General features: G+C 34.7%; 51 protein-coding genes, 1 tRNA gene and 8 pseudogenes (2 of these 60 cut by a window edge). 26 read left to right on the forward strand and 34 right to left on the reverse strand.

The window, feature by feature from the left end; all coding sequences use genetic code 11:
- Positions 1-1,051 (reverse strand): annotated as a pseudogene (locus OPR39_RS07350) (IS3 family transposase); it reaches 42 nt to the left of the window's first position.
- Positions 1,052-1,247: 196 nt separating this feature from the next.
- Here OPR39_RS07350 and OPR39_RS00330 point away from each other — a divergent pair.
- Complete coding sequence (locus OPR39_RS00330) at positions 1,248-1,391, forward strand: hypothetical protein (RefSeq protein ID WP_153296793.1); 144 nt, start codon at positions 1,248-1,250, stop codon at positions 1,389-1,391.
- A 27-nt stretch (positions 1,392-1,418) separates the two neighbouring features.
- On the opposite strand, the gene OPR39_RS00335 is transcribed toward OPR39_RS00330, so the two are convergent.
- Complete coding sequence (locus tag OPR39_RS00335; RefSeq protein WP_010962676.1) at positions 1,419-2,591, reverse strand: NADH-quinone oxidoreductase subunit D; 1,173 nt, start codon at positions 2,589-2,591, stop codon at positions 1,419-1,421.
- A 275-nt stretch (positions 2,592-2,866) separates the two neighbouring features.
- Between OPR39_RS00335 and OPR39_RS00340 the strand changes: the two genes are divergently transcribed.
- The 5 genes from OPR39_RS00340 to folD all read left to right on the forward strand — a co-directional run bounded on the left by OPR39_RS00340 (position 2,867) and on the right by folD (position 7,136).
- Positions 2,867-4,045 (forward strand): aspartate aminotransferase family protein, encoded by a 1,179-nt coding sequence (locus OPR39_RS00340; protein ID WP_015589068.1) that lies wholly within the window; start codon positions 2,867-2,869, stop codon positions 4,043-4,045.
- An 88-nt stretch (positions 4,046-4,133) separates the two neighbouring features.
- Positions 4,134-5,417, forward strand: a complete 1,284-nt coding sequence (locus tag OPR39_RS00345) for an HlyC/CorC family transporter (protein ID WP_265038768.1) — start codon at positions 4,134-4,136, stop codon at positions 5,415-5,417.
- A gap of 13 nt (positions 5,418-5,430) precedes the next feature.
- Entirely contained in the window at positions 5,431-5,697 is a 267-nt protein-coding gene (locus OPR39_RS00350) for a DUF2312 domain-containing protein (RefSeq protein WP_010082293.1), read from the forward strand.
- Complete coding sequence (locus OPR39_RS00355) at positions 5,690-6,265, forward strand: UbiX family flavin prenyltransferase (RefSeq protein WP_006280027.1); 576 nt, start codon at positions 5,690-5,692, stop codon at positions 6,263-6,265. Before OPR39_RS00350 ends, OPR39_RS00355 begins: the two co-directional genes overlap by 8 nt.
- A complete protein-coding gene (gene folD / locus OPR39_RS00360; protein WP_141456891.1) occupies positions 6,249-7,136 on the forward strand; it encodes a bifunctional methylenetetrahydrofolate dehydrogenase/methenyltetrahydrofolate cyclohydrolase FolD in 888 nt (295 codons plus the stop codon). Before OPR39_RS00355 ends, folD begins: the two co-directional genes overlap by 17 nt.
- 371 nt (positions 7,137-7,507) lie before the next feature.
- Here folD and OPR39_RS00365 read toward each other — a convergent pair whose 3' ends face one another.
- Positions 7,508-7,819, reverse strand: coding sequence for an NUDIX domain-containing protein (locus OPR39_RS00365; protein ID WP_265038769.1), 312 nt, complete (start codon positions 7,817-7,819; stop codon positions 7,508-7,510).
- Positions 7,820-9,037: 1,218 nt separating this feature from the next.
- Between OPR39_RS00365 and OPR39_RS00370 the strand changes: the two are divergent.
- Positions 9,038-10,127, forward strand: a pseudogene (locus OPR39_RS00370) (IS481-like element ISWpi2 family transposase).
- Between the two features lie 36 nt (positions 10,128-10,163).
- On the opposite strand, the pseudogene OPR39_RS00375 reads toward OPR39_RS00370, so the two are convergent.
- From OPR39_RS00375 to OPR39_RS00435, 11 genes and pseudogenes are all read right to left on the reverse strand, one after another.
- Positions 10,164-10,725, reverse strand: a pseudogene (locus tag OPR39_RS00375) (IS4-like element ISWosp9 family transposase); the annotation flags it as partial.
- 115 nt (positions 10,726-10,840) lie between these two features.
- Positions 10,841-11,869: pseudogene (locus OPR39_RS07355) on the reverse strand (IS3 family transposase); the annotation flags it as partial.
- Positions 11,870-11,945: 76 nt separating this feature from the next.
- On the reverse strand, positions 11,946-12,704 hold the full coding sequence (pstB, locus tag OPR39_RS00395; RefSeq protein WP_006280935.1) for a phosphate ABC transporter ATP-binding protein PstB: 759 nt from the start codon (positions 12,702-12,704) through the stop codon (positions 11,946-11,948).
- Positions 12,701-13,486 carry a 4-hydroxy-tetrahydrodipicolinate reductase gene (gene dapB, locus OPR39_RS00400; RefSeq protein WP_265038773.1) on the reverse strand — a complete coding sequence of 262 codons (786 nt, stop codon included), beginning with the start codon at positions 13,484-13,486 and terminating at the stop codon, positions 12,701-12,703. Before dapB ends, pstB begins: the two co-directional genes overlap by 4 nt.
- Positions 13,487-13,632: 146 nt before the next feature.
- Complete coding sequence (locus OPR39_RS00405) at positions 13,633-13,809, reverse strand: hypothetical protein (protein WP_153801318.1); 177 nt, start codon at positions 13,807-13,809, stop codon at positions 13,633-13,635.
- 83 nt (positions 13,810-13,892) lie between these two features.
- Positions 13,893-14,927, reverse strand: coding sequence for a Fic family protein (locus OPR39_RS00410; protein WP_174516781.1), 1,035 nt, complete (start codon positions 14,925-14,927; stop codon positions 13,893-13,895).
- A 169-nt stretch (positions 14,928-15,096) separates the two neighbouring features.
- The gene (gene holA / locus OPR39_RS00415) at positions 15,097-16,089 is read right to left on the reverse strand and encodes a DNA polymerase III subunit delta (protein WP_015589088.1); all 993 of its coding nucleotides are present in this window, start codon (positions 16,087-16,089) and stop codon (positions 15,097-15,099) included.
- A gap of 5 nt (positions 16,090-16,094) precedes the next feature.
- Positions 16,095-16,274, reverse strand: a complete 180-nt coding sequence (locus OPR39_RS00420) for a hypothetical protein (protein WP_010082539.1) — start codon at positions 16,272-16,274, stop codon at positions 16,095-16,097.
- 131 nt (positions 16,275-16,405) lie between these two features.
- A complete protein-coding gene (locus tag OPR39_RS00425) occupies positions 16,406-17,206 on the reverse strand; it encodes a metal ABC transporter permease (RefSeq protein WP_010962536.1) in 801 nt (266 codons plus the stop codon).
- A gap of 1 nt (position 17,207) precedes the next feature.
- Entirely contained in the window at positions 17,208-17,564 is a 357-nt protein-coding gene (locus OPR39_RS00430) for an Mth938-like domain-containing protein (protein ID WP_265038776.1), read from the reverse strand.
- A 3-nt stretch (positions 17,565-17,567) separates the two neighbouring features.
- The gene (locus OPR39_RS00435; protein WP_174516779.1) at positions 17,568-18,434 is read right to left on the reverse strand and encodes a 4-(cytidine 5'-diphospho)-2-C-methyl-D-erythritol kinase; all 867 of its coding nucleotides are present in this window, start codon (positions 18,432-18,434) and stop codon (positions 17,568-17,570) included.
- A gap of 81 nt (positions 18,435-18,515) precedes the next feature.
- Here OPR39_RS00435 and OPR39_RS00440 point away from each other — a divergent pair, with 81 nt between their 5' ends.
- Both OPR39_RS00440 and OPR39_RS00445 read left to right on the forward strand, forming a co-directional pair.
- A complete protein-coding gene (locus tag OPR39_RS00440; RefSeq protein WP_265038778.1) occupies positions 18,516-21,776 on the forward strand; it encodes a UvrD-helicase domain-containing protein in 3,261 nt (1,086 codons plus the stop codon).
- A 112-nt stretch (positions 21,777-21,888) separates the two neighbouring features.
- Positions 21,889-22,011 carry a hypothetical protein gene (locus tag OPR39_RS00445; RefSeq protein ID WP_255324787.1) on the forward strand — a complete coding sequence of 41 codons (123 nt, stop codon included), beginning with the start codon at positions 21,889-21,891 and terminating at the stop codon, positions 22,009-22,011.
- Positions 22,012-22,115: 104 nt separating this feature from the next.
- On the opposite strand, the gene radC is transcribed toward OPR39_RS00445, so the two are convergent.
- From radC to OPR39_RS00465, 4 genes are all read right to left on the reverse strand, one after another.
- Positions 22,116-22,856 carry a RadC family protein gene (gene radC / locus OPR39_RS00450; RefSeq protein WP_265038779.1) on the reverse strand — a complete coding sequence of 247 codons (741 nt, stop codon included), beginning with the start codon at positions 22,854-22,856 and terminating at the stop codon, positions 22,116-22,118.
- Positions 22,831-23,061, reverse strand: coding sequence for a hypothetical protein (locus OPR39_RS00455; protein ID WP_041573522.1), 231 nt, complete (start codon positions 23,059-23,061; stop codon positions 22,831-22,833). The genes radC and OPR39_RS00455 overlap by 26 nt, the downstream gene beginning before the upstream one ends.
- Before the next feature lie 142 nt (positions 23,062-23,203).
- Positions 23,204-23,800 (reverse strand): RDD family protein, encoded by a 597-nt coding sequence (locus tag OPR39_RS00460; protein WP_174516777.1) that lies wholly within the window; start codon positions 23,798-23,800, stop codon positions 23,204-23,206.
- A gap of 24 nt (positions 23,801-23,824) precedes the next feature.
- Positions 23,825-23,907, reverse strand: a tRNA-Leu gene (locus tag OPR39_RS00465).
- A 114-nt stretch (positions 23,908-24,021) separates the two neighbouring features.
- On the opposite strand from OPR39_RS00465, the gene OPR39_RS00470 reads away from it, so the two are divergent.
- Both OPR39_RS00470 and OPR39_RS00475 read left to right on the forward strand, forming a co-directional pair.
- The gene (locus OPR39_RS00470; protein WP_141456959.1) at positions 24,022-25,473 is read left to right on the forward strand and encodes a replicative DNA helicase; all 1,452 of its coding nucleotides are present in this window, start codon (positions 24,022-24,024) and stop codon (positions 25,471-25,473) included.
- A gap of 114 nt (positions 25,474-25,587) precedes the next feature.
- On the forward strand, positions 25,588-27,042 hold the full coding sequence (locus tag OPR39_RS00475) for a hypothetical protein (RefSeq protein WP_264378106.1): 1,455 nt from the start codon (positions 25,588-25,590) through the stop codon (positions 27,040-27,042).
- Positions 27,043-27,115: 73 nt separating this feature from the next.
- Here OPR39_RS00475 and metG read toward each other — a convergent pair whose 3' ends face one another.
- Entirely contained in the window at positions 27,116-28,753 is a 1,638-nt protein-coding gene (gene metG, locus OPR39_RS00480; RefSeq protein ID WP_015589097.1) for a methionine--tRNA ligase, read from the reverse strand.
- Positions 28,754-28,892: 139 nt separating this feature from the next.
- Here metG and OPR39_RS00485 point away from each other — a divergent pair, with 139 nt between their 5' ends.
- Complete coding sequence (locus OPR39_RS00485) at positions 28,893-29,333, forward strand: TrbC/VirB2 family protein (protein ID WP_010082521.1); 441 nt, start codon at positions 28,893-28,895, stop codon at positions 29,331-29,333.
- A gap of 11 nt (positions 29,334-29,344) precedes the next feature.
- Here OPR39_RS00485 and ubiG read toward each other — a convergent pair whose 3' ends face one another.
- Complete coding sequence (gene ubiG, locus OPR39_RS00490) at positions 29,345-30,520, reverse strand: bifunctional 2-polyprenyl-6-hydroxyphenol methylase/3-demethylubiquinol 3-O-methyltransferase UbiG (protein WP_015589098.1); 1,176 nt, start codon at positions 30,518-30,520, stop codon at positions 29,345-29,347.
- A 195-nt stretch (positions 30,521-30,715) separates the two neighbouring features.
- Between ubiG and OPR39_RS07170 the strand changes: the two are divergent.
- The 4 genes and pseudogenes from OPR39_RS07170 to OPR39_RS07085 all read left to right on the forward strand — a co-directional run.
- Positions 30,716-30,805: pseudogene (locus OPR39_RS07170) on the forward strand (WPE palindromic element domain-containing protein); the annotation flags it as partial.
- Positions 30,806-31,410: 605 nt separating this feature from the next.
- Positions 31,411-33,159 carry a DNA primase gene (dnaG, locus tag OPR39_RS00495; RefSeq protein WP_015589099.1) on the forward strand — a complete coding sequence of 583 codons (1,749 nt, stop codon included), beginning with the start codon at positions 31,411-31,413 and terminating at the stop codon, positions 33,157-33,159.
- Positions 33,160-33,396: 237 nt separating this feature from the next.
- A complete protein-coding gene (locus OPR39_RS00500) occupies positions 33,397-34,479 on the forward strand; it encodes a Fic family protein (protein WP_006280480.1) in 1,083 nt (360 codons plus the stop codon).
- A 209-nt stretch (positions 34,480-34,688) separates the two neighbouring features.
- Positions 34,689-35,769: pseudogene (locus tag OPR39_RS07085) on the forward strand (efflux RND transporter periplasmic adaptor subunit).
- Between the two features lie 57 nt (positions 35,770-35,826).
- Here OPR39_RS07085 and OPR39_RS07360 read toward each other — a convergent pair.
- Positions 35,827-36,919, reverse strand: a pseudogene (locus OPR39_RS07360) (IS3 family transposase).
- A gap of 192 nt (positions 36,920-37,111) precedes the next feature.
- Between OPR39_RS07360 and OPR39_RS00535 the strand changes: the two are divergent.
- From OPR39_RS00535 to OPR39_RS00545, 3 genes and pseudogenes are all read left to right on the forward strand, one after another.
- Positions 37,112-37,387, forward strand: coding sequence for an HNH endonuclease signature motif containing protein (locus OPR39_RS00535; protein WP_265038786.1), 276 nt, complete (start codon positions 37,112-37,114; stop codon positions 37,385-37,387).
- A gap of 95 nt (positions 37,388-37,482) precedes the next feature.
- Positions 37,483-37,794: pseudogene (locus tag OPR39_RS00540) on the forward strand (nuclease/transposase family protein); the annotation flags it as partial.
- A 7-nt stretch (positions 37,795-37,801) separates the two neighbouring features.
- Positions 37,802-38,842: an Mrp/NBP35 family ATP-binding protein gene (locus OPR39_RS00545; RefSeq protein ID WP_265038791.1), complete on the forward strand. Its 1,041-nt coding sequence runs from the start codon at positions 37,802-37,804 to the stop codon at positions 38,840-38,842.
- Here OPR39_RS00545 and OPR39_RS00550 read toward each other — a convergent pair whose 3' ends face one another.
- Positions 38,843-39,799, reverse strand: a complete 957-nt coding sequence (locus OPR39_RS00550) for an Rpn family recombination-promoting nuclease/putative transposase (RefSeq protein ID WP_265038793.1) — start codon at positions 39,797-39,799, stop codon at positions 38,843-38,845. It abuts the gene before it with no gap.
- Between the two features lie 358 nt (positions 39,800-40,157).
- Here OPR39_RS00550 and ubiH point away from each other — a divergent pair, with 358 nt between their 5' ends.
- Positions 40,158-41,306, forward strand: coding sequence for a 2-octaprenyl-6-methoxyphenyl hydroxylase (gene ubiH / locus OPR39_RS00555; protein WP_174517007.1), 1,149 nt, complete (start codon positions 40,158-40,160; stop codon positions 41,304-41,306).
- A 441-nt stretch (positions 41,307-41,747) separates the two neighbouring features.
- A complete protein-coding gene (locus tag OPR39_RS00560) occupies positions 41,748-42,710 on the forward strand; it encodes an IS481-like element ISWpi4 family transposase (protein WP_015588815.1) in 963 nt (320 codons plus the stop codon).
- 2 nt (positions 42,711-42,712) lie between these two features.
- Here the strand turns inward: OPR39_RS00560 and pth are convergent, their stop codons facing one another.
- Positions 42,713-43,261 (reverse strand): aminoacyl-tRNA hydrolase, encoded by a 549-nt coding sequence (pth, locus tag OPR39_RS00565; protein ID WP_015588814.1) that lies wholly within the window; start codon positions 43,259-43,261, stop codon positions 42,713-42,715.
- Positions 43,261-43,872 carry a 50S ribosomal protein L25/general stress protein Ctc gene (locus OPR39_RS00570; RefSeq protein WP_265038795.1) on the reverse strand — a complete coding sequence of 204 codons (612 nt, stop codon included), beginning with the start codon at positions 43,870-43,872 and terminating at the stop codon, positions 43,261-43,263. The genes pth and OPR39_RS00570 overlap by 1 nt, the downstream gene beginning before the upstream one ends.
- A 145-nt stretch (positions 43,873-44,017) precedes the next feature.
- Here OPR39_RS00570 and OPR39_RS00575 point away from each other — a divergent pair, with 145 nt between their 5' ends.
- Positions 44,018-44,317 (forward strand): NADH dehydrogenase ubiquinone Fe-S protein 4, encoded by a 300-nt coding sequence (locus OPR39_RS00575; RefSeq protein ID WP_015588813.1) that lies wholly within the window; start codon positions 44,018-44,020, stop codon positions 44,315-44,317.
- 496 nt (positions 44,318-44,813) lie between these two features.
- On the opposite strand, the gene lgt is transcribed toward OPR39_RS00575, so the two are convergent.
- From lgt to OPR39_RS00590, 3 genes are all read right to left on the reverse strand, one after another.
- Entirely contained in the window at positions 44,814-45,605 is a 792-nt protein-coding gene (gene lgt / locus OPR39_RS00580; RefSeq protein ID WP_015589191.1) for a prolipoprotein diacylglyceryl transferase, read from the reverse strand.
- A 6-nt stretch (positions 45,606-45,611) separates the two neighbouring features.
- The gene (smpB, locus tag OPR39_RS00585; RefSeq protein ID WP_007548863.1) at positions 45,612-46,061 is read right to left on the reverse strand and encodes an SsrA-binding protein SmpB; all 450 of its coding nucleotides are present in this window, start codon (positions 46,059-46,061) and stop codon (positions 45,612-45,614) included.
- 120 nt (positions 46,062-46,181) lie between these two features.
- On the reverse strand, positions 46,182-47,537 hold the full coding sequence (locus tag OPR39_RS00590; protein ID WP_265038797.1) for an ankyrin repeat domain-containing protein: 1,356 nt from the start codon (positions 47,535-47,537) through the stop codon (positions 46,182-46,184).
- 68 nt (positions 47,538-47,605) lie between these two features.
- On the opposite strand from OPR39_RS00590, the gene OPR39_RS00595 reads away from it, so the two are divergent.
- On the forward strand, positions 47,606-48,136 hold the full coding sequence (locus tag OPR39_RS00595; protein WP_010962821.1) for a Na+/H+ antiporter subunit E: 531 nt from the start codon (positions 47,606-47,608) through the stop codon (positions 48,134-48,136).
- Here the strand turns inward: OPR39_RS00595 and OPR39_RS00600 are convergent.
- Positions 48,129-48,545, reverse strand: coding sequence for a hypothetical protein (locus OPR39_RS00600; protein ID WP_006279382.1), 417 nt, complete (start codon positions 48,543-48,545; stop codon positions 48,129-48,131). The genes OPR39_RS00595 and OPR39_RS00600 overlap by 8 nt on opposite strands.
- A gap of 304 nt (positions 48,546-48,849) precedes the next feature.
- On the opposite strand from OPR39_RS00600, the gene purN reads away from it, so the two are divergent.
- On the forward strand, positions 48,850-49,410 hold the full coding sequence (purN, locus tag OPR39_RS00605; protein ID WP_015589189.1) for a phosphoribosylglycinamide formyltransferase: 561 nt from the start codon (positions 48,850-48,852) through the stop codon (positions 49,408-49,410).
- 9 nt (positions 49,411-49,419) lie between these two features.
- On the opposite strand, the gene OPR39_RS00610 is transcribed toward purN, so the two are convergent.
- The 4 genes from OPR39_RS00610 to ribF form a co-directional block, all read right to left on the reverse strand.
- Positions 49,420-50,739, reverse strand: coding sequence for a M16 family metallopeptidase (locus tag OPR39_RS00610; protein ID WP_265038799.1), 1,320 nt, complete (start codon positions 50,737-50,739; stop codon positions 49,420-49,422).
- Complete coding sequence (locus OPR39_RS00615; RefSeq protein ID WP_265038801.1) at positions 50,726-52,066, reverse strand: M16 family metallopeptidase; 1,341 nt, start codon at positions 52,064-52,066, stop codon at positions 50,726-50,728. Before OPR39_RS00615 ends, OPR39_RS00610 begins: the two co-directional genes overlap by 14 nt.
- A 113-nt stretch (positions 52,067-52,179) precedes the next feature.
- Positions 52,180-52,656: a signal peptidase II gene (gene lspA, locus OPR39_RS00620; RefSeq protein ID WP_006279329.1), complete on the reverse strand. Its 477-nt coding sequence runs from the start codon at positions 52,654-52,656 to the stop codon at positions 52,180-52,182.
- Positions 52,653-53,585, reverse strand: a complete 933-nt coding sequence (gene ribF / locus OPR39_RS00625) for a riboflavin biosynthesis protein RibF (RefSeq protein WP_010082493.1) — start codon at positions 53,583-53,585, stop codon at positions 52,653-52,655. Before ribF ends, lspA begins: the two co-directional genes overlap by 4 nt.
- Before the next feature lie 60 nt (positions 53,586-53,645).
- Between ribF and grxC the strand changes: the two genes are divergently transcribed.
- Together grxC and OPR39_RS00635 are read left to right on the forward strand one after the other, a co-directional pair.
- Positions 53,646-53,984 carry a glutaredoxin 3 gene (gene grxC / locus OPR39_RS00630; protein WP_007550037.1) on the forward strand — a complete coding sequence of 113 codons (339 nt, stop codon included), beginning with the start codon at positions 53,646-53,648 and terminating at the stop codon, positions 53,982-53,984.
- 115 nt (positions 53,985-54,099) lie between these two features.
- Entirely contained in the window at positions 54,100-54,972 is an 873-nt protein-coding gene (locus OPR39_RS00635) for a hypothetical protein (protein ID WP_265038803.1), read from the forward strand.
- Between the two features lie 919 nt (positions 54,973-55,891).
- Here the strand turns inward: OPR39_RS00635 and OPR39_RS00640 are convergent.
- Positions 55,892-56,221, reverse strand: coding sequence for an SWIM zinc finger family protein (locus OPR39_RS00640; protein WP_007548583.1), 330 nt, complete (start codon positions 56,219-56,221; stop codon positions 55,892-55,894).
- 964 nt (positions 56,222-57,185) lie between these two features.
- Positions 57,186-57,671, reverse strand: the 3' end of a protein-coding gene (tyrS, locus tag OPR39_RS00645) for a tyrosine--tRNA ligase (protein WP_007548582.1). The gene runs 765 nt beyond the window's last position; 486 of the gene's 1,251 nt are visible here — the last part of the coding sequence; its start codon lies beyond the right edge, outside the window; the stop codon is at positions 57,186-57,188.

The following is a 57,671-nucleotide window of genomic DNA, read 5'->3' on the forward strand; positions in this document are numbered from 1 at the left end:
GTTAATAGTGACGTTGTTTGTTATAAAAAATTTCTATGTATTCAAATATTGCAGTTCTAGTTTGTTGAGCAGAGTGTTGTGAAGTATCAATAAGTATTTCTCTTTTCAATGAGCTAAAGAAGCTTTCTGCAACAGAATTGTCGTAACAACAGCCTTTATTACTCATCTATATTCTTTACAGCTAAGAGATATTGATACCCTTGCGCAGTATATTGTGAACCTTGGTCACTGTGCAGCAGTAGATTTTTAACAGGTTTACGCTTGTTAACGTCCATTAATAAAGAGTCCATAACCAATTGTTTATTTATTGAACTGCTCATTAACTACCATGCGTGAATATAGATCGATTATTGTTGCCAAATATAGCCATCCTTCTTTGGTTTTTATATAAGTAATCCCATACTTTATTTGGTTGATCGACAATAAAGTTTTGGTCTAATATATTGGGAGCTACTGTCCGTTTGTTGTTTCTTAATTTTAAATTTTCTTCTCAATATAGCCTGAATACCATTTTTCTGCATAATACTTTGCACTGTTTTTAAGTTGCAACTTTTACCCAAAGCCTTTAATTCAGCATGAATTTTAGGAGCTCCATATCTACATTTAGAAGCTTGATATATTTTTTGAATATCTGCTAATAACTCTTTATTTGCTGATTCTCTACTGCTTATTTTCCTTGTAGTCCACTTATAGTAGCCACTAGCAGAAAATCCTACATAATTCCTGTACTTTATAGCAGTTACTATATAAAAAAATATTTTACTCTTTTTGACTGGCCAGGGCTTTTTTTAAAATGTCTCTTTCTCTTGTTACTTTTGCTTTGTAAATCAAACCTCTCTTTGTCGTAAGGAGCCATGTTACCTCTACCTGGAAATGCATCTGCTGCCGACTTTTTTTCGTTGTGTTTCTTTATCCATTTTCCTAATAAACCACCCTTTATTCCTAAATCTCTTGCTATTTTTGTAATTGTTTGACCTGCCTTTCTTTGTTCATTTGTCAGCTTAACAGCTTCCAATTTGAATTCTGCTGTATATTCTCTTCTATTTGTCATATTTTGAAAAAACGTTTTATTTTACTCCAAAAACGTCTTAACTTTCTCTCTACTTTTTCTGGGTAAGGTCAGTTTAGCTATAGGCAGCAATTTTCTGTATTTATTTTAAATTGAAGGAAGCTCAAATGAAAGATCATGTTTTGCTAAAAATCACAGAATGCAGTCTAACAGTGAACGGTTACGCTTTTAATCGAAAATGTTGTATAGTACACAATCAATTTTTCTGGATCCAAGTAGTCAAGGCACTGCCTTTGTGTTTGAGGCAAAATCGGCTATAACACTTAACATACTGCCTTTGCAAACAAATGTTCGTACAGTTATGTGTCAGCTACTTGCATGACGCCATTGCCTGAACGGGTACCAATGATTACCTATCAATCTCACCAAAAACTATATCGAGTGAGCCAATAATTGCTGCAACGTCAGCAAGCATGTGTCCTTTTGCCATAAAGTCTAAGGCTTGTAAATGCGCAAAGCCAGGTGCTCTTATTCGGCACCTATAAGGTCTATTGGTACCATCTGAAACTATATACACTCCAAACTCACCTTTTGGTGCCTCAACAACTGCGTAAGCCTCACCTTCTGGTACGTGATATCCTTCTGAATAGAGCTTAAAATGGTGAATCAGAGCTTCCATAGATTTTTTCATCTCTGCTCTTGACGGTGGAGAAATTTTTCTATCTTCAGTTTTTATTTGCCCTTCAGGCATTTTCTCTATGCACTGCTTCACCAAACTGATAGATTGCCTAATCTCTGCCATTCTAACTAGATAACGGTCATAACAGTCGCCATTTTGGCCGATCGGTATATCAAAATCTAGTTGATCATATATCTCATATGGCTGGCTTTTTCGCAAATCCCAAGCAAGCCCAGCAGCGCGCAACATTGGGCCACTAAAGCCCCAATCAAGTGCCTGTTTAATTGATATTTCACTAATTCCTACAGTGCGTTGCTTCCATATCCTATTTTCTGTTAAAAGTTCATCAACATCGTCTATATATTTTGGAAATTGCTCTATAAACTTTGCAATATCCTCAATCAAATCTTCTGGAACATCTGCTGCAATTCCACCTGGCCTGATGTAAGCTGCGTGAAACCTTGCACCTGAAGCTCTTTCGTAAAATTCCAGTATTTTTTCTCTTTCTTCAAAGAGCCATAAAAGAGGGGTCATTGCTCCAACATCAAGTGCTTGAGAAGAAACGTTCAGTAAATGATTTAGTATTCTCGTCAGTTCACAAAACAAGACACGTAAATACTTTGCCCTAATTGGCACTTCACATTGCAACAATTTCTCCACACAAAGTGAATATGCATGCTCTTGTGACATTGGTGATACGTAATCAAGGCGATCAAAATAAGGCAAAGCTTGAAGATACGTTTTATGTTCTATTAATTTTTCAGTACCGCGGTGCAGAAGCCCAATATGGGGATCTGCCCTCTCGATCACTTCACCATCCATCTCTAAAACAAGACGCAACACTCCATGTGCAGCTGGGTGCTGAGGTCCAAAATTTAACATCATTGTCTTTAGATCGGGCATGTCCAGTAGTTTAAGATATTAAAATTGTATAGGCTAAAGTGCGCTCAAAGTCAATAAACTTCTTGCATAGGCTACAACTATCATTCAATAGAAACAAAAACTTTTACAATGGCTAATAAGTGTTGGTAAAACCAAGTCACTTTAGCTATAGAATGACAAAAAAGGTTTGCATTAGCCAAATTTTTAGTTGAAGTAGCATAAGAGGTTAAAGGAAAAGCTTTGTGTTAATGGATTCATTTCAGGTATAGTATAGATAACACCACAATACTTATAAAATGGATCATGTTGTTAATGCGTATAATAGACTTGACACTCCTATAGTTAGGGGAGAAGGGGTATATCTTTTTGATAGAGGTGGTAAAAAATATTTAGATTTTGCTGCAGGTATTTCTACAACTTCTTTAGGGCATTGTCATCCATACATTACAGATAAGCTGAAAGAGCAATTGAGCTCACTATGGCACTGCTCTAACATTTTTACTATTCCCGAGCAAGAAAGGCTTGCCGAGCGTTTAACAACTCTTACTTTTGCAGATAAAGTTTTTTTCTGCTCAAGTGGGCTTGAAGCAACAGAAGCTGCAATTAAGTTTATTCGTCGTTATTTTTACTTGAAAGGGCAAGCAAAACGTAATCGTATTATTACAATTGAAGGAGGGTTTCATGGCCGCAGTATTGCTGCAATTTCTGCTGGAGGCAGTGAAAAATCACGCGAAGGTTTTGCTCCGCTTCTTTCTGGTTTTGATAAAGTGCCAAGAAATGACATTAAAGCTTTGGAGAAAAAAATCAGCGATGAGACAGCTGCTGTGTTTTTAGAGCCCATACAAAGTGAAGGTGGAGTATATCCACTAGACGTAGAATATCTTCAAAAAGTAAGGGAAATAACAAAAGCTCAAGGAATAATTTTGTGCTTTGATGAAGTGCAGTGCGGATATGGACGCATCGGTTCTTTATTTCATTATCAAAATGTCGGCATTGAACCTGATATGCTAACCTGTGCGAAGGCTATGGGTAACGGTTTTCCTGTAGCTGCATGTTTAGTGAAAGATTATATAGCAGAAGCAATTACTCCAGGAACTCATGGATCAACCTATGGTGGCAATCCACTTGCCATGACTGTTGGTAATGCAGTGCTCGATATAATGCTAAAAGAAGGCTTTTTTGATCATGTTAAAAGAATTAGTAAATATTTAAAAGAAAAGCTGTTGCTTTTAGCTAAAGAATTTCCTGAGATGATTTTAGAAGTTCGTGGAGAAGGGTTACTAATGGGAATAGAACTAGCAACTCTTGTAGCTGATAAAATTATTAGTCGATCTCTTGATAAAGGTTTAATAATAACTAGGGTTTTAAACAACAAAGTAGTAAGGGTAACCCCACCACTTATCATTGAGGATGAGCATGTGAACGCAGCGTGTAATATGCTTTATGATTTGTTTTTTAAGATTAAAGGTATATAAAATTCGGCAATATAAATTCAGGCTTGCAAATGCCTCTCATAACATGTAAAATTAATTTTATTTTTTATCACAATAACATCGTACTTTAATGGATTGGTTATTGGTCTTAGTATCATCAGCAATTTTTGTTTTGTTAGTTTTATCGTTTTTGTTCTCAGGAGCAGAAATAGGCTTAACCTCAATTAGCCGTTCTCGAGTTAATAAGCTAAAGCTAGACGGTAACAAAAAAGCCAGGGTAATAGATCGCTTATTAAATAGGAAAGAATTGACAATAGGAACGGTATTGCTCGGCAATACAATTATTAATATTACTTGCTCTGCTTTATTTACAGCAATATTTATCAATCTTTTTGGAAATGAGGGCATTATCCTATCAACAATTATAATGACATTTTGTATTTTATTGTTCTGCGAAGTTCTACCAAAAACTTATGCTATTCAAAATCCTGAAAAATTTGCATCATTTTCTGCTTATTTTGTATTGTTTTTTGTAAAGATTTTTTCTCCATTGACACTAGGTATTCAATTTATTGTTAACCTCATCCTAAAATTATGTGGGCTGCATAAAGATAAGGAAGTGATATCTGCAGCGGATGCAATGCGTAATATGATTACTCTTCACCGCAGTGAAGGAACTATGTTGCAACAGGATTTAGATATGCTAAGCAGCATACTTGATTTGGCTGAGACAGAGATATCACAAATTATGACCCATAGAAGAAACCTATTTTCTCTTGATATAGATCGGAATAAAGAAGAGTTAATAAGAGAGATTTTAACCAGCAGTCACAGTAGAGTACCTTTATGGCAGAAGGAACCAGATAACATTGTAGGTGTAATTCACGTGAAAGCTCTAATAAATGCTTTGCGTGAAAAGAATAATAAAGCGGAAGGAGTTGACATTACCCAAGTTATGTCAAGGCCTTGGTTCATACCAGAAAGTACACCGCTCAGCGTGCAACTTCACAACTTCCGTAAGAACAGGAAACACCTTGCATTTGTTATTGATGAGTATGGAGCACTGCAGGGAATTGTAACTCTTGAGGATATACTGGAAGAAATAGTTGGAGAAATTTCGGATGAACATGATTTGATTACGGAGAATTTTATAAAGAAAATATCTGATAATATGTATCACATAGAAGGAAAATCTACTATTAGGGACATTAACAGGCAGTTATACTGGAATCTCCCTGATGAAGAAGCTACAACTCTAGCAGGTATGATTGTGAATGAAATAGAGCGCATTCCTGACGAAGGCGAGGAGTTTTCCATGTATGGTTTTCGCTTTAAGATTTTAAAAAAAGATAAAAATATTATTACTGTTGTTGAAGTGCAAGTAAAAACTGGTAATATTAGTGGCAGCAATTAATTAGTGGAGTTTCATGGAAGATACAGTAAAAATAACGGCTGAAGAGTTGAAGGGTTACATAGAGAGAATCGAAAAACTTGAACAAGAAAAGAGGGATGTGCAAGATCACATTCGTGATGTATATGCAAAAGCCGCAGATGAAGGTTGGGATATAAAAGTGATGAAACAAATTATTAGGCTGAGGAAGATGGATGATGATGACAGAGAGGAACAAGAAATATTGCTTGATACCTATAAACGTGCATTGGGAATGAGCTACGAAGAAGAGTTAAGTGAATAGCAGAATTGTAATTGGAATAAGTGGAGCATCTGGTTCTATTTACGGTGTGCGTATTTTAGAAGCGTTGAAAGACGTCGATTATGAAACTCATTTAGTGATAAGTCGTGCTGGGAAAATAACTTTAGCTCACGAGATTAAAGAAAAACTTGAAGATATTACATCACTTGCAGATTTTTACTATTCTGAAGAAAAGATTGGAGAAAAAATAGCAAGCGGCTCATTTAAAACCTCAGGGATGATTGTAGCACCATGCTCTATGAAGACAATGTCTGAAATCGCATCAGGTGTTACTTCCAATCTATTGACAAGGGCTGCAGATGTAACGCTAAAAGAAAGAAGAAAGTTAGTTCTTATGGTGCGAGAGTCACCACTGCATCTTGGGCATTTACAAAATATGTTAAAATTAACGGAGATGGGAGCAATTATTGCTCCACCAGTACCAGCTTTTTATATTAAACCAAAATCGTTGGATGATATTATTAATCATTCTGTTGGCAAAGTATTGGATTTATTTGATATCAAATTACCCGACTTTAAGGAGTGGCAAGGAAGTGACAATTATTATTGATGGTAAAAAAATAGCAAACGACCTATGTGAGAGGCTATCACAAAAAATTGATATTTTAAAGAGAGAGTATAACATTTTTCCTTGCCTGAAAGTAATTCTCGTGGGCAGCAATCCAGCAAGTCAGGTTTATGTTCGCAACAAACAGAAAAAAGCAGAATCAATAGGCATAAGTTCTGAGACCATTGTTTTGCCTGATAATATTTCAGAAGATGAATTAATTGAAAAAATCAATGAATTAAATGAAGATCCATCTGTGCATGGCATTTTAGTGCAATTGCCTTTACCAAATCATATTAGTGCAAGCAGAGTAATTAACACAGTAAGTGTTGAAAAAGATGTAGATGGCTTTCATGATGAAAACGTTGGCAAATTAGTTAAAGGTGAAAAAAACTGCCTTATACCTTGCACTCCTAAAGGTTCTTTGCATTTAATTAAGTCAATTGAAGAGAACCTTTCCGGTAAAAACGCAGTGGTAATTGGTAGGTCAAATATCGTGGGCAAGCCAATGTTTTACCTGCTATTGCAAGAAAACTGCACTGTCACCATCTTGCATTCACAAAGCAAAGATTTAGCTGAATATTGCTCTAAAGCGGATATAGTAGTTGCAGCAGTCGGAAAGCCAAATTTTGTTCAAGCAGACTGGATAAAGAAAGGTGCAATAGTGATCGATGTTGGCATAAATAGCGTTAACGTAGGAGAACAAAGTAAGCTCGTAGGTGATGTTGACTTCGGGGGAATAAAAGAAAAAGTCAAAGCTATTACCCCAGTACCCGGGGGCGTTGGCCCAATGACCATTGCATTTCTAATGATGAACACTGTTATTGCTGCTTGCTTGCAGAAGGGAGTTGATGCTTCTAATTTCATTAGTTGAGGTATGAAGAGGAAGCTGTATGAAGATAGAATGTACCACATCTCACAATTAATAAAAAATTGAGATTTTTGAAATTCCTCGGTAGTCAAATTTATTAAATATTTAGGATCATCATCTATTCTTTTTTCTCTACAAGTATAGCTAAAGTGGCTTAGGTTTACCTACAATTTGAAAAACAACAAATTCGTCATTCCGCTACGTGTTAGCGGGATCTAGAGATACCGCGGCGGTATGACGTAGGGAAACCTTTCTTGGGTTAGCTATAGTTAGTGGAATTGCAAAGTTTCTAGGCATAAAAAGCTTTGAACCTAATATATGAGCCAAACTTGATTTTCCAACCGTAGATACACCTGTAATAAAAATAATAGTCTTCATTTTATGAATTTACTTGCTATATGAACTATCGGAGAAATTTTTTTATAGTTTATAGTATCTATACTTTGCCATATACAACCATCAGAATCTTTTCCATCAGATTCTCGCTTTATTTCTCCTATGATTTCAATTTTGTATAAAACTGCTATATGTTTTAGACATTTATTTACATTGTCTTCATTATAATGATATAGGCTAGTAACTGTTTGGATTTGGTCGTATTGTTTCACTGAACAACCTGTTTCTTCTCTAATTTCTCTTACAAGTGCCTCTTCAAGCGTTTCAGCAATTTCTACCTGGTAAATCAAACAACCCTTTATAAGGACCTCGACTTTTTTTCACCAAAACTATACTTTTAGGTTTTAAAATTAAACCGTATACGCCTAAGTGAGAGTGATAAATAATATCATCTTTCATTAAATCAAAAATATTAGAGTTAATATAATAATTTAAAAAATCAATTATACAAAATAATGTATTATAAATACAATTACTCAATATAAAAATTCCACTTAACAAATTTATAAAAGTATAGCTTCTACGTCATACCGTCACGGTATCTCTTAGCATAGATCCTGCTAACAAGTAGCGGGATACTTAACCGTCATACCGCCGCGGTATCTCTTAGCCGCTAACACGTAGCGGTATGACGATTGTCGTTTAACTATAAATATTTAAGAAATTTACCAAATGAAAAAAAAGGCAAAAGAAACCCCGTAGTGCGAGTTTTGACTCTCTAATACTTTAAATTGGCGCTATAATAATGTGCTGACGCTTAGTTTAAGCGCGATTTGGCTGAATGTAGAAAAATTTTAAAAGACATGCAGCCGCTATAATGTTATGTAATCCGCCAAAAGATACCCTGAGTTTTTTACTGAATTTTGTCATTGAGCCTGCAGGTCAAAAACAAGTTTTGAGTCATAAATACCCTTAATGCCATGACGTGTATAATAATGTTACAAAAAATAATATCATAGAATTCAATAGGATAATCCCTAGAGAATTACTCATCTACAAAAAGCCAAATCGTGTTAATGCTGTTTAGATGTAAAAGATAAGCTAAATCTTTACAGGGAATTTAAAACAGTAGAATACCTTTGATTGAAAAAAAGAACCAAACTAGGCAACTTAACCGGTTTGCTATTTCAACTACTACAACTAAATCAATAAATCTTAATAGGGGGAAAACATCATGAGTGCGCCAAGAAGTGCGTAAAGTTCAGTTGGTGAAAATCCAACCCAGGCAAAGCCTAGCCAGCAACCTGGAACGAACCATTATGCTGCGTAAGGTGACGAGCGTAGTAAAGCTAGTGGAAGGTGTAAAAGACAAGATTTGATCTGACAGACAAGAATTAACTGACAGAAGAATTGAGGTAGTCAAAACTAATATCAGGCTCTTGTGTAATGCTACTAATATTTTTCTGAAAAGCAATATATTTGCTATCAAGAAAAGTGTATTAAATAAGACTTGACCTGACACTTTAAAAAAGTAAGTTAAAAATAATAAAAATAAAGGAGTGTTAGATATGAGTACAATACAGACAAAAATATTAAAACCAAAGCTAGGATTATTAGAACTAGCAAAACAACTAGGAAATGTGTCTCAAGCATGCAAAGTGATGGGATACTCAAGAGATACATTTTATCGCTTTAAGGAGTTATATGAAAATGGAGGAGAGGAAGCATTACATGAAATAAGTAAGAAAAAAACCGCTATTAGCAAACAGAGTTTCCGACGATATAGAAAGAGCAGTGATTGGTATAGCAACAGAATTTCCAGCATATGGGCAAGAAAGAGCTGCAAATGAACTGAGAAAAAGAGGTATAATAATTTCTCAGGGAGGAGTAAGGTCTGTATGGCTAAGAAATGACCTTGAAACTCTCAAAAAGAGACTTAAAGCACTAGAGACAAAAGTAGCTCAAGACGGAATCATTTTAACTGAAGAACAACTTGCAGCTTTAGAAAAAGTGAAAGAACAAAGGGAAGCTCATGGTGAAATTGAGACGCAACATCCAGGTTATTTGGGTTCTCAAGATACCTATTATGTGGGCAATATCAAAGGTATAGGGCGCATTTATCAGCAAACTTTTGTTGATACTTATTCCAGAGTTGCAATGGTTAAACTTTACACGGACAGAACAGCTATTACAGCTGCAGATCTTCTCAACGATAGAGTTATTCCATTTTTTGATGAGCAGAAAATTCCATTATTACGCATTTTAACTGATAGGGGTACGGAGTACTGTGGCAAGCCCGAAAATCACGCTTATCAGCTTTATTTGGGCATAGAAAACATCGATCATTCTAGAACTAAAGCCAACTCTCCACAGACTAATGGCATATGTAAAAGGTTTCATAGAACCATGCAAGATGAGTGTTACAATATCATCTTTAGAAAGAAAATCTACAGTTCTTTGGAAGATCTACAGATTGATGTTGATCATTGGTTGCGTTCTTATAATGAGACAAGACCTCACTCGGGTAAATATTGCTATGGCAAAACGCCTATGCAAACTTTTCTTGATAGCAAATATATTGCTTTTCAGAAAAATATTAGTAGCATTACACAAGAGCCTGATATTAGTTTTGACTACCTCAATTCTTCTGTCAGTTAATTCTTGTCTGTCAGATCAAATCTTGTCTTTTACAGCTGATAAACCGTTCAGATAATCCCTATAACCTTGATCCGACCTTATTCCTTCCATAAAATTTAACTTATCTAGCGCTTGATTCAGGTAATCAAAGACTAACTGTAGCTTTATTCCTGATTTGGTATTATTCTCACAATCTCTATAGCTACTGCCATATCCTTTGTACATATCTTCCATGCTACTGGGCAGGCTAATGTAGCTGCTATCCAATAATTTAACGCTTCCAAATTGCTGTAAAATTTTGCAATCAATCTGTAGACTTTTTTTTAAATAAACACAAAGCTTCGTTATACATTTTTTTCATGAACTCAACTGCTTCTTCACTAAACCTAAAATCTAAACCCTGTTTTGTAATTTCTATCGAGTCTTCATTTAGCAATTGGCACATTGTTTCTATGCTGCAATCATCAACTCCTATGTTACCAAAAACCATAGCTTTTATGAATGATGAGCCATTAAGTTTTCTCTTTCTTTTTATAAAACCTACTGCAATTGATATTTCGTCTGCTTTTTCATTAAAGAATTCATTGAGGTCTTTTGATAAGCAAGCTATTCTGTCCATTGTAAGTTCTCTCATTCATATATCCAAGAGAATTTATACCTTATTATTTTCCTTCACTCTATCAACTTTACTTACACTTTTCCTTAACTTGACGCGTATGGTTTATTTAACACTCCCAAAAAATTTCTATATATTCAAATATAGCAGTTTTGATATGCTGTTTAGAGTGCCGAGAGGTGTCTATTGGTAACTCCCTTTTTAGAGAACTAAAGAAGCTTTCTGCAACAGAATTGTCGTAACAACAGCCTTTATTACTCATCTATATTCTTTACAGCTAAGAGATATTGATACCCTTGCGCAGTATATTGTGAACCTTGGTCACTGTGCAGCAGTAGATTTTTAACAGGTTTACGCTTGTTAACGTCCATTAATAAAGAGTCCATAACCAATTGTTTATTTATTGAACTGCTCATTAACTACCATGCGTGAATATAGATCGATTATTGTTGCCAAATATAGCCATCCTTCTTTGGTTTTTATATAAGTAATCCCATACTTTATTTGGTTGATCGACAATAAAGTTTTGGTCTAATATATTGGGAGCTACTGTCCGTTTGTTGTTTCTTAATTTTAAATTTTCTTCTCAATATAGCCTGAATACCATTTTTCTGCATAATACTTTGCACTGTTTTTAAGTTGCAACTTTTACCCAAAGCCTTTAATTCAGCATGAATTTTAGGAGCTCCATATCTACATTTAGAAGCTTGATATATTTTTTGAATATCTGCTAATAACTCTTTATTTGCTGATTCTCTACTGCTTATTTTCCTTGTAGTCCACTTATAGTAGCCACTAGCAGAAAATCCTACATAATTCCTGTACTTTATAGCAGTTACTATATAAAAAAATATTTTACTCTTTTTGACTGGCCAGGGCTTTTTTTAAAATGTCTCTTTCTCTTGTTACTTTTGCTTTGTAAATCAAACCTCTCTTTGTCGTAAGGAGCCATGTTACCTCTACCTGGAAATGCATCTGCTGCCGACTTTTTTTCGTTGTGTTTCTTTATCCATTTTCCTAATAAACCACCCTTTATTCCTAAATCTCTTGCTATTTTTGTAATTGTTTGACCTGCCTTTCTTTGTTCATTTGTCAGCTTAACAGCTTCCAATTTGAATTCTGCTGTATATTCTCTTCTATTTGTCATATTTTGAAAAAACGTTTTATTTTACTCCAAAAACGTCTTAACTTTCTCTCTACTTTTTCTGGGTAAGGTCAGAAATTTAATGATCCAGGATATACTCCTTTGTTAAGGGAGATTGAGCATTTTCGAATATTTCTTGAGTGCTTCCAGACTCAACAATTCTGCCATTATGAAAGAAAATTACACTATCAGATAACTTTTTAGCTTGCTTCATTGAATGAGTCACCATAATTATAGTAAATCTTAATTTCAGCTCTTGTATAAGATTTTCGATTGCATTGGTTGCCATTGGATCAAGAGCAGAGCACGGTTCATCCATTAATAAAATAGTTGGCTTCACTGCAATTGCGCGAGCGATGCATAGCCTCTGTTGTTGGCCACCGGATAAATTGAGTGCGCTATCTTGCAATCTGTCCTTCAATTCTTCCCATAAACCAACCTTGGTTAAACTATTTTCCACCATCTCATTCAATTTTTGCTTATCCTTCGCCATACCATGCAATTTTGGCCCACAAGCAACATTATCATATATTGATTTTGGAAAAGGATTTGGCTTTTGAAATACCATACCAACTTTTGCTCTAAGTAGTACAACATCCATATCGCGTGAATATATATCACCCAGCCCATCGATATCTAATTCACCAACAGTTTTGCAACCTGGTACATAGTCATTCATACGATTAAAACAACGCAAAAATGTTGATTTACCGCACCCGGATGGTCCGATAAAAGTAGTAACTTTTCTTTTATAAATATTCAAATTTATATCGAATAAAACTTGCTTAGAGCCGTACCAGAGATTTAAATCTTTAACAGAGGCACGTGTATTGCTCATATCACATCCTGCATTGAATAGAGCCCCGGAATTTCTCTTTTATTTTCGTATAGCCATACTGCTGCTTGAACAGCTCCTCTAGCAAATGTTGTGCGATCAATTGCTTTGTGGTTTAGTTCTATCCGTTCATCAGAATTAACAAACATCACGCTGTGATCTCCTATTACTCCACCTCCACGAGATACTGCAAAACCTATTCCCCCCTTTTTCCTTATGTTTGAACCACTATGTAAACATTGATTGGACTGAAAATCCACTTTTGAAGCGTTAGCAATTGTTTTGCCAAGTTCTATAGCTGTTCCAGATGGTGAATCCTTTTTTAAGTTATGATGCATTTCCCAAATCTCAACGTCATATTCATTACCTAAAAGCTCAGCAGCTTTTTTTACCAATTTCAGCAACACATTAACCCCAACACTCATATTTGCTGACCATAATATTGGAACTTCAGCAGCATATTCTTTCAAATCGACACCTTCTATTCCAGTTGTGCCACTAACCAGCGGTGTTTTAAATTTTACAGCTGCTTTAAGGCAGTCTAACATACATTCTTTAGTTGTAAAATCTATTACAACGTCAGATGACTCAAATATACCACTAATAGAACTTGTAACTTTAATTCCTAGATTGGCTATAATTGGTCCAATATCTGAATCTATGTACTTACTACCTGAACGGGCAACAGCACCTGCTATTTCCACTTTGGTATTTGTAATTAATTCATTGAGTATTTTTTTGCCCATTCTGCCTAAGCAGCCTATTACTCCAACTCTGATTTTCATAAAGCTTTTTACGTTTATTAAGAATGTTAGGCCTTTTTTTAAGCTCTGTCACTTCTGATCTATATTCTATAGCTGTACGAACACTGCAATTTCAGATCCCAGTGCCTTGACCACAACTATTGCAATATGGTACATAGTGAACGATGTCATTCCAGTCTGGAATCTAGCCTTTCTGCAATCTCATCGAAAACGTTGTAACCACTTTCTATGCTAGTTTGCTTGCTTACAAGCAAACTTTTCTGGATCCCAGTGTCTGGGCACTGGGATGACAGAAGAAGGCACTGGGATGACAAGAATAGGGCACTGGGATCTAGTGGGCTCAAACTACAATGTTTGTACAGCTGTGATCTATATTCTATAGCTGAATAATTTAACAATTCAAAATGAATACATATCCTATTGAGCTCTATATTACATACCAGGTTGCTCTGCCTTTTCCATGCTGAGTAATGTGATTACTCTTTACGAGATTAGATACGTGCTTCTTTAAGGTATTGCAGTTTGCTTTAGTAATATTTTCCAAATCCTTAATTGTAAGACGTCCATGTTTGCTGAGTAGTGCTAGTATTTCAGCAGAAAGTGGTGGTAAATAGAGATTTAACACTTTTTCATGTGACACCTTTTGTTCAAGATAAAATTTTTGCTTTTGTAGTGACCTTAAAAAGAATATAAGCCATGGATTAAAATCATTGCTGCTCGTCTTCAAGGATTGTTGAGTACGACGCAAAGCTAAGTAGTAACTCTCCTTATTACTTTCAAGGGAACTGTAAGGTACATAGATATACCCTAACTTTAGTAACAAGAAAGTTGTGAGAATGCGTGATAATCTGCCATTTCCATCCTGGAAGGGATGAATAGCTAAAAAAGTAACTATAAAAATGCCAATAATTAATAGAGGGTGTAACGATTTCACCTCTAATTGCTGGCTAGTCCAATAAATAAGTTCTTGCATTTGTGTTGCTGTCTCAAATGGAGAGGCTGTTTCAAAAACTATGCCCAAGCTTTTTCCAGATTCATCAAACGCTTCAACATGATTGGGGAATTTTTTATATTCTCCCATGTGCCTTTGATCTTTATATGAAAATTGTAAAAGCCAGATGTGAAACTGTTTTATAGTGTTTTCTGTAAATGGCATCTTGTTAAAGTTTTGAAATACTTCTTCACACACATACGCATATCCGGCTATTTCTCGTTCATCTAGAGAACGAAATGAGCGTGTATCAAGTTTGGATAGTAATTGCTCAACTTCACGGTCTGATAATCTTGCCCCTTCAATACGAGTAGAAGAACCAATACTTTCAATTGTTGCAATTTTCTTGAGCATTTGTAAACGTTCTGGAGCTAAATTACCAAACAATTGCCATGCTCCTTTAAATTCATCAATTTCAGCAACTAATTTTAACATTTCAGGTGTTATTACAATTTTTGAAATGTCAAACATATCTGTATTTTTATCTAGTTATATTCAATTATATTCGAAAATATCCTATTAGCAAAGAATACTTGTGAGACACACACTAAAGAATGAATTTTGGTAGGCATAAAAGCAGCTATTTTATGTTAAAATACAACATTTTGATGAAATTATAAGAAAGGCTGGATCCGAGTAGTCAGCTACCCGTCAGTGCATGTTGAAAAATCATTTTATGATCTAAATCAGTTTTTTTACAGGTAACTTCTAAGCTTATCAATTTTTCCAAGATCTTCTTAAGTTCTGAAAGTTGCAAACTTTTCAAATGAGATTTAAAACTCTGCAATTGTTTAAAAAACAATGGAGGGCTTAGCTGATCAATCGCAGCCTGCTCACTCATTCCACCTTGCACTGACAGCAAAACGTTTTCAAGGCGTAGGAAATAATTTGATATAATGCGAATTAGCGCTATCGGTGAAAAATTTTCTTGCGATACCAATGCATCAGAAATTCTAATGAAGCGCAACATATCTTTACTTGCTATGGCAGAACATAAATCATCAAGTGTAGCATAGTCGTTGCCGGAAGTTGAAAAGCATAATTCTATATCAGTAAGTTTTAGGTCTTTTCTCTCCCCTAAGTATAAAACTAACTTCTCAAGTTCTGAACATATAGGCAGCTTGCTATGATTAAAGTAAGATTGCAAATGGTAGATTATCTCATTTGTGCATTTTATATCATTTTGTTTTAAGTAACTTGATATAATGTCATAAAGATTGCTGTTGCTGTCCTTATAGCAAGCAATCACACCAAAAATTTTTGAACTCTCCATATAACTTTTAGTCGCAGAATTATATGGAAGATCACTTGCTACCATCATTACATAGTGACCACTTGCGTTATAATCCAATACGTTTTTTAACTCTTTGGATATACCTCCACTCACATTTATCAGCTTAATTAATTTTTTGCTGGTAAACATCGAAACGTTTGCCAATTCAGAAAACAGTAAACTGGGTGACTTATTCACTATTGCAAAATCCATCACCTGAACTGAATACTCACCCAAATTAGCAATTATTTCTTGTACATAAAAATCAACCCTACTGTTATCACTTCCATGAATTAACACACCACGTAAAGCATCAGGTTTCTCTAGGAATTTTTTAACTTTGGATGGTGTGACCCTCATGCTATCTATATGATATCATTCTCATTTGACTGTACATGAGTATCCAAAGACTCTGAGTCTCCTTGTGCAATATTATGCACATCACCTGCTACATCATCTGACTCTTCTGTTTTTCCTGTAATATAATTATAAAATTTTTTCACAGGTTGAGATATATATTTGGAAAAAAATCCTTCTTCGCTCATATTGCTTACTCCATAAAATTAACAACTTATCATTAGCATATAAATAATAGTATAGCAAAAACTATTTTGTGCTAAGATAGTGATGTTTTATAATGAGTATATTACAAAATTATTAACATTCGAGATCAAAATTAAGCCAACCTGCTTAATACTAGCCTTATAAAATAAGCGATAATTAAATATACCGCTGCAACAAGTATAATTGCAGGTCCAGTTAACAAATCAAAACTTGCAGATAACATGAGACCTGATATCCCAGAGATCACAGAAAAAACTGTTGCAACAATAATCATCTGCATTGGAGTTTTCGAAATGAGCCTTGCAGATGCTGCTGGTATTAGCAAAAATGCAGCAATGAGTAATATTCCTATTAGTTGGGCAGCAATTGCTATAAATATAGCAAGAGTGATTAAAAATTCTAGTCTAACAAAGGTAACATTAATTTTTTCAACTACTGCTAAATCTTGATTAATTGAAATCATTAACCAATAACGCCATCTAAATATTAATATCAAAGTAACTACTGCAGAGGTTAAAAAAATCAATACTATATCACTTTGATCGAGCGTTAATATATCACCAAACAGTGAGCTAATAATACTATTATTGCCAGATGGAAGAAAAGACATAAGTATTAAACTCGATGATAAAACTACATTGGTAACAATGTTCAATATCGTATCAGCAGAATATAATCTGTTAAAATTCAGAGAAAGTAGTATAGCAAATGTAATTGCAATGAGCATTATGCTAAGCGATGGGCTAATCTTAAAGATTAAAGCAAGTGCAACACCAAGCAACGAAGAATGGGACAAACTATCACCAAGATAAGATAACCTTTGCCATATCATAAACGATCCTAAAGCGCCTGTTACTAGGCTAATTACAACTACTGCAACTAGACTATTGATGAAAAAGTCCTGGGTAAGCATGCTATATGGCTATTAGATAACTGACAACAAATCTATCTTCGGATGTTAAAACGTTATGGGTTCTGCATGCAGAACCTGTTGTCATAAATTCAAAATTTAAACCTTTTTGTTCCATAAGATAGGACTTCACTGAAGAACTTAGTATATTGCGTGTTTTACCAGTACCTATTATCAAAATTTCTATTTCCTCTGTTAAAAAAGATTTAAAATGTTCCTTGCTATTTATATCACTTTCTTTCAATTTAATCACCTTTTCAGGAAAAATTATAATTGAGCCGCAATATTCTCTATTATTCACCAAAAATTTTCCTTCCCTGTAACCATTTATAAGATTTTTATTCTCGGAAATTAAGGGCATAAGTCAAACTATTAATTGAGTGTCACATACCCACCATTCTGGTTGCTTTTTTCCGATATTAACTGCAGCAGCTTTTGCATTTTCCTCACTATCGAATATTCCAAAACATGATACACCACTGCCTGACATGCGAAAAAGTATAGAGCCTTCTTGTGACTCAAGTGTTGATATCACATCCTTAATTTCAGGTACAAAGCTTATTGCTATTTCTTGAAGATCGTTTCTCGTCTCTTTAAGAAGCTTCAACAAATCCTTTTCAGCGTCATCGCTCCATTTAATTGGCTCAGAAAATTTTCCTTCATGTTTGGAAAATACCTCTGGTGTACTCAAAAACCTTTTTTTCGGTTTCACAAGCACCACATTTGTAGGTAAAGAGAATTTTTTAATGTGGCATAATTCTTCGCCAATACCTCTAACAAAAACTGGCTTGCTATCTACGCTTGCGGGAACATCAGCACCAACGTTTAAGGCTATTTCATTTAAAATCGTCCTATCAATCTCCCACAGCTTCCCTAGCGTACGTACCACAGCTCCAGCATCTGAGGATCCGCTACCAAGTCCTGCAGCAATTGGTATGTTTTTTACAACCTTTACAGTGACTTTAGTGCGTACAGGAGCATGCCTAAGCAGCAGATTAACCGCTTTCATTACAGTGTTATACTGGTTATTTATTCTAGACTCGGAGTTTATAAATTCAACTGTAGAGTTATCGTATCTAGAATCCTTCTCACCTACTTTTATTTCCAAAAAATTAGAGAGATTAGCAAAGACAAATAAACCTTCAATCAAGTGATACCCTGTTTCTTTTTTGTCTACAACATGCAAAAAAAGATTGATTTTTGCAGGCGCCTTTACACAAAAACTTTTCATTATATATCTTCACTAACACTATTTTTACATTATATGTATAATGCTATTCTAGTCAACTTTTATAAGGTTCTCGCACTTCTGATGAGATCAAATGCCATAAATCCTAATTTCTCTGTGTGGGTAAATGCGTCCGCTGGTACAGGCAAAACAAAAATCTTAATAGACAGAGTATTGAGACTTTTATTAGAAAACAAAAGAAATATTCTTTGCTTAACATTCACCAATGCTGCAGCAAACGAGATGGAGAATCGCATTCACAGCATACTCAGTAAGTGGGCAATATGTTCAGATAGTGAATTAATAATGGATCTGGAACAACTAGATTTCTTTCCGATGTACCCCTACTTGTCATCCCAGTGCGTGACACTGGGATCCAGAAAAAATAAAGATTATTTAACAAGAGCAAGAAGGCTTTTCTCTGAACTGGAAAATCTTGGTCTAACTATACAAACCATACACGCTTTCTGTTACAAATTAATTTCCAGCTTTCCCATAGAAGCTGGCATTGCTCCAAATTGCACGCTGAGTGAATGTAAAGAATTACATTCCATCATATTCAATAAAGTGCTTCATAACGAAACTGTGCAGGATGATATCAACCTTATTGCAACTGAAATTGATGAAAATAAACTACGCGATTTGCTTTATACTTTATGTGTAAAAAGATCGATGTCAGCAAATGATTCGAAATATATCAAAGATAAATTGAGCGCCCCAGATGGAATTCATGACTTACAGAGTGAAACAATTGAGCACGTGGGAAGACTAGCCGAGATATTAAGTGAAGGCAGTAAAAGAGATCAGAGTTATAGTGAAATACTTTATTCTACTGTCATCCCAGCTGGGATCCAGAAAAAAAGAACCAGTGTCAGCTACTCGGATGACACCGGAATAAAGTGGAATGACACCAAAATAGAAAACCTAGCCAAGGTATTTCTAAAATCAGAATCGCACGAAAAAAAGAGCATATCATCCATTGCAACAAAAAGTATTTTGGAGAAATTCAAAGATGCAGAGCAAATAATAGAGAGCGTTCAGAATGTAGTATTTACCCATATAAGAGACATGAACTCTTATCAAATATTCAAGAGAACCAGTAGCTTACTTGGTATATTTAAAGTATATGTTGATCTATACAGTAGCGAAAAATCAAAAAATGCACTGCTTGACTACAATGATATAATTGGCTTAGCAACAAATCTTCTCAGCAATCCAAACTATAAAGATTGGATATTGTTTAACTTGGATCAAAAAATAGATCACGTCCTTGTTGATGAGGCACAAGACAATAGCATCAGCCAGTGGAAAATTATAACAAATCTCTGCGATGAATTTTTTGCCGGTAATGATGAAAAGCGAACCTTATTTGTAGTTGGTGACGTAAAACAATCAATATACAGATTTCAAGGAGCAAATCCCCATCTATTCAACTATATGCAACAATACTTTCATACGAAAACTGGTGGTAGAGATTGGATATCATGCCAACTTGAAAAGTCATTTCGCTCAACTCCAGAAGTTTTGATGCTTGTAGATAGAATATTTAATAACTTCCGCGCAGAAATATCTTTTAATGATAATGAAATAAAACATGTTCCACATAGAGAAAATGACCAAGGATATATTGAAATTTGGCCAGCGTTACCAAGGCGCAAAGAGAAAGAACAGCGAGCTTTACAAATTCCTCTGACATGCAAGGAAGGTTATACAATAGCAGATCGATTACTTGCTCAAACAATAGCTAACAGAATTCACAATTGGTTAAACGAAGGGCGGATTTTAGTCGCTAAAGATCGCCATATAGAGCCAAGAGACATTATGATTTTGGTGCGACAACGAAACGTGTTAGTTGATTACATAATAAGCGAACTTAAAAAAGCAAATGTGCCAGTTGTAGGCCGGGATTATTTTAGAATTATGGACTATATAGCCGTGCAGGACTTAATAGCTTTGGCCGAATTTTTACTCCTCCAGGCAAATGATTTAGCTCTTGCAAATGCTTTAAAATCACCGCTATTTAATTTCACCGAGGATGATTTATTTAACATTGCATACGACCGTAAAGAGCATTCACTATGGGAAAGAATTCAGGATTATTCTGTGGTTATCTATAGTGAATTAAACTATCTCATTAACTTATCTCGCATAGAGTCTCCTCTTGCACTATTTACACATATATTGCGCACAGGTAAGAAGAAATTTGCTGCAAGGCTAGGTCTTGAGTGCTTTGAGGTTCTAGACGAATTTATGAACCTTGTGTTGCAATTTGAAAACCCATCTCTTCAAGCGTTTGTTCAATGGATCAAGGAGAATAATCCGGAGATTAAGAATGATATGCAATCAGAACGCAATGCTGTGCGAATAATGACGATTCACAAATCAAAAGGTCTGCAAGCTCCCATAGTATTTTTGGTTGATACAAATACGGTGCCAAGAAGCAATGAAAGTATCATCTTTGATGGAATGGAAGTGCCATTTTGGTGTGGAAAAAACAACAATGCTTATTGTGATCAAGTAAAAAGAGAGAAAAAACTAGAGGATTATAATGAATATTTGCGTTTATTATACGTAGCACTCACGCGTGCTGAAGATGAGTTATACATCTTAAGCAAAGAGCCAGTGCAAAAGGGCTCTTGGTATGATTTAATCACTCAGTATGGAACATCATATGAAAAGAAACAAGCATGCTTACAGCCAATATTTAAAGAAAAAGTTGAAGTGCTATGTGTGAACGCAAACTACCCTTACATTTATAAAAAACGTGATTACTTTGACGTTCCGGTCATTTCTCTTCCGCCAAACCTATCAATGTCATTCCAGCACGTAACGCTGGAACCTAGAGAAAAAAAGCCAGTGTCTAGCTACTTGAATGACAAAAAAAAGAGCACTGGGATGACAGATGGTTATGCAAGAGGCCTAATAATTCACAGCATATTGCAGTATATGCCCAAGATAGAAAAAGAAAGGAGAAAAAATTGGGTCAGAAAATACCTTGATAACATCAACACCAGTGAAGATAAGGATGAAATTTACAGTAAAATATTGGCCTTTAATGAAAAATATGGCTATTTGTTTGACTTAGGAGGCAAATCAGAGATTACACTGAGTGGAATAATCGATGGCGAACCAGTATTAGTACGACTAGATAGGCTATGCATAACGCAAGATAAAGCAATCATAATTGACTACAAGTCACACCGTAACGTTTCTGTTTCCTTATTAAATGAAATAAAAAAACAGATGTTAATCTATAAAACCTTAGTACAAGAAATATATCCAAACAAGCAAGTAGAGTGCGTGGTTATTTGGGCGGAAGATTTAACCATTCAATCTGACTTTTAACGAAACTTGATTGCAAGAAATAGCTACTACGTCATACCACCGCGAACCGTCATACCGCGATTCATTCCACAACTGTACGAACATTGCGATTTGGGCCTACCAGAAGGGTGTCATGAAAGTAGCTGACACTGGTTCCTTTATGACGGTGTCATCCCAGTGCCCTGACTACTTGGATCCAGGAAACTTAATTGCAAGTAATGCATTGGGTTTGGTGAGTATGGGTTTTGCGTTATAGAATGAAGCACTTTTGGTGAATTTGTAAAGAAAACTGGATTCCAGTGTCAAGCACTGGAATGACAAGTTCTCGGCAACCCCTACGTCATCCCGTCACGGTATCTCTTAGCCGCTAACACGTAGCGGAATGACGATTGTCGGTAAATCTAAGTTACTGTAGCTATAAAGGCTTTCACAACAACCTATTTCCTTGAAACTAAAATAGCTACTGAATGTAATAATAATGTGGTCTATTAATTCTATTCCTATACTTTGGCAAGCTTCTGCTAGTTGTCTAGTGAGAGATATATCGCTATTTGAAGGTTGTGTATCTCCGCTTGGATGATTGTGAGATATTACAATGGATGTTGAACCAATCAAAAGTGCGCGCTTGATGATCTCTCTGACATAAAGAGGAGTTTGATCTACTGTACCAATATTTTGCAGGTCTTCCGCTATTAGACGATACTTTTTATTCATATAGATGACACGAAAATTTTCCTTATTGAGGCTTCCTATACTTATTCTTAAATAATCAAGCAATTTTTCCCAGTTATCGATTACAGGCAGGTTTTTTATTTCTTCTCTTGCAGAACGAACAAAGGCTTGTTTTACACAAAAGATGGCAGATATCGCTGCATTGCTGACATCATCAACGTTTTGCAGCGCTTCCAGGTCAGCATTAAAAACTTTATTCAAACTGCCAAAATTTTCTATCAAACTCTTTGCTATCGGCTTTACATCAATTCTACTGTATGCTGAATATAAAATGTGCTCTAAAACCTCATAATCAAGTAATGATTGTCCATTATCTAAAATAATTTTCTCCTTTAGGCGCTTTCTATGCCCCTTTTTGTAATTTTTCATCATCAATGAATTGCTTATCTCTTGTATAATAAGAAATTAGATTTTTAAGTAAAATATTTAATAAAGCGCATGACGCACAATTGTAAGAACATTCATTTTTAAAGACAGCAAATGGTGTCATGAAAGTAGCTGAGACACTGTCCTCCTTTGTCATACGAGTAGCTGACACTGGTTCCTTTACGACGGCAGTGCCCAGAGGTGTCATCCCAGTGCATGCACATAGTGCAAAAAATTAAAAATAAGACGCCAATACGTAATACTGTTGTCGTTTAATCTGCACAGATTGAAGATAAATGAATACCTTCAGTATCATGATAAAGGGGCTGGCGAAGGGTGTCAAGTAGTTTTTAGCTCTGCCTTCTAAGGCTTTTACTCGTGACAACCACTGTGGCTGCGATCTTATCGTGCCAAGTTTGACAGCGTTTGTTGAAATTTGACCATAAAAAGCCCAAGAACAATGGTGCAACTGACAATATAAAGGAAAAAAATCTCTTTGTTGCTTGTTTTAGGGTCATCTTTTCGAAAGTTTGTGCATCCACAACTCTAAGCCCAAATAATAGTTTTCCAGGTGTAGTAGCAAACTTTACCCACATATATATTACATAGCAAAAGAGCATAATAAACTGGACTATTTGATTTAGGATTAGTAATTTTATAAGTCTACTCTGCGTTGTCTTTTCTTCCGCAGACAGTGGTGCTTGCATTGGGGATTTTGCAGCAATTTGACTTAATATTTTGCTATCCTCTGAGTTCATAAAGAGCTGATTTAAGGCTTGGCTGCAAAACTGCAAGAACAAAACGATAATAATCAAATCAAGCAATACTGATATATAGCGCCTGAGGCCCGTTACATAACATATCCCATTTTCATCTTTCTTTACCTTTTGAATAACATTTATAGAAGAAAAAATAGAAAATAAACGATTAAAAAATTTATGTAACATATATATACTTTCCAATATTTAACGTGCCCCTGGCCGGACTTGAACCAGCATGCTTTTGCAAGCAACAGATTTTGAGTCTGCCGTGTCTACCATTCCACCACAGGGGCATTAAGTTTTAATGCTATAGGCAACACGGAATTAGTCAAATTTTTTTGCCTTTACATCTTTCAAATGAGGACTAAATATTCTACAATAATCAACAGTTACTCTCAAAACTTAAAATGAATGAATTAGCCAATCTCCTCAGTTCAAGAAGTGTAGATAAGGAAATATGTAAATTACCGCATAATTTAGAAGCTGAACAGATGCTTATTGGTGCAATGATTCGTGATAATAGAATCTGTGATGCAGTTGAAGACACAATTACAGCAGAAAATTTCTATGATCCGCTGCATCAAAGTATTTTTACGCAAATATCTAAAACCAGGAAACACGGTATAGTTGCCAATGAACTGAGCCTCAAAATGTTTTTTGAGAACGACCAAGCGTTTACCGAGTGTGGCGGGGTAGAGTACTTAGCAAAGCTTGCAGCGAAGGCAAGTATTGCACTTGATATTTATAGTTTGACTAGAATAATCCGTGATACTTACTTAAGGAGATGTTTAATTAAGCTCGGGCAAGAAATAGTTGGTGATAGCTACAACTACGATATTGAAAATCCTGCACAGGCGCAAATTGAACAAGCAATGACAAAATTGTTCAATTTGGCAGTAAAAAAACAAGGTGAGAAAACATATATAAAACTTGCAAGTTCAATTAAAGATGTAGTTGAGAAGATCAGCACACTGAAAAATAATCCAGAAGCGCTAGGCGTTACAACCGGACTTCAAGATCTAAATCAGCTTCTTGGTGGTCTACAAAAATCTGATTTATTAATTTTAGCTGCAAGGCCTTCTATGGGTAAAACAGCATTGGCGCTAAACATTGCACTTAATGCTTGTAAGATGTTGCAAAAAAGAGCAGATAAACAACACCATGTAGCGTTTTTCTCACTTGAAATGTCAGCAGAGCAATTAACTGCAAGGCTGATCACTATAGATTCAGGGATTAGTTATTATAAGGCATTAACCGGGAGAATTAGTGATTTTGAATTGCATGAATTTATCAATACTAGTACAGAATTATCTGAACTGCCTTTCATCATAGATGACACCCCTGCGCTATCAATTAGTGCCCTTCGCACCAGAATACGCTTGCTGTATCAATTATATAATGTAGAAGTGGTATTCATTGATTATTTGCAGCTAATCAGAGGAACAACAAAAAGGAGTAATGAAAATAGAGTGCAAGAAATCTCGGAAGTGACGCAGGGTTTGAAAGCAATTGCAAAGGAGCTAAATATTCCCATTGTTGCACTATCTCAGCTCTCTCGTTCTGTTGAGCAGAGGGATGATAAAAAACCACAACTTTCTGATTTACGTGATTCAGGGAGCATAGAGCAAGACGCAGATATAGTAATGTTTCTCTATAGAGAAGAGTATTATGAACTAAGAAAACAGCCAAATGAAGGAAACAATAAACATCGGGAATGGCAAGAGAAAATGGAAAAAATTAGAAACATTGCAGAGCTCATTATTGCAAAGCAGAGAAATGGACCAATTGGCAGTGTGAAGCTATATTTTGACTCTAACAGAGGTGCATTCAAAGATTACACGGAAAGGCATAGTTCATAGCTTGGCAGCAATCTTCTTGTTCCCAAGTTCATTGATTATTTTTTTATGTAAAGATAGCTTGACAATTTCTTAAAAATCCTTTTATATATGGTATTATATTTTATAATACGTGAGATGATGAATAAAAACAATGTACCCTATTATATAGCTGGAACTCTGGCTGCTTTAACTTTATTAGCATCTGGAGTGTTTGCTGCAGCTCCTTATATTGGTTTCTTAGCTCCAGTTGCAGCATTAAGTGTTGGCCTTCCATTTATTATTGGTGGTGCTGTATTTTCTGCTGTAGCTATTGCACTTTCGTATGCAGCAGTTAGTAAGAACAAAACTATTTCTGAGAAGGAAGCTCAGCTTTCTGATGAAAAAAGTAAAGTAGAAGCTAAAGGTAAAATAATTTCTGAGAAAGTAAAAGAAATATCCGAAAAAAATACTCAACTGGCTAATCAAGCAAAAGAGATAGAAGATAAAGATAAAACTATTTCTGAGAAAGATCGGGAGATTTTTAGAATGAAAAATGAGTTGGCTGCAACCAGAAGGATTAATGCTTCTCAGCCAGGTAATGCGGTAGAATTTGATAGCATAAACCAGCAGCTTACTAAGAGAGATTTCGAAGTACAAACTCAAGAGCAAGCCATTATTTCACAAGCAAAAGGGAAATTTAATAGTGTTGGAAATAAATTAAAAAATATTTATGATACTATGCCATCAGCTGAGTTTGCAAAGGATATCAAAACAGCATCTGAAAAAGCATTTACTTCTACAAAAGAAGCATTTATTAGTGGTCGTGTAACTCGTATTGTTAAAGATGGCTTAAAAGATGTTTATGGTACGTCATTTGAACCAGTAAAAAGTGCACTTAATAGCTTTGGAAGCAGCTTGAAAAACACTTGTGATACATCAATTGAGTCAGCAAAAGGGACAATTAGTAGTGTTGGAAATAAATTAAAAAATGTTTATGATACTATGCCATCAACTAAAATAGAATTTTCATGGGTCTCAGAAAAATTTTCACCATACTGGAATAGTGTTAAAAACTTGATGTTTGGTAATAAGGCAGATCAAGCAAGTGGTGCTAGTCAACTTTCAAGTGAATCTCAAGGTAATGGTATTGTTATTCCAGAGGGGGCAAAGCTAGAGCTTTCTCCAATATTATTTGATTTTTTGTTTAGAGAAAAACAGAAGATGGTAAGGCAATTTTTAAGAGAGCAAACTGATGAAAAAAAGAATGTGGCTACACAAGAAAATTTAAAAACTGAGACTCCTAGCCAGGAAAATCAGATGAATATTGATAACGTTCCTAAGCAACCTGATCATTTAAATGTTGATGCTGCTAAAAGTTATTTAATGAGTCTTTCTGAGGATCAGGATGTATTTTATGATGCAGAATCTGGTGATGAAAAAGGTACTGAGATTTCTAGCCCAGAAAGTCAGCCAACTAAAGAAGAAAATGGTCAAGGCTGGTTTGCATGGAGCCTAGGAAAGGTTAAGTCGGCAATGACTGAAGTAGTAGTGATAGGTGCTGATGTTACTAAACCATATTGTGCTAAAGTAACTAAGGCACTTGCCACCTAACTTGAATATGTAGACAGCGGTGTGCACCGTCGTTAACTAAAGATAATCCCATCCAGGAGAAATAGTTTTTACACTATTTCTCCTCTTTAGCATCAACCCTCAAAAAAACCGGCGTAGGTTTAGGCAATGTTATGCCTGAACTTACGCACGCGTCGCACAAAGATTTTAAATCTCGTTGTTCTTTCGGAATTTGCAGTTGATTTAGTATCATCTCTGCTGACTTGGGAACGATTGGCTGCAATAAAATGCCTATTATCCTGATATATTCCAGTAACTTGTAAATTACTAAATTCATGCGCTCTCTGTCAGTTTTGCTTAGTGTCCAGGGTGCACTTTTGTCTATGTAGGCATTTGCTTCAGAAGAGATGTTGATGATTAGAAGTATGATATGGTTAAATTCATACTTTGATAGGTGATTCATCACTTGATCGAGTATAGCTTTGCAACCTGGAAGACTTTCTTCACCTTTAAGTAGGCTTTGATCGATTGTTGGTACAATTCCAGAACATTGCTTGTGTAAAAATGAAATTGTTCTTTGCACTAAATTGCCTATGTTGTTTGCCAGTTCTGAATTTATCCGGCTGATCATATTTTTCTTACTAAAGTTGCCATCTTGGCCGAAGCTTGCTTCCCTGAGGAGAAAATAGCGTAGCTGATCAACACCAAACTCTTGAGCGAGGCCAATTGGATCTATGACATTACCAAGGGACTTGGATATTTTCTCTCCCTCGTTCAACCACCAACCATGAACTGCAATTTGTTTTGGCAGTGGTAGGTCTGCTGCAAGGAGAATCGCTGGCCAATATACAGCATGAAAGCGCAATATGTCTTTACCGATTACATGAACGTTGAAAGAGTTGTCAGCTAGGTTTGCAGCGCTTGACACTGGAATCTGCGTTTTCCCTTGGTTTGGTGTCATTCCAGTGCTTGACACTGGAATCTGTGTTTCTGGTTCTGCCCAAAACCTCTTATATTCCTCACCTTCAGTACTAGGTAAACCTATTGATGTAAGATAATTGGTTAATGCATCTATCCAGACATAGATTACGTGTTTGTCATTACCTGGTACTTTTATTCCCCAGTTAAAACTAGTGCGAGAGATTGAGAGGTCAATGAGCCCTGATCTTACAAACGATATCACTTCATTTCTTCTGCTCTCAGGAAAGATAAAACTTGGCTGATTTTTATAGAGTTCCAGTAATTTGTCTTGCCAGTTTGACAAGCGAAAAAAGTAGCTCTCTTCTTTTATCCACTGAACTTCTGCGCCTGTTGGTGCTTTGCCATCTATCAGCTCTGATTCCTGATAAAATGCTTCATCACGAACTGAATACCAACCCGAATAGGAATCCAAATATATTTGCCCTCTCTCTTCAAGTCTATTCCATAAAGCTATAACTGCTTTTTTGTGACGTTCCTCCGTAGTGCGAATAAAATCGTCATACTCAAAATTCATGAACTTAGCCAATTCTTTAAATGAAACGCTCACATCATCTGTAAATTCTTTTGGCTGCATTTCCTTTGCTTTAGCTGCTTTTTCTATTTTTTGTCCATGTTCATCTGTACCGGTGGTAAATTTGACATTTTTCCCAGCTAGTTTCATGAACCTTGCCACCACGTCACACAAGAGAGAAGTGTATGCATGACCAATATGCGGCTTATCGTTTACGTAATATACTGGCGTGGTGATGTAAAAGTTCTCGAATTGTTCCATGGTTTAGCATTTTGATAAAAATCAACTGAGTTAATTATAGTATTAAAAAGGCAGTAATAAATAAATATTGATTGGGTTAAGCATAATTTTTGAAAAAAGCTATTTACTGAAATTTTATTAAAATAAGAAACAATCAGGCATGATTATCGAAAGAACAATGAGAAATTTTCTTGTAATTCTATTTATAGTTTTCTATGCATTTGATGCACACGCTGATGGAGCAACAGATGTAATGTGTAATGTAATAGGTTACGTTCATGGAATAGGTGGACCAATGATTACAGTGGTAATAATTGGTTCAAGCTTACTTGCAATATTTGGCAGAATGCCTTGGCCTGCACTTTTCGCACTGGGTATGTTTGTTGCTGTGTTTTTTGGTGCTCCTCAAATTGTAACAAAGGTAACAGAAAAAGAAGTTTGTTGTCTTTTTAAAGGTCAAACCTTGGAGAATGGAAAGTGTGTTGCTGCTCCTGGATATGAACGTGTAGGTACAGGTTATGCTTGTCGTTCCGGTTGGGCGCTAACTAATAAAGGCTACTGTATAAAAGCTGGCCAAGATCCTTCAAAGTATTGGAAGTGAAAATGGTGCTTTTATAGAGTTAAATCTAACAAACCGCAGAGTATATAATTAACATCCACGCCTTTAGTTAGATTCCACTCACGCTTTATTACGTTGTACTCCATGCCAGCCATGTTTTGCAGCGTTACATTATTTTCTCTTAAGTGATTTGCAATTTCTGACGGCTTGAGAAATTTATTCCAGTTATGTGTACCTTTTGGCAGCCAATTTAATATGTACTCTGCACCAATTATTGCAAGGCAGAAGGATTTGATAGTTCTATTTATTGTGGATATAAAGATTAACCCCTCCGGTTTTAGCAGTTCTATCGCTTTTTTCATGAAAAGCTCTAAATTATCCACATGTTCAACTACTTCCATCAACAGAACCACGTCGTACTTCTTGTCATTGCTTAGCTCTTCAATGCTGGTGTGTATATATTCTATATTTAACCCTACTTTTTTTGCATGTGAATGCGCTACTTTTATGTTTTCTTCACATACATCTATTCCCACAACGTTAATGCCAACGCGTGCCATTGACTCTGACAAAATGCCACCACCACACCCGACATCAAGCAATGATAATTCTTTTAAATTGCATTTTTTTAACTCTTTTATTTTCTCAATAATGTAAGATACTCTAACAGGATTCATCATGTGCAATGGTTTGAATTTGCCGTTCTCATCCCACCACTGGCCTGCCATTTTAGCGAATTTTGATATTTCATCTTCGTTATAAGTTTTTGTTTTTTTTTTCTTAGAGGTTATATTGCTGAGTTTATCAAGGCGTTTTTTATGTCTGCTTTCTTTTGAAAATTCTGTTTCGAGGAATTGTTTGACTATGTCTTTTGCTAATCCACTCGCAGTAAACCCTGCACCAAGACACAGTACATTTGCGTTGCCATGCTCGCGAGCTAATTTTGCGATCTCAACACTGTTACATAAAGCAGCGTAGATTCCTTCAAAACGATTTGCCACAGTACTCATGCCCAAACCTGTACCACAAATTAATATCCCATAATTTGCTTTTTTGCTTGTTATATCTTCTACAACTTTAACAGCATAGTTTGGGTAATCTACACACTTTTGCTTAGCAGTGCAGCCTTGATCTACTACTCTGTAACCTAGGGCTTCCAGGTAAGGTTTTATTTCTGATTTTAATTCATAACCAGCATGATCTGAGGCAATTGATACTATACCTAACATATAAGAAATAAGGACATTTTATATGGGTTTGAACTTTCTGTCAAGTCATTCAATGCTTCTGACCTTTTGGGAGTTCTAAAGCTATAGCTAAGGTTTTCCTACGTCATACCGCAATTCATTCCACAACTGTACGAACATTGTGATTTGAGAATAATCTCCGCCAGGAAGGGTGTCATCCCAGTGCTTTGGCACTGAGATCCAGAAAACTTAATTTTAAATAAGTACACCAGATAGCTGTATAATAAGAACTGGATTCCAGTGTCAAGCACTGGAATGACACCTTCTGTATAAATATTAAGAAATTTACCAAATAAAAAAAAGGCAAAAGAAGCCCCGTGGTTGGCTAATTACTTACATTATACTTTCAAGTATGGCGTTTTTTTTATTCTAAACGTTTAATAACCGCGATTCAGTTGCTTTTAAGCCGCAACTAATCTAAATTATAAACATTAAGAAATTTACTAAACAGAAAAAAAGGCAAAAGAAACCCTAGGGTAGCTAGTTATTCACTATCTATTTTTTAAGTTGGCGTTTTTTAATGTTTTAAATAGCGTATTTCAGCTTGTGTAGGTAAAAACCCAGAAATTTGATAAAGACATAGAGTGCACATAGTGCAAAAAATTAAACATGAGACGCCAGATACGTGAGTTTTTTGTCATTTAATCTGTACAGAGAAGATAAATAAATAGCTTCAGTTTCATGATAAGGGGGCTGGCGAAGGGTGTCAAGTAAGTTTTTTGTTTCTGTGGGCTACCTGGATGACAGGATTGCTCTTGAATTTGTATAGCTACATTGTCGGTAAATCTAAATTGCTTTAGTTATAGAAATAAATTTCGAGTCAGATGTGTATAAATTCTATATAATTTTTATCCTACTACTAATTTAACAAGATGGATCATATAGATATTATAAAATCAAAATTATTATTATCCGACATAGTAGGTAAAAAAGTCAGATTAATAAAAAGAGGAGATAGTTTTGTTGGGCTCTGTCCATTTCATAACGAAAAAACCCCATCTTTTTCGGTGAGCAATACTAAGGGGTTATATTACTGTTTTGGTTGCTTGGCTAGTGGTGATGCATTTGAATTTATTTCACAAACTGAAGGATTAAGCTTTAAAGAAGCATTGGAAAAATTAGCATCGGTTACAGGTGTTGAACTGCCCAAAAATCTTAGTATTACAAAAGAGGACAATAAACTATTTTTAGCGCTTGATTTAGCTGCAAATTGGTTTGCACAAAAAAATCAAGGTGTTGTAGATTATTTAAAGCAGCGTAAGATTTCACCTAAAATCATAGATAAATTTAAGATAGGTTATGCACCAAGCTCTGGTTTGAAAGAGTATTTAAACTCTTCAGGTATTGAAGACAGAATTTTGATTGATATTGGATTAGTAAACAAAAATTTTCATGATTATTTTTATGACCGGCTGATATTTCCTATACAGAGCATTGCAGGGAGAGTTATTGGTTTTGGCGGACGTGTGCTAAGTTCTGAGCAACAGCCGAAATATTTAAACAGTCCAGAGAGTCAGCTCTTTAAGAAGAGGGAGAATTTATACGGATTAAACTTTGCTTTAAGCGAAATACGTAAAAAACAGCACATACTCGTTGTTGAAGGATATATGGACGCTATAGCGCTACATCAAGCAGGAATTAGTAATGCAGTTGCTCCGCTTGGTACCGCAATTTCTGCAGAGCAGATAAAAAATCTATGGAGATTTGCTAAAGAAATCTCCATCTGTATGGATGGCGATAGTGCTGGACGTCATGCTGCTACTCGAGTTGCAGAACTTGCTCTGCCAATATTAGAGCCTGGATACACGTTAAAGTTTGTGACTTTGCCAAGTAATAAAGATCCATACGATATATGTAACGAACTGGCATACAAGAAAGAAGACGTGTTGACTGCTCTTGACCATTCAACAAAACTGCATTCTGAATATTTATGGCATCACATAATCGATAGCAATTTGCAAAATTATGAAAAACTTGCTCCGGAAAAATATTCAATTCTTGAGCACAAGTTCATGGAATATGTAAATACTATTAGCAACAGCAGTATTAGAAGGTATTACAGAGATTATTTTTACAATAAGGCTAGTGAACTAAGAAGTAGCTTCAAAAAACAGATTTTTAATAGTAAAACTGGAGCAACAAAAGGTGAGTATCTTCATAACAAATCTCCAGAGCTAATTGAAGCAGAGCAAAATCAGGCCGTAATTTTGCGTATAGCCGTAGAATTTCCTGAAATTTTGAACCGTCCTATATTTTTTGAGCAATTTTCTCATTTTGAATTTACTAATGAGATGAAAAGATTACAACAGCGTGTAATTGATGTAATAAGTAACAAAAGCAAACTCGATAAAGAGGCTTTGTTACAAGAATTGAAACAGTTTAACGTTATAAAGTATGTATTTGAAAAAACTAGTGTACTAAATAGCCAACTGAACGAGAGAAAATCTGCAGAAATTGTGTGGAATAATATAGTGTTACTAAAAGAATTAAATGCATTACGAAAAGAAAGAACCGAAGCGAGGCTGAGCGGTAATCTTGACTTAGAAGAAAGGTTAATAGAACAAATAGAGCAAATAGAAAGTAGTATACAAGAAATGCAAATGGAGTTTATTGAAAAGTAGATATCGTCTCGTTAGTCAACAAGAAAATTACAAAATAAGACAATATTTTACATAAGATTGAAATTTTTAACTAATTAAGCCTTCCTCCAACAGCTTTGCCCTGTAGTTTTTGATATGGTTAGGATCACTTGAAAATGTATAATTTTTGTAGTTAGCTCTGCTATGCATATAAAGCTTACTATTGACTTTTATCACATTATCTCACATTATCTCACATAATATGCATGTGAGAAGAATATGAACTGGAAGAATTTTCGTCTTAGTACACGTCTCAACCTAGAAGGGCCTGTAATTGAACAAGTGTACGAGTTAATTACTGCAGTTGATAGTGTTAAAAATAGCTGGCAGATAACGAAAAAACTACTACCACAAACAATTGAAAGATTAACTCATTCAGTTATTGTTACATCTTCTGGCGCTTCTAACCGTATTGAAGGAAATCGTCTAACCGATAAAGAAGTTGAGGATCTATATAAAAACCTACGTGTCAAAAAATTTAAAAATAGAGATGAGCAAGAAATTGCTGGCTACTTAGAAATGCTTACACTAATATTTCATGATTATACGGATATTCCAATTAGTGAGTCATCAATATTGCACATTAACAACCAGATGCTACTTTATAGTGAAAAAGATTTGTATCATAGAGGAAAATACAAAGCAAGTTCTAATAGAGTTGAGGCAAAAGATCAGAATGGAAAAGTTGTTGGTATAATTTTTGATCCCACACCACCTTACCTTGTTAGAAAGGAAGTACAAGAGCTTATTGATTGGTATCACTGGTCCTTAAATAATAAATTTAAGCATCCTCTTATTATTGTTGCTAACTTTGTTTTTGAGTATCTGGCAATACACCCTTTTCAAGATGGAAATGGCAGAACTAGTAGATTGATGACTAATTTAATGCTGTTGCAGCAGGGTTATGATTTTGTATCTATTGTATCACATGAAAAGATAATTGAAACTAACAAACTTGATTACTACTTAGCGCTTAATAAAACACAAAGTAGCTGGAAAAGTGGCAAAGAAGATATTTCCCCGTGGTTAATATTTTTTCTTAATGTACTCAAAACGCAAGCAAATGAGGCGCATTATATTCTTGAGAGGGAGAATACTGAATATTTATTATCAAGAAAACAATTGTTCTTCTGGGAATGGGCACTTAGCCTTGCAGATAAAGAATTTAGTAGAAAAGATGCTATAGAAGCTCTAGGATTTCCTCCAAGAACAGTAGAGGCAATTACAAAGAAACTGCTAGGGATGAAATACTTACAGCGTCTTGGAGAAGGCAAAGCCACTAGATATAAAGTTATTATTTAAAAGTTTTAGTATATTTTTCAAGATTTTTTTAAATCCAGTCTTATGCACAACTTTGTTTGCAATTTTACATTTTTATTCGATTAAAAATTGCATTTTAGCAATAAAAAACTTACTTATTGTAGGAAAATCTTGTGTTTGTTCTCATATAAAACTATTTATGGAGTGACAATGGTACATGTATTATACTTACATTTCTGATTCGAAAATTTATGCAGTTGTTTCTAACAAGATTGGTCAACAAATTCTATTGTTTAAAGGTGAGAAACAAAGTAATCATCATTTCCAGTATTGCTTTTATTCTACTGTTTTTTATCAGCAGTGCATTTTTAAAAAAAGATCAGGCGGTTCATAGCGATAATGCAACTAGTAGCTTTTCAGTAAAAACTCAAGAATGTGCGCCGCAAAACCGCACTATATATTTAAATTTTTCTGGTACAGTAAATCCCTTACATAGAGCTAGCCTTGTCTCAAAAATAAGTGGTAAGATTATTGCTATTTATTTACCTGATGGTGAAAAGGTAAAAAGAGATGATGTAGTGTTAAAGATAGAAGATTATGACAGGATTGAGCAAGCTCAGAAAGCCAAAGCTTTATTAAAGCAGCGTGAAATTGAGTATGATTCCTCTCACAAACTGAATAAAAAAGGCTATGGGGCACAAATACAAGTAGAAGCAGCTTTTACTGCGTTACAAAGTGCAAAAGCTGACCTAAAAGGCTAGAATTGGATTTAGAAAATACTGCAGTCACATCTCCTATAGATGGTTATATTGATAAAATCAATGCAAACGAAGGGGATTTTGTTAATGCTGGGCAAAAAATAGCTGACGTGGTTAATTTCGATCAAATTCTTGTGGTGTTATACGTTTCGGAAAATGAAGTAAGTAAAATAGAGCTAGGCAGCACAGCTCAAATTAATTTACTGGACGGAAAAGAATTGGCAGGTGAAGTAAGTTTATTAGTAAAATTGCTGAGCCTAAAACTGGGTCTTATAGGGTAGAGGTAAAGGTAACTAATAATAAAATGATATCCTTGCAGGGATTAACTGCCAACGTAAGACTACCTTCAGGCGAAAGATTTGCATATAAAATTCCTTCTTCAGCCCTGAGCTTAAGTGACGAGGGTGCTCTTGGAATAAAGATTGTTGATGACAATAATTATGTAGTATTTGCACCAATAGAAATTGTTGATCATGAGAGCGATGGGGTTTGGATAGTAGCAAATAACGAAGATAAACCCATAAAGTTAATAGTATTGGGCCACCTATTTGTTAAGCCTGGTGATAAGGTTTAAGACATAAGATCCTTTGACCTTACCCAGAAAAAGTGGAGAGAAAGTGTGGAATGTTTTTTACAAAAAGAATGATGCATCAAATTGTTCTGGAATGCAATAGTTAATAGTGACGTTGTTTGTTATAAAAAATTTCTATGTATTCAAATATTGCAGTTCTAGTTTGTTGAGCAGAGTGTTGTGAAGTATCAATAAGTATTTCTCTTTTCAATGAGCTAAAGAAGCTTTCTGCAACAGAATTGTCGTAACAACAGCCTTTATTACTCATCTATATTCTTTACAGCTAAGAGATATTGATACCCTTGCGCAGTATATTGTGAACCTTGGTCACTGTGCAGCAGTAGATTTTTAACAGGTTTACGCTTGTTAACGTCCATTAATAAAGAGTCCATAACCAATTGTTTATTTATTGAACTGCTCATTAACTACCATGCGTGAATATAGATCGATTATTGTTGCCAAATATAGCCATCCTTCTTTGGTTTTTATATAAGTAATCCCATACTTTATTTGGTTGATCGACAATAAAGTTTTGGTCTAATATATTGGGAGCTACTGTCCGTTTGTTGTTTCTTAATTTTAAATTTTCTTCTCAATATAGCCTGAATACCATTTTTCTGCATAATACTTTGCACTGTTTTTAAGTTGCAACTTTTACCCAAAGCCTTTAATTCAGCATGAATTTTAGGAGCTCCATATCTACATTTAGAAGCTTGATATATTTTTTGAATATCTGCTAATAACTCTTTATTTGCTGATTCTCTACTGCTTATTTTCCTTGTAGTCCACTTATAGTAGCCACTAGCAGAAAATCCTACATAATTCCTGTACTTTATAGCAGTTACTATATAAAAAAATATTTTACTCTTTTTGACTGGCCAGGGCTTTTTTTAAAATGTCTCTTTCTCTTGTTACTTTTGCTTTGTAAATCAAACCTCTCTTTGTCGTAAGGAGCCATGTTACCTCTACCTGGAAATGCATCTGCTGCCGACTTTTTTTCGTTGTGTTTCTTTATCCATTTTCCTAATAAACCACCCTTTATTCCTAAATCTCTTGCTATTTTTGTAATTGTTTGACCTGCCTTTCTTTGTTCATTTGTCAGCTTAACAGCTTCCAATTTGAATTCTGCTGTATATTCTCTTCTATTTGTCATATTTTGAAAAAACGTTTTATTTTACTCCAAAAACGTCTTAACTTTCTCTCTACTTTTTCTGGGTAAGGTCAGTCTTTAGGCACCCAAACAAAGGGAAATGCTGGATAAAAAGAAAGTACTTTAAGAAGTATAATAACGAAAACTGGCGCTTTATGACAAGTAACAAGGTACGTCTTACTATACACAGCGATCATGTTATTAAACAAAGTGCAAAAAACCAGATCCCCATATGATGGTGATTGGGTATATTGGGGTAAACGTCTGAGAAAAATACCAGATAAGCCACTAGTAGTAATAAAATTATTGAGGTTGCACCAAAGTAAATGCGATAATTGTAGACTATGGTTTAAAAGTGATGATACAATAAAAATACATCACAAAGACCAGAATAGACGAAACAATATGATCACAAACTTATCTTTGTTACATGGACATTGTCACGATGAATTACACAGGAGGTGTGCATGAAAAGCACCAAATTAGAGAGAAGCCGTATGAGGCTCAAAGTCTCACGTACGGTTTTGAAGTCGAGTGAGGAGGGGCGACCTTCTTCACTTAGACAACAATATGCAGATGAAACTACGGAAGAAGACTTAAGGAAAATAGCAGAAAAAGCACCAATAATAAAGTTAGTCTACGATGAATTAGACAGGTTTAGCTGGAATGAAAAAGATTTAGTAGCTTACGAAGAAAGAATAATGGATCTGCTGAAAGAAGAAGGCATCCTCGCTAAAAAACTTGATGAGGGAAAGATTGAAGGAAAGATTGAAGTAGCAAAAAACCTACTTAAGGCTGACATCTCTATTGATATTATCTCTCAGACAACCGGCCTTCCTCAAGCTGAGATTAAACGACTTCAGGAAGAAATCACCTAAAAGGCTAATGATCAACGAAAAAATTGTAAGAGAGAACTTAAAAAAAGTCATAGAGCAAAAAAGCGGTAAAGATGTGATCGCTCTTGGCATAATATCCTCAATTATTATTAAAGGTCAAGATGTTGGTTTTGTGCTTGAAGTTGCCGGTAACACGCAAGCAAATGAAGAATTAAGAAGAAATTGTGAGCAAGCTGTTAAAGCTATACCGGGGGTGACAAAAGTGACCGTGGTTGCTACTTGTCAAAAACAAACTGGGCAACAAAAAGCTAAATTACATATCGAAGGAGTGAAAAATATAATCGTTGTGGCCTCTGGTAAAGGCGGTGTGGGCAAGTCCACAGTTGCGCTAAATCTTGCTCTCTCATTAGCAAAGTTAAAACACAAAGTTGCGCTGGTTGATGCAGATATATATGGTCCTTCAATTCCTAAAATGCTTGGCGCTGAAAAATTAAAGCCAGAAATACAGGATAGTAAAGCAATGCCTATAGAAAAGTATGGACTGCATACTATTTCAATTGGCTATTTTATCGATAAAGATCGTGCAGCAATATGGCGCGGACCTATGATTACAAAAGCACTTTATAGTCTGCTAATGGGAACAAAATGGTCCGATATAGAGTATTTGATAATTGATACACCACCTGGAACTGGCGATGTGCATTTAAGTCTTATGGAAAATTTTAACTTAACTGGGGCGATAATAGTTTCAACTCCACAGGAGCTCTCTTTAATCGATGCTCGCAAAATTTATGATATGTTTACAAAGCTCAGCGTACCGGTTATTGGCATTGTAGAAAATATGAGTTATTTCATTCAAAGCGGCTCAAAAATATACATATTTGGAAAAGACGGTGCAAAAAAAATGTCTGAGGAGCTGGGCATCAAACTTCTAGGCAGAGTTCCTATAGATCCACAAATATGCCATGCTTCTGATTGTGGAAATCCTTTAATGTTAAGTGAAGATTTAGCAGGGATTTATGAAGGTATTGCTAAAGATGTTATAGCTAAAGTGGCTCTACAATTTGAAAAACCGTCATTCCGCTACTAGTTAGCGCCGCGGCGGTATGACGTAGGGGTAACCGTTCACACTTAATTCTTCAATCTCACTAATAGAAAGGCCAGTAAACTTGACAATAGTGTTAACATCAACATTATTAGCCAGCATTGCTTTTGCGACTTCGATTTTCCCTTCAATTTTGCCTTCAATTTTCCCTTCCTCTTTACCGATTTTGATGCCTCTTTCTTCGCCAATTTGGATGCCTTTTTCAGTAGCAAGATCAAGTCTGTATTCAAGAATGGCTTCTTCTTTCCGTAGATCCATTATTCTTTCTTCGTAAGCTACTAAATCTTTTTCATTCCAGCTAAACCTGTCTAATTCATCGTAGACTAACTTTATTATTGGTGCTTTTTCTGCTATTTTCCTTAAGTCTTCTTCCGTAGTTTCATCTGCATATTTGAAGAAAAATAACCAACGATCCACTATGCTTTCTAGCTGTTCTTCCTTATTCTTAGGAAATTTAGGTAGTTCAATAAATATAAATTGAAAATCTTTTAAGTCATGCTCATTGGTTTTCTCATCTCTTATAGTGTGGTTGGATATATAATCAACTTCTTCAGGAAGTAAGTTACAATTTGATATAGCAATAAAGAAGACTTTCTTTAAATCAATGTAGTTGCCAGATTTATCTAATTGTCTTGAGTAAGCCTTAGCAGCATACAGTTGAGCTCGTTTTTCGAAGCCTTTATCGCGAGTAAGCTGCATTTCAATCACATACCTGGTCCCACTAGAATCCCTGCAAAGAACATCAACTATACTTTGCTTATCAGAGGCAATTTCAGGATCCATTATAGTACTGAGGAATTCCACTTCTTGTATAGTATTTATCTCGGTAAACCCTAAAATATCATTCAAAAAATGTATGAGAATATTCTTATTTTTTTCAGTGCCAAAGATTCTTTTAAAGGTTAAATCCAGCTTAGGGTCGAGAAACTTAGATAAAGCCATAGCCAAAGTGCTTAAAAATATTAATAATTATACACTATTATTAACAATTATTCAACCATATTTTTGAAGATAGCTATGCCGCCGCGAACCGTCATACCGCCGCGGTATCTCTTAGCCGCTAACAAGTAGCGGGATGACGGTTGTCGGTAAATCTAAGTCAGTTTAGCTATAGGCAGCAATTTTCTGTATTTACTTTAAATTGAAGAAAGATCAAATGAAAGATCGTGTTTTGCTAAAAATCACAGAATGCAGTCTGGTTACAACCTTTCTTGGGTTAGCTATAGGTCTTTGTCTATAAAGTTTGTTTAAACTATTTTCAAAATAGATAAAATATAATTTTACAATTAGCGTAAATAAAATGAATTATGATGTAATCATTTCAGGTGGTGGGTTACTTGGTCTTATTACTGCAATTGGCCTCAGTTGTAACTCTGTGTCTGTAGCTGTAATTGAAAAAAATAGTTTGCCACGTGTAGTAGATGACAACCGAGCATTTGCTATTTCTCAAGGCTCGAAAAAAATATTGGAAAAATTAGGGATTTGGCAGTTTATAGAAAGCGAAGCTGAGCCAATACTTGATATATGCATATTAGATGCGGTTACTGTGCATTACAATCATAAAATGGTTGGTGAAGAACCAATGGGTTATGTTATTAACAATGCTGCTATATGGAATGCAATCAACAATAATTTTCTGAATAAACTAAATATATACTCTCCACATTCCTATAAAACAATTGCTTATGATTCAGGATATGTGGAAGTTATTCTTGATAATAACCAGGAATTAATATCATCGCTACTTATCTGCGCTGAAGGCAAACACTCTAAATTACCAGAGTTATTTTCTATACCGACAGTGAAATTTGACTATAAACAAAGTAGCATAGTATTTAATGTAAAGCATGAACTGCATCACCAAAACTTAGCTGTAGAGCGTTTTTTTCCTGGCGGTCCATTTGCAATTCTACCGATGAAGGGTGGCTATACTTCTTCGATAGTTTGGACAGAAAAATCTGAAATTTCAAAAATGCTAATGGATCTGTCTGAAGAAGAATTTATTATAGAGCTTAAAAAAAGATTTGGTTCTTATTTAGGAGAGATAAAATTAGAGGGTGAAAGAAAACTTTATCCTTTAAGTTTTGCTTTTGCAAAAAAGTTATATAAGGGTAGAGTTTTGCTTATCGGCGATGCAGCACATTCAATTCATCCAGTTGCAGGTCAAGGGCTTAATCTTGGAATTAGAGATGTAGAAAGTATTATAAAGCACGTAGTTGCCGCAAAAGCATCTGGTATTGATGTTGGCAGTAGTTATTTATTAAAGAAAATTTCACGTAACAGATACTTTGATAATTTTACAATGGCGCTTGCAACTGATGGATTAAATAGGATGTTTTCCAACAGAATATTCTGCGCTAAAGCACTAAGAAATCTTGGCTTGATTGCAGTTGAAAATTCAAATTTCCTCAAAAAACGCTTCATTCGGCATGCTATGGGATTTATATAAATCACTATTTTATAGCTAATGCAAGTCAGGTTTCCCACGGCATACCGCCGCGGTATCTTGGCCGCTAACACGTAGCGGGATGACGAATGTATCTGTTCAGCAGCTGTGTTAAAAGTCAATAGAAAAATTGATGTAGCTGTGGATAAGCACGTTTATACAGATAAAAGTACTTATCCACAGCTATGCTGGCTCTTAGATAGAAACAGACAGAGAGTTATATTCCTCAGTAAAAACCCTGTCATCTCTGACTAAAGAGTTAGCAAGAATAAGCAATTTCCTCATGGCAGCAGTGGAAGCAATTTTATATGGCTTTTTATATTGACTATATAATCTAGTAAAGAAAGGTTTGATATAGGAATTAGGGGGGGAGGGGGGGTGTATGGTCCCAGAGTGTGATGGTATGATAAAATATGAGAAAACAATACCATCAAAGGAGGAATTATGGGACAAATATTACATGGGTGCGCCAAAACAACAGAGACAATTCGTAGAGCAATACAAAATAGTAAAGAGAGCATAGCAAAACTCTCCAGGTACTATAACCTTAATCCAAAAACTATCATTAAATGGAGAAAACGGTCTTTTGCCAAAGACGCTGATATGGGTCCGAAGCATGCAAGATCAACTGTTTTAACTTTAGAAGAGGAGGCTGTAATTGTTGCATTTCGTAAGCATACTCTATTGCCATTAGATGATTGTCTCTACGCTTTGCAAACCTCAATCCCACACTTGACTCGCTCTAGTCTACATCGTTGCTTACAGAGGCACAGCATTAGCAGACTACCAGATGTTGATGGCGAAGTTAAACCAAAAAAGAAATTCAAACAATATCCTATAGGCTATTTCCATATTGATATTGCAGAAGTCAGAACAGAAGAAGGAAAGTTATATTTGTTTGTTGCAATAGATAGAACATCCAAATTTACGTATGTTGAGTTGTATAAAAGTGCTACAAAACCTATAGCTGCTGAGTTTCTACGTAATTTGATTAAAATTTTACCATATAAAATCCACACTATTTTGACAGATAACAGTGTACAATTTACCAACCAAAAACGCCATAAATACGCTTTTCAACATATATTTGATAGAGCTTGTGAAGAAAATGACATTGAACACCGTCTAACAAAAGTTAGCCATCCTTGGACAAATGGGCAAGTTGAGCGTATGAACAAAACTTTAAAGAATGCCACTGTTAAGAAGTATTACTATCAGTCTCACCAGCAACTCAAAGAGCATCTTTATGACTTTGTTATGGCCTACAATTATGCTAAAAGACTCAAAACTCTTAAGGGTCTTACACCTTTTGAGTTTATATCTTTACAGTGGACAAAATCTCCTGAATTGTTCATACTAAATCCACACCATCACACTCTGGGACCATACACTCCCTGTGTTTCGTAATATTATACAATCAAATTGATAAAAGCTGTATTATCTCCTTGCAGCATTAAGTGTATATTTTTTGCTATTTTTTCCACTAAGGAAGTAACATTATCAAAATTTGAAAATTTTGATAACACATAATCTGCTAAGCTTCTTTGATCTTCAGGTCTACCCACTCCAAATCTCAAGCGCCAATAATCGTTGCCAATAAAACTATCTATGGATTTAAGTCCATTATGTCCAGCAGAGCTACCACCTTTCTTTATTTTTATTCTTCCAAGTTCCAAATCAGCGTCATCGTGTATGACAACAATATTATCTAGCGATAATTTGTAAAAATTTCGTATTTTTGCAACAGGGATGCCTGAATTATTCATAAATGAATAAGGCTTTATTAACATGATTTTATTATCATTAATTATGCCAGAGGTTATTAGATAATCGGCTTTTTTAGAGAACGACTGGAAATTCCAATATTTGCAAATTGTATCAACTACGATGAAGCCGATATTATGATGAGTTAACTCATATTGACTACCAGGGTTACCAAGCCCAACTATCAGGTGCACTATTCCTCTGTTTCTGCTTGAGGTTCTTCAACGTCACTATCGGCAGCAGAAATTGTAACAATGGTAAAATTTTCTTCTTCATGGGCTACAAACTTAACACCTTCTGGTAATTTTACATCATTAATATGTATAGACTGGCCAATCATTTTACCGGATAAATCAACTTCAATAACCTGAGGTATTTTATCAGGAGAGCATTTAACAGCAATAGAACGACACAAAACATTAAGCACTCCACCTAACTTGATCCCTGGGGCTTTACTTTCATTCACAAATGATAGAGGTATGTCTATTTTAATTTCACTGCCTTTATCAACAAATTGAAAATCAACATGTTGCACAGTATCCTTTACTACATGCAATTGGATATCGCGAACAAGAGCATATTCCTTTTTGCCCGAAATATTCAGCTCTATCAAATGTGCAGAAAGAGAACCTGATTTATATTGCTTCGTGAATTCCTTTGCAGACAATGTCAAATTTACATTATCATGGCCCTTTCCATGTATTATTCCAGGGATGTTTCCTTTCTTCCTTAGAGAATGCATCGCTTTTGTTTTTGTTATATCACGTAACTCTGCATTAATTGTTACTATTTCCTGTTGCGTCATCGGTTACTCCTATTCAGCTAATCCTTTTAATATAATTTAATAATAATATAACATAAAAATATTTATTTCAAACTTCATTCTTTCATACTAATTGTTTGTGAAAGGATTTATTTAGATATATATTTAAGCTTATTTAACAAGAACTATGGGCATTGATGATAAAGTAGTTTTTAGGATTTATAAACCAACAAAAACTGCAACACAATCTGGTTTAGGTAATACAAATTTCTGGCACCTGAAAATTGAATCTGGCTCTTACTACATTGAACCTTTAATGGGGTGGGTTGGCTCAAAAGATCCAAAAAAACAGATTGTATTAAAGTTTGATTCTCTTGAAAAAGCAGTATTCTACGCAAAAAAACGCAACGTTAAATACATAATTGAAATGCCAAAAAATGTTAAGAGGCTGCCAAAATCTTACGCAAGCAATTTCATACTAAAGTAAGTTGCACAACAAATGGTGTTATGCAAGTAGCTGACACTGCTCTCCTTTGTCATCCCAGTGCCCAGACACTGGGATGGCTTTGTTGCATCGCTACTTATGAAAGGCTAACTATAGTTAGGATTATAAGCAACTTATTGAAAATCTTGTTTTTTTTTGCAATCAATCTGATCAAATTTAAGAATAGTAATTTGTTATTTATATTAATAAATTTAATTCTATTGAAAATAGCTAAAGCATTGAAATTCTTGAATTTTAGCCGGATTGGTAAATGGTAGTGAAATTTCTTTTACTCAAATTTAGGTATTCACTGACCGTTCTTGTTATAAATACCAGAATAATAAGCTACTGATATTCCCTATCTTTTTTATCTTTAATCCATTATAGCTAGCGATGCAACAAAGCCCACCGATTCATTCTACTGCAACGCAGAAAATTCGTACAATTGTGCATAATATGGGGCTTCTGGCTACATTTTTCTATTGAACTCACCTTTTCTCTATGTGACAGATTTCGTATTAAATTTTAAATTTAATGCGCCTAGATATACAAGCATTCCTAGCAAAACCATAGGTATAGAAAGCAACTGCCCCATAGTTAAATCAAGCCACAAATAGCCAATTTGATAGTCTGGTTCGCGAAAAAACTCAACGAAAAAACGTGCTATTCCATACCACATAACTGCAATACCAGTTAACGCACCGTGATACAGTCTTATTCTAGTTAAGAAAAACAGTGAATTTGCAACTGCAAAAAGTAGCAGTCCTTCAAAAAGTGCCTCATAAAGCTGGCTTGGATGATGCAGCAAATTATCACCACTCTCTGGAAATACCATACCCCATGGCATAGTTGTAACTCTGCCAAATAACTCTCCGTTTATAAAATTGCCTATGCGACCTAAAAATAAACCTATGGGAACTCCGCAAGAAACTAGGTCCAGTGCATAAAATATAGGAATGTTATGTCTTCTGCAGGAGATTATTACTGCAAGCAAAACTCCTATAGCACCGCCATGAAATGACATCCCTCCTTCCCAGGTCTTCAATATCTCGATAGGGTTGCTTATATAAAGAACTGGATCATATATCAATACGTAGCCAAGTCTACCTCCAAGGATAATACCTATAATAGTGGCTGTTAATAACGAATCGTAAAAATTCTTAGTAAATATTTTTTGGTCATCTAGCCTATGTAAATACCAATATGCAAACACTATACCCAAAACGTAGGCTAAGGAATACCAATATATAGAAACAGGACCGATGCTGAAAATTACTGGATTTAAAGACATATTTTGCTATAAATTATTTTTAGACAATCTACTTTTTTCACGATCCCACTCTCTCTGTTTTATGGTTGCTCTCTTATCGTAGAGTTTTTTTCCTTTTACAATGGCAATTTTAGTTTTTGCAAATCCTTTATCGTTAAAATAGACCGAAAGCGGCACAACAGTTATCCCAGCAGTCTTGATTTGACCAATTAGTTTATTTATCTCCTTTTTATGCAAGAGTAATTTACGTTCCCTTTTTGGTTTATGATTTTTGCGGTTCGCAGCTTTATATTCTGCAATATGCATATTGTGCAGCCATACTTCGCTATTCTTTTCAACAACGTAGGCGTCGGAAATATTTACTTTTCTTTCTCTTAGCGATTTAACTTCACTGCTTAATAAGACCATACCCGCTTCAAATTCTTCTAAGATGAAATATTCAAACCTTGCTTTCCTATTTTCTGCAATAACTTCCATATCTAAAGATATCTTTAAGCTTCAATATATTACAGAGTTTTTGACTTAATTCATAATAAAACAGTTATCCCAATAAATATAAGGTGCCAGGCTAGTCTGATAGCAACAGGATAACAAAAATCAAGTAAGTGCTTTTTCTGTCTCTCTAGGCACAAGTTCCTTTACTTCTTTCATTTCAGTTTTAGGCTTTGACATTATATATTGACCAGCACCAACTATGAGCGCAGATCCTGCAGCTAGTCCAATTATTGCTGGTACAGATAGGGCAGTAGCAAATGCAAGTGCAACACCAACTATCACTGCAGTTACAAAACACACAATAATACCTTTTACAATTGCATTTTTTGCAGATTGTTCTTTTTCTTTCACAATTGCATTTTTTCCAATTTGTTTTTCTTCCTTTTTCTCTGGAAGCTGCATTACATCTTTATTTTCAGTAAGATCCTTTGGCGTTTTTTTATTCTCATTTTTTAACGTTTGCTTTTTTTCCGCTTCCTCTAAAAGCTGAATTATACCTTGATATTTAGTAAGGTCTCTTGGCGTTTTTCCATCAACATCTTTTAATGAAGGGTCTGCTTCAGTGTGTAGCAGAACTTCCACCACTTTTATTTTGCCATTTTCAGCAGCAAGATGTAAAGCAGTACATCTATCATCATTTTCTGCATTAACCTTTGCTCCTTTTGCGATTAGAATGTCTACTACATCTTTATGGCCCTCTCTGGCTGCAAGATGTAAAGGAGTACATCCATCATCATCTTTTGCATTAACGTTTACTCCTTTATTTAATAGGTTTTTCACCTCCTCCTCATTATTATGTTTAACAGCTGAATGCAAAGCTTTGATGTTCTCTTGTGCCTTTAATAGAGCTCCTTTTACCACTTCATGGCCTTTTTGAGAAGCAAATGTTAAAGGAGTCCATTTATAATGGTCTTTCGCATTAACATCTGCTCCTTTTTCAATTAGAGTTTCTACTATATCTTTGCGGCCATTTGCAGCAGCAAGATGTAAAGAAGTCCACCCATCACTATTTTTTGCATCAACGTTAATTCCTTCTGCTTTTGATAGAACTTGTACTATCTCTTTGTGGCCATAGTGAGCAGCAATATGTAAAGGAGTAATTTTATTATCATGTTCTGCATTAATATCTGCCCCGTTTTCAATCAGAGCTTTTGCTACATTTGCATAGTTCCAATAAGAAGCAAGATGTAACAATTTGACTTTCTTAGAATTTTGACCACAAGATATAGTAAATATGTAATTTATGCCAGATCCACTATCGTTGTCAGGTTTACTCTTTTCCCACTCTTGACATAAATCTGGATCTTCTTCTTGTAACTTAGCTTTTATTTTTTCAACTATATTGTCCTTGCTCAAATCTGAAAGGTCATTTATTTTTTTTAATATTTCCATAAATTTGCCATATTTCATAACTTCCTCACTTAAAATACATAACTTAGTTGTTATATCTTTTAACATAGAAGTCAAGAACCTAAATATTCGTTATTATCTTTCCTTAAAGAGTCATTTAAGTTATATTACAGACTATGAAAAACCTCAACTTTAGGAAGGAAATCAAGTTTTTTTCTCTGTCATTTATAATTTTATTTGTTCTATGGACTGTATTGTCTGGTTATTTTGAGCCGTTTTTTATTTTTTGTGGAGTGTTTTCCTCTATATTCACATCGTTTATCTTTAGAAGGTTGATAAACGCTGAAAGAGCTCTTAGCCAGATTTTAAATAGTACGAGTAGACTGTCGTTTTATAAGTTAGTAAGTTATATACCATGGTTAATGTACCAAATCATTTTATCAAGTGTTTATGTAACAAAAAAGGTGCTACAACTCAAATCTAAGCTTGAGCCAATCATTATTCTAAGAAAATGCAAAGGGCATAATGATGAAAGCATTGCGTTATTTGCCAATTCAGTCACAATCACTCCCGGAACTTTAACTATCAATGTTGAAAGTAAGCAGAAAACATATTTCTCTACCATGTATTTGATAGATAAAGATCTTGAAAGCGGCATTTCTGAAATAGAAAATAAAATCTTAAAAATACTACGTTCAGTTAAGTAATTGCTTTAAATAAGTTAACAGCATCCTTATATTCCCTTACAAGACTTTCAAGCATTTCTTTTGGAAGGCTATTGTTAACAATAGAACATAAATAATTATACAAATCTTCTAACCTTAATATGTTATTTCTCTTCTTGCTGTTGAATTTATACGGAAAAATACCTTCCATAACTTCAATAGTAGTAGCCTTGTTTAAAAATACATTTTCACTTGTCACGCTTATTCTTGCTAAAACAGTGTTAATTTCAGGTTCGTCACTCGTATAAAAATCTGATAGCTGAGTTATTCTAATAACGTACAAAGTTACTATTTTTGACAAGCAATTATCAGCATATTCACAATTTTTTATTACCTCCCACTGAGTAACCTGAGATTTACCTATTTTTGCATTGTTCGGTAATTTACTCATTGAACTTTCTCCATTTAATCCAGTGTAATAAATTATACTAATACTTTGTTAAATAAATAATAACGCGATTACAAAAATATATACTTATAGTAGTATATTATACAAAAATAGCACAATATCTAAGCATTAAAGCTAGTTTAAGCTGGGTACATGGGGCTATTCGTTATTTTGTGTTGTCCAGTGAGGTTCAAAATTAGAGGTCCACTTATATAAAGAGTTTAGTCTGCCTTCTTTGCTATAAAATAAGTTTTCCTTTTGAGCTGTTTTGTTAGTATTAACTAAATTCTAAACTAACTGTGCTATAATGAAAAAGATAAAACTCGGAATACTAATTTCAGGTAGGGGGTCGAATATGCAGGCCTTAATAGAAGCATGTCAAGATCAGAATTTTTCCGCAGAAGTTGCATGTGTTATCACAAATAATAGCGAAGCTGCTGGTCTGAAAATAGCAGAGCAAGCAGGAATCTCAGCGTTTATTGTTAAAGATAAACCGCTTGATGCTGGTAAAATTCACGAAATACTTGTTCAACATAAGGTTGATTTAATTTGCCTTGCAGGGTTTATGAGAATTCTCAAAGCTGATTTTCTGAGTAAATGGCATAACAAGGTTATAAATATTCATCCCTCTTTACTTCCGTCTTTTAAAGGTCTAAACGCTCAAGAGCAAGCTCTAAAAGCAGGTGTAAAAATTACAGGTTGTACTGTACATTATGTCACTCCTGAAGTTGATGCTGGAGCCATAATTGCTCAAGTTGTTGTACCAGTGTTACCAGCTGATGATATTCAAAGCCTCTCAGAACGCATTCTAGCTAAGGAGCATAAGTGTTATGTAGAAGCAGTAAGGTCAATAGCAGAAGATATATGACTGTAATAATTATTGACCTTGAGCGTTTTTTCCAACTTCAACAAAAAATAAATTTTCAGGTTCCAGTAAAGAACTTGCCAGTTCGTTTGCTTCCTCTAATTTAACATCATTAATGATATTCGCATAATTATTTATACGGTTAACATCACGATCATTTATCTGCATATTATCTAGCAGCGTTGCTGTATTTGTGTTATTGGACAGGAAAAGGACAAGATTATTTACCAAGCCAATTTTTGCATCCTTGAACAATTGTTCGTCAATTCCTTGCTTTTTTATTCTGCTAAATGTATCTTTTACTGCTGATATAGCTTTGCCAGCAGTAGAACTATCAGTACTTATAAATCCAGATATAATATTTCCATGTTTATTGGAAATAATACTTGCATAAACACCATAAGTAATACCCAAGTTTTGCCTCAGTTCTGTCATTAATATTGAATTCAGCCTCATGCCACCAAGTGCATCAATTAAGACACCAGCGTTATAATAATTAGGATCTTCATAAGCTATACCTTTTTGAGCAAAAAGTATCACACTCTGTGGTATATCCATAAAAATATTCTTACTTTCTGCAGAACCAAAATTATTTTTTACAGGTATTTTTCTAACTTTTGATCTTTTTGACGGCAATTTAGATAAATATTTATCTAATAATGTAATAATTTCTTCTTTTTTTGCACAACCAGCAACACTGATAACTATGTTATCTTTAGCAAAATTACGCTTTATGTATGTTAAAACATCATCTCTAGTAATGTTCATTATAGTGTCAAGAGTACCGTACACACTTTTTGAGTAAGGATGTTTTTTAAACAATAACGTATCTAATTCTTTTCCAGCAACAAAATAAGGACTTTTTTCAAGATTATTAAAATTAACTTTGGCTTTCTCGAAAACTCTATTCAACCCTTCAGGGTCAACTTTAGGACGCATTATAGTATCGCTCAGTAATGAAATTGCTTCCTCTAGATTGTCAGACAAAGTATTTAATGAAACCCTAAATGCTTCTAAATCAGCAATAAAATTTAAACTAATCCCTTTATCTTCAAGCTTTTTCGCAAAATCTTTGGCATCATTTTTTCCTGCCCCTTCTTGAATTATAAGAGAAGTAAACCAGGTAAGTCCCTGTTTTTCTGCATTCTCATACACATAACCTGCATCTTTAAATGATATATTCAGTGAAACTTTTGGTAAAGCACAGTTTTCGACAAATAAAAACTTAAATCCTTTACGGGTAGTGACCTCCTCTATATTTAAGCTACCACTTGCTTGTAAATTAAAGCTTAGGCAGAAAAAAAACAGAAGTACAAATTTACTTATTCTCATTGTTATCTCCTTTTGGTAATAAACGACCAATTAACTTATTGGAAGAAAAGATAGTACGAATTTTGTTATTTACATCCTCTAAATTAACATCATCTATTTTGCTATATGAAATATCTATTTCATCAAGTGGAATACCAAGTGCAAGGTGTGGCACATAGAACATCGCTATATGAGTTAAGTCAGATAGATTATCAAACTGTGCTGCTTTGTATCTATATTTCGAGCTTTGCAACTCCTCATCCGTTATTCCTTTAGACATGAAGTTATTAATAGCATTATCTAACTCTCTTTCAACAATATCTAAATTAACTCCGCTTTTTGGAATGACCTGAATATCAATGTAGCCATCACTAAAAGCTAGGCTATTATAATAAGCAAACACTGATACTGCCACATCTTCATCTAAAACCAGATCATTATACAGTTTGCTGGATTTGCCGCCACCTAAAATTTCAACCGCTAAATGAGCAGCGGAAGCTTCATTTATATGCTCAAATAAGGGTACACGATAACGAAAATATAAAACTGGTTCTTTTACTTCAGTGCTCTCTAAGGTCACCGATAGACCTGCATTATGCACTGGATCCTGATTTGGGTAATTTCTCATTACAGGCTTAGCTTTAATTTCGCCATATTTTTCTTCTGCTAATTTCACTACTTCATCAAGTTCCACATCACCCACAATCAGTAATATTGCATTGCCGGAGTGATAATAGTTATCATGAAACCTCGTTATGTCATCCAAATTGTAAGTTTTGATATCGCTCTCCCAGCCGATAACAGACCTACCATAGCCAGTACGGTAAAATGCACTATTCATTTCTTCCCATAACAAGTTGTTAGGATGATTATCAAATCTCATTTTTCTTTCTTCCAACACAATGTTTTTTTCTCTATCTATTTTGTCTTGAGTAACATTAAAGCTGCCCATTCTATCTGCTTCAACTTCCATTGCAAGTGGTAAATCTTTTTTGGGGATCAACTCAAAATAACAGGTATATTCTTTAGTGGTAAACGCGTTAAATTGAGCCCCAATGCTACTCATAGTGGCTTCTATATCTGTGAACTTTCCTGTAGTTTCAAACATTAAATGTTCAAAGTAGTGAGCCAATCCTGCTTTGCCGATTGGATCATCCATTCCCCCAACTTTGTATATTACTGCATGTAAAACGGCTGGAATCCGATGATTAGGAACAATATAAACATCCAAACCGTTATCGAGTTTAGCATGTTTTATGTTGTGCTCTATGTTTAAAGCATTCGAAGAAATTGGGGTAAGTAAAAAAAATGCAGGTAGTATAAGAAAACTAAAAAGCTTATGAAGCATTATCCTAACCTAATATAAACATAATTACTTTATTCCCCATTTTGTTTGGAAATAAACATATCGTATGTATACCACTTATATAGCGATGTCAACATTATGTGAATATAATTATTTTATTCCTCATTTTGTTTAGAAATAAGCATATCGTATATATACCACTTATATAACAATGTAAACATTCCACAAACTATAGATAAATCTGCTAAATTAAAGGCTGGCCAATACCAATCATCAATATGAAAATATATGAAATCATATACAGCTCCCCAATAGATCCTATCAACTACGTTTCCGATTGCTCCACCAATCATCAGAGAAAAACCAAGGTAAGTTGACTGATCGTCAGACTTGTATATCAAATATGCAAGTATACCAATTATTAGTATTGAAAATGCTGAAAAAAAGAAACCGCCATGTGGTAAAGCGCTACACATTCCAAAACTAATACCTGAATTCCAAACTTCAACTAGTTTTATAAAACTAGCGATCTCAATTGATTCTCCTTCATCAATCAATGAGTTTATGTACAATTTGCTCGTTTGGTCAATCAATACTATAATTAATATAACAACTAAGCATAACTTTTTCATAAATTTGCCTTTAACCTATAAACTTTAAGTATATCATAATTTATCTGTTTTGTTAACTCCTCAATACTATGGAATTTTTTTTCTGACCTTATGAATTTTAAAAGTTGTATATTGACTTTATGACTATATACGTCTTCATCAAAATCGAATATGTGCATTTCTATTATAGGCTTTTTCAGATCCTTAAAAGTAGGTCTCATACCAATATTGACTACTCCATATAACCAATTTGGATTACTATCAGGAAAAGTCACTCTAGCGTAATATGTGCCAAACTTAGGTTTTATCATGCAATCTTCTATAGGAATATTTATGGTTGGAAATCCTATTTCTCTACCTCTACATGCACCTTTTGTCACAACACCAGAAACTTGATAAGGCCTGCCGAGCAATTTATTAGCAATTTCTATTTCGCCCCTTTGTACATACTCCCTTATTGAAGAAGAAGAGCAAATTTTGCCGTCAATTGTTAATGGCTCTAATTTAGTCAAAGAGTATCCATATATTTCAGAATATTTCTCTAGAGTTAATATATTACCCAATCGTTTATGACCAAAAGTGCAATTTTCTCCGACAATTATGTGTTTAGCGCCATATTTATCTATTAAAATCTCACTGATAAAGTCATCGCAGCTAACCTCAGAAAAACCTCTATTAAAATTAATAATATATAAGTAATCTATACCATAGCTGCTGATTAGTTCCTTTTTTTGTTCTTGGTCTATTAACCTAAAATTGTTTCTACCAAATAAAACAGTTGATGGGTGAGGCTCAAAAGTTAAAACTGCAGAGGGTAATCCTCTTTCTTGTGCTACCTTCTTTAGAGTAGAAATTGCAAACTCGTGTCCTAAATGAATGCCATCGAAATTTCCGAAGGTTAGTGCTATATTATTTTCTATTCCTTGCTCACAATTATAAATAATTTTCATACAATTTGATATGTTTCTTATATATAATAACTATATTTTAGTAAGCTACGGAGATAAATTGTGAAAAATGTTGTGATATATGTAAAGAAGGGCTGTCCATACTGCATAAGGGCAAAGGATTTACTAGATAAAAAAGGTGTGAAGTATGAAGAAATTGATGTGCTCAAAAACTCAGATCTATTTAACGACATAAAATCAAAGTATAACGTTAGAACAGTTCCACAGATTTTTATCAACGATAAGCACATTGGGGGGTGTGACAAATTGATGGATCTTGAAAAAGAAGGAAAGTTGGATGATATGCTAAATAATAATGACAATCACACTGATGTCACAACCTACACAAACAGCAATGATGAATGTGGAGAGTGTGTTATACCACATGATGATTTTATGTAACTTTTTATCTTGTTTTGTCGTGTAATACGTAAATGAAAACTAGTATGCTCACTTTAAACAATTCTTAATGAATTAAAAATACAATTCATTCAGTGAGTTTTTTTAGTGGGAAAAAATGACAAAAAATATTTCAATTATTAGCAGAAACTTAATTAGTATCGAATTAGTTAACAAACAAGATTTAGAGAATTTCATCAAGATTTTCACAGTGCTTGATAAACATATAGCAGCTAAAACACTTTTTACAGAAGAAGTGAGAATAGAGCATAAACAACACAACGGCATAGAAGTTGTTGAATTGCTAAAAGATACAGACTTTACATATCATGAGGTTGAAAATGTATTGAACCACCTGAGTAAACATGGAATGAAGGTGCCCAGCAGTGTTATAGCACACACCCTTTTTGCTGCATACAATCATGCACTTGAATTTAAGGATGTAGCATTTTCCTTTTCTGAAGGCTCTCCACAATTTAACATCAGAGTGAGTAAGAACACCTTCATAATAACTCCTATGAGTGAGGAGAATTTGGAATTGAATTCACAAAGTAGCAAGAAATTAATAGAGTCGTTACAGAGCGAAAAAAATATTTATGATTGTATAGTAGAAGAAAATACCATTAAAGTTATAGTGCATTCTGAAATACATCAAGCTATAAATTTGATTATAAAATCACTGATAAAGTCTCGCCTTTTAGCAAAAGAGGAAGAAGGAAAATTCAAAGAGAAATTGAGACAACTTGCTTTTAAGGATCAAGCTTTTGTTGAGTATTCCAGTATCAAAACCATCAGTAGGTATCCACATAATCATCCTCTGAGAAAGCATGAAAGTGTTACTAAGGATATAGAAAATATTTTATGTGATTTCATAGCAAATGAGAATAGCGAGTTCGCTATAGAGCGGTTAAATAGGCTGAGCTCAGCAGTTTCTCCGGATACTCCAAGAATCATCACTAAAACTATAGATAAACTTGTTAAGTTTCACTAAGATATACGAGAGCCAATAGATTTCCTGTATTACCTTTTGTCATCCAAGTAGCCTTGGCTACTTGGTTCTTTTTTTGGGTTCCAGCTATGTACATAGCTGTATGAACATTGTAGCCGTTATTCAAGTAGCCCGCAGAAGCGAAAAACTTACTTGACAAACTCCGCCAGCCCCCTTATCATGAAACTGAAGCTATTTATTTATCTTCTCTGTACAGATTAAATGACAAAAAACTCACGTATCTGGCGTCTCATGTTTAATTTTTTGCACTATGTGCACTCTATGTCTTTATCAAATTTCTGGGTTTTTACCTACACAAGCTGAAATACGCTATTTAAAACATTAAAAAACGCCAACTTAAAAAATAGATAGTGAATAACTAGCTACCCTAGGGTTTCTTTTGCCTTTTTTTCTGTTTAGTAAATTTCTTAATGTTTATAATTTAGATTAGTTGCGGCTTAAAAGCAACTGAATCGCGGTTATTAAACGTTTAGAATAAAAAAAACGCCATACTTGAAAGTATAATGTAAGTAATTAGCCAACCACGGGGCTTCTTTTGCCTTTTTTTTATTTGGTAAATTTCTTAATATTTATAGCTAAACGACAACCGTCATCTCGCTGCTTGTTAGCGGGATCTATGCTTTGAGATACCGCGAATGAATCGCGCGGTATGACGGTTCGTGGTGGCATCTCGTCATCCCGCTACGTGTTAGCGGCTAAGAGATACCGCGGCGGTATGACGTCTTAGCCATAGATTACCTGATCTCACCATCTTTCCGGTTGTTTTATACATAATTCTCGGATTTTGAAAGTTCACTTTGAATAAATTGCTCATATTCTTTATCCTCTAGTTCTTCAAAAATCTCAGGATAATGTTTACTGGAACGAGTAATTATTGAAATTAGCTCTTGCTTTGTTTTTCTTAGTAAAACCTTTCAAAGAGAGTCTGTTCATCTGGGCGCGCAGACGATCGATACTCCTTTCTATCAAGTGCAACCAAAGCAAAACCTGTTGCAGCCATATGCTTACATGGACCATAATACACAAATGCAGGACAGGAACATGTTCCACTCAAAAGAGGACCATCGTGCTTTAGTGTTACTCGATATACATTTGATCCAACTACCTTTGATTTAGCTTGAGATTCATTAACAGATATAATCTGTACCTTTCTTTTGTCAAAATAATCCCTTCCTCTGGAGCGGTAGGGTTCTTTGATAAGACCTGTGATATCTTTATAATACAGTCTCATTTTTACCTCCTTTAAAACCCTCAATTTTCTAATATATCCTTTCTTCCATAAAAATTTATTAACTCACCACAACTTTTATATGGCCCTGCGGACAATTTTATAGTGCTATAGCTAACTCAAGAAAGGTTTCCCTACGTCATACCGCGATTCATTCCATAACTGTATGAACATTCATTTTTGAAGGTAAATTGCACAGCAAATGGTGTCATGAAAGTAGCTGACACTGGAATCCAGCCTTGCCGTAATCTCATCAAGAACGTTGTGTTTTAACATAAAACGGCTACTTTTATACTTACCAACTTAATAAAATTCCTGGATCCCAGTGGGCTTTGTTGCATCGCTACTTATGAAAGGCTAACTATAGTTAGGATTATAAGCAACTTATTGAAAATCTTGTTTTTTTTGCAATCAATCTGATCAAATTTAAGAATAGTAATTTGTTATTTATATTAATAAATTTAATTCTATTGAAAATAGCTAAAGCATTGAAATTCTTGAATTTTAGCCGGATTGGTAAATGGTAGTGAAATTTCTTTTACTCAAATTTAGGTATTCACTGACCGTTCTTGTTATAAATACCAGAATAATAAGCTACTGATATTCTCCACCTTTTTTATCTTTAATCCATTATAGCTAGCGATGCAACAAAGCCATCCCAGTGCTTGACACTGGGATGACAAGAAGAGGGTACTTGGATAAGAGGCATTGCCCTCCTGGTAGGCCCAAATTGCAATGTCCGTACAGTTATGGATTCATTCGCGGTATAGATTCCGCTAATGAGTAGCGGAATGACGAATTTGTTGTTTTTCAAATTGTAGGTAAACCTAAGCCACTTTAGCTATATATAATAGAATTTCGCTTTCTACTATCTTTCCAGTTGTTTTATACATAATTCTCGAATTTTGAAAATTTGCTCCATATCTAATTTCTCACTTGTATAAAATTTGTTTTCTTACTTCGAGACCTAATCTACCACAACTTTTATATGGCGTTTCTTTCCTGCAGATAATTTTATAAATGGCTGATCTTTAAAGCTTTCGAAATTTATTACATGATCAATATTGTTTACAACATTATCATTAATCTTGCATCCGTTGCCCTGTATTAAACGCTTTGCAGCGCCTTTTGAAGGTTCAAAACCGGTGTCATGTAGTAGGTCTACTAAGGATATGCCGCTTGCAACTTGTTCTTTTTTTATGATGTAATCAGGAAGTAGTGAGCTATCTTCATTCTCAAAAGCAGAAATTGCAGCAAATTGTGCAAGTTCCGCTTCTTTGTCACCATGACATATTTTTGTCACTTCTGTTGCCAAGACCTTTTTTGCTTCATTTATTTCTTGATCCTTTAAAGACTCTAATTTTCTAATCTCATCAATTGGCACATCAGTGAGCAATCTTAAAAAACGTCCAACATCTTGATCATCAACGTTGCGAAAATATTGCCAGTAGTC

Origin of the sequence: Wolbachia endosymbiont (group A) of Yponomeuta plumbellus (assembly GCF_947251575.1) — a bacterium.
Lineage (GTDB): Bacteria > Pseudomonadota > Alphaproteobacteria > Rickettsiales > Anaplasmataceae > Wolbachia > Wolbachia pipientis.

What these genes read in the sequence shown, in the direction of transcription:
- OPR39_RS00330 (WP_153296793.1), top strand. Translation starts at nt 1,248, where the DNA reads ATGTTGTATAGTACACAATCAATTTTTCTGGATCCAAGTAGTCAAGGC.
- OPR39_RS00335 (WP_010962676.1), bottom strand. Translation starts at nt 2,591, where the DNA reads ATGCCCGATCTAAAGACAATGATGTTAAATTTTGGACCTCAGCACCCA.
- OPR39_RS00340 (WP_015589068.1), top strand. Translation starts at nt 2,867, where the DNA reads ATGGATCATGTTGTTAATGCGTATAATAGACTTGACACTCCTATAGTT.
- OPR39_RS00345 (WP_265038768.1), top strand. Translation starts at nt 4,134, where the DNA reads ATGGATTGGTTATTGGTCTTAGTATCATCAGCAATTTTTGTTTTGTTA.
- OPR39_RS00350 (WP_010082293.1), top strand. Translation starts at nt 5,431, where the DNA reads ATGGAAGATACAGTAAAAATAACGGCTGAAGAGTTGAAGGGTTACATA.
- pstB (WP_006280935.1), bottom strand. Translation starts at nt 12,704, where the DNA reads ATGAGCAATACACGTGCCTCTGTTAAAGATTTAAATCTCTGGTACGGC.
- dapB (WP_265038773.1), bottom strand. Translation starts at nt 13,486, where the DNA reads ATGAAAATCAGAGTTGGAGTAATAGGCTGCTTAGGCAGAATGGGCAAA.
- OPR39_RS00410 (WP_174516781.1), bottom strand. Translation starts at nt 14,927, where the DNA reads ATGTTTGACATTTCAAAAATTGTAATAACACCTGAAATGTTAAAATTA.
- holA (WP_015589088.1), bottom strand. Translation starts at nt 16,089, where the DNA reads ATGAGGGTCACACCATCCAAAGTTAAAAAATTCCTAGAGAAACCTGAT.
- OPR39_RS00420 (WP_010082539.1), bottom strand. Translation starts at nt 16,274, where the DNA reads ATGAGCGAAGAAGGATTTTTTTCCAAATATATATCTCAACCTGTGAAA.
- OPR39_RS00425 (WP_010962536.1), bottom strand. Translation starts at nt 17,206, where the DNA reads ATGCTTACCCAGGACTTTTTCATCAATAGTCTAGTTGCAGTAGTTGTA.
- OPR39_RS00430 (WP_265038776.1), bottom strand. Translation starts at nt 17,564, where the DNA reads ATGCCCTTAATTTCCGAGAATAAAAATCTTATAAATGGTTACAGGGAA.
- OPR39_RS00435 (WP_174516779.1), bottom strand. Translation starts at nt 18,434, where the DNA reads ATGAAAAGTTTTTGTGTAAAGGCGCCTGCAAAAATCAATCTTTTTTTG.
- OPR39_RS00440 (WP_265038778.1), top strand. Translation starts at nt 18,516, where the DNA reads ATGAGATCAAATGCCATAAATCCTAATTTCTCTGTGTGGGTAAATGCG.
- OPR39_RS00445 (WP_255324787.1), top strand. Translation starts at nt 21,889, where the DNA reads ATGAAAGTAGCTGACACTGGTTCCTTTATGACGGTGTCATCCCAGTGC.
- radC (WP_265038779.1), bottom strand. Translation starts at nt 22,856, where the DNA reads ATGAAAAATTACAAAAAGGGGCATAGAAAGCGCCTAAAGGAGAAAATT.
- OPR39_RS00455 (WP_041573522.1), bottom strand. Translation starts at nt 23,061, where the DNA reads ATGACACCTCTGGGCACTGCCGTCGTAAAGGAACCAGTGTCAGCTACT.
- OPR39_RS00460 (WP_174516777.1), bottom strand. Translation starts at nt 23,800, where the DNA reads ATGTTACATAAATTTTTTAATCGTTTATTTTCTATTTTTTCTTCTATA.
- OPR39_RS00470 (WP_141456959.1), top strand. Translation starts at nt 24,022, where the DNA reads ATGAATGAATTAGCCAATCTCCTCAGTTCAAGAAGTGTAGATAAGGAA.
- OPR39_RS00475 (WP_264378106.1), top strand. Translation starts at nt 25,588, where the DNA reads ATGATGAATAAAAACAATGTACCCTATTATATAGCTGGAACTCTGGCT.
- metG (WP_015589097.1), bottom strand. Translation starts at nt 28,753, where the DNA reads ATGGAACAATTCGAGAACTTTTACATCACCACGCCAGTATATTACGTA.
- OPR39_RS00485 (WP_010082521.1), top strand. Translation starts at nt 28,893, where the DNA reads ATGATTATCGAAAGAACAATGAGAAATTTTCTTGTAATTCTATTTATA.
- ubiG (WP_015589098.1), bottom strand. Translation starts at nt 30,520, where the DNA reads ATGTTAGGTATAGTATCAATTGCCTCAGATCATGCTGGTTATGAATTA.
- dnaG (WP_015589099.1), top strand. Translation starts at nt 31,411, where the DNA reads ATGGATCATATAGATATTATAAAATCAAAATTATTATTATCCGACATA.
- OPR39_RS00500 (WP_006280480.1), top strand. Translation starts at nt 33,397, where the DNA reads ATGAACTGGAAGAATTTTCGTCTTAGTACACGTCTCAACCTAGAAGGG.
- OPR39_RS00535 (WP_265038786.1), top strand. Translation starts at nt 37,112, where the DNA reads ATGTTATTAAACAAAGTGCAAAAAACCAGATCCCCATATGATGGTGAT.
- OPR39_RS00545 (WP_265038791.1), top strand. Translation starts at nt 37,802, where the DNA reads ATGATCAACGAAAAAATTGTAAGAGAGAACTTAAAAAAAGTCATAGAG.
- OPR39_RS00550 (WP_265038793.1), bottom strand. Translation starts at nt 39,799, where the DNA reads ATGGCTTTATCTAAGTTTCTCGACCCTAAGCTGGATTTAACCTTTAAA.
- ubiH (WP_174517007.1), top strand. Translation starts at nt 40,158, where the DNA reads ATGAATTATGATGTAATCATTTCAGGTGGTGGGTTACTTGGTCTTATT.
- OPR39_RS00560 (WP_015588815.1), top strand. Translation starts at nt 41,748, where the DNA reads ATGGGACAAATATTACATGGGTGCGCCAAAACAACAGAGACAATTCGT.
- OPR39_RS00570 (WP_265038795.1), bottom strand. Translation starts at nt 43,872, where the DNA reads ATGACGCAACAGGAAATAGTAACAATTAATGCAGAGTTACGTGATATA.
- OPR39_RS00575 (WP_015588813.1), top strand. Translation starts at nt 44,018, where the DNA reads ATGGGCATTGATGATAAAGTAGTTTTTAGGATTTATAAACCAACAAAA.
- lgt (WP_015589191.1), bottom strand. Translation starts at nt 45,605, where the DNA reads ATGTCTTTAAATCCAGTAATTTTCAGCATCGGTCCTGTTTCTATATAT.
- smpB (WP_007548863.1), bottom strand. Translation starts at nt 46,061, where the DNA reads ATGGAAGTTATTGCAGAAAATAGGAAAGCAAGGTTTGAATATTTCATC.
- OPR39_RS00590 (WP_265038797.1), bottom strand. Translation starts at nt 47,537, where the DNA reads ATGTTAAAAGATATAACAACTAAGTTATGTATTTTAAGTGAGGAAGTT.
- OPR39_RS00595 (WP_010962821.1), top strand. Translation starts at nt 47,606, where the DNA reads ATGAAAAACCTCAACTTTAGGAAGGAAATCAAGTTTTTTTCTCTGTCA.
- OPR39_RS00600 (WP_006279382.1), bottom strand. Translation starts at nt 48,545, where the DNA reads ATGAGTAAATTACCGAACAATGCAAAAATAGGTAAATCTCAGGTTACT.
- purN (WP_015589189.1), top strand. Translation starts at nt 48,850, where the DNA reads ATGAAAAAGATAAAACTCGGAATACTAATTTCAGGTAGGGGGTCGAAT.
- OPR39_RS00610 (WP_265038799.1), bottom strand. Translation starts at nt 50,739, where the DNA reads ATGAGAATAAGTAAATTTGTACTTCTGTTTTTTTTCTGCCTAAGCTTT.
- OPR39_RS00615 (WP_265038801.1), bottom strand. Translation starts at nt 52,066, where the DNA reads ATGCTTCATAAGCTTTTTAGTTTTCTTATACTACCTGCATTTTTTTTA.
- lspA (WP_006279329.1), bottom strand. Translation starts at nt 52,656, where the DNA reads ATGAAAAAGTTATGCTTAGTTGTTATATTAATTATAGTATTGATTGAC.
- ribF (WP_010082493.1), bottom strand. Translation starts at nt 53,585, where the DNA reads ATGAAAATTATTTATAATTGTGAGCAAGGAATAGAAAATAATATAGCA.
- OPR39_RS00635 (WP_265038803.1), top strand. Translation starts at nt 54,100, where the DNA reads ATGACAAAAAATATTTCAATTATTAGCAGAAACTTAATTAGTATCGAA.
- OPR39_RS00640 (WP_007548583.1), bottom strand. Translation starts at nt 56,221, where the DNA reads ATGAGACTGTATTATAAAGATATCACAGGTCTTATCAAAGAACCCTAC.